The organism is Bordetella genomosp. 5, assembly GCF_002261315.1.
GTDB lineage: Bacteria > Pseudomonadota > Gammaproteobacteria > Burkholderiales > Burkholderiaceae_B > Bordetella.
Window position 1 is genome coordinate 1 of the sequence record NZ_NEVP01000006.1, and the last position, 55928, is coordinate 55928.

A 55928-nucleotide genomic window follows, 5' to 3' on the forward strand; every position below is an offset into this window, starting at 1 on the left:
TCTTTAACGCTCGCCGGCGGGCGGACGGCCGCGGGCGCCCCCTGGCGCGCGACGGCCGGCTCGGGCGTGGCGCCGGAGGCGGCGGCGTGCGCAGCGGTGCGCCCAGCGGCGGGCGCGCGCAGCCAGGTCTTCTCGATGCCGATCTCGCGCAGCCACAGGCGCTGCAGCGGATTGACGCGCAGGCGTACCGGCGTGGCGACGCCCGGCGTACCGACGCCCGACGTGCCGACACCCGACGCTGCGGCGCTCGACTCCGTCATGCCGCGGACTCCTTCAGGGACTTCTGCATCACCCACGCATCCTCACGCTGTCCTTGACCCGCGGGATAGTAATCCTTGCGCACGCCGATGCGCAGAAAGCCATGACGTTCGTAAAACGCGACCGCACCGGGATTGGACGGCCGGACTTCGAGCAGAATGCCGTCGACCTTGGCGGCGCGCGACTGTGCCTCGCACCACTGCAGCAACTGGCTGCCCACGCCCTGGCGATGCAGGTCGCGCTCCACGGCGATCACGAGCAGATGCGACACATCCGGCGCCATCATCAGCAGGCAGAAGCCGGCCAGCGACTCGCCACGCCAGGCCACGCAGCTCGCGTAGCCCGACAGCAGCGCATCGGAAAAATTGCCGCGCGTCCAGGGAAAGGCCTGCACCTGCGCCTCGAGCGCGGCCACGCGGTCCAGATCGGCCGGGCGCATGGGCGCGAGCCGCAAGGGGGCCGCGCCGGCCTGCGGCTGGGCGCGGGGGTTGCCGCCCTCGCCGCGCTGGCGCTCGGCGGTCGTGAAGGCAACCTTGTCGCGCACATAGAGCGGCGCGGCGAGTTCCGGCGGCAGGCTCAGGCCCTGGTCGAGCGCCAGTTCGGCCAGACGTGCCAGCGCCCGTGCCTGCGGCCGGGTCTCGGCGCTGCGCTGCCAGCCCGCGGGCACGGACATCGCGGCGGCATAGGCATCCCAGGCGTCGCCCGCGGCCACGATCCGGCCTTCGGCGGGCAAATGATGGCGCGCCCAAGCCACCACGTCGCCCGCGGCGATCAGCATGGGGGCGTGCAGCACTTCCCAGCCCGCGGCGCGCGCGGGGTCCTGCGTGCCCATCTGCGGCGCCGGCAGGCGCCGGTAGGCCGCCAGATAAACCTCTTCCATGCGAGCATCCAGTGCCACGACCACGATCTGACCCGGCAATACATGGGTGGCCTGGGCCACCGCCAGATGCGACACCACGGGCACGACGGGCAGATCCAGGCCCATCGCAATGCCCTGCGCCACGCCGCACGCGACCCGCAGTCCCGTGAAGCCGCCGGGGCCCTGTCCGAAAGCCACGGCGTCGAGGTCGGCCGGGGTCAAACCCGCCTCCTGGAGCAGCTCGTGCGCCAGGGGCAGCATGCGTTCCGCGTGCTCCTGCGACCCCTCGTGCTCACGCACGGCGATCGCGGTGCTCCCCGCCCGGCGCGTCAGCAGCGCGACGCCGCAACGGGAGGAAGATGTTTCAAAGGCCAGCAAGTTAATTTCCATGCCCTAGATTGTACGGAATCAGCCATAGGGCCCTCGTATGTAAGGAGGATTTCTACCGGTCAGTGCAATGTGTAATATCTTGTGAACAGCCTCTAGCCCCGCGTTCTTGTCACTGTTACATTTCCGGCCATGAATACGCAAAACACCACTCCCACCCGCAAGATCCTGGTCGTAGATGATGATCCGCGCCTGCGCGATCTGCTGCGACGCTACCTGTCGGAGCAAGGCTTCAATGTCTTCGTCGCCGAGGATGCCAAGGAAATGGGCAAACTCTGGCAACGCGAGCATTTCGACCTGCTCGTTCTAGACTTGATGCTGCCGGGCGAGGATGGCCTGTCGATCTGCCGCCGTCTGCGCGGCGGCCACGACAACACGCCCATCATCATGCTCACGGCGAAGGCGGAAGAAATCGACCGTATCGTGGGCCTCGAAATGGGCGCCGACGACTACCTGTCCAAACCCTTCAACCCGCGCGAACTGCTGGCCCGCATCAATGCGATCCTGCGCCGCCGCGGCACCGAAGAGCACCCGGGCGCGCCCAGCCAGGAAAACGAATCGATCGCCTTCGGTCCGTATGTGCTCAACCTGTCGACCCGCACCCTCACCCGCAACGGCGAGCAAGTGCCCATCACGACCGGCGAGTTCTCGGTGCTCAAGGTGTTTGCCCGGCATCCCAAGATTCCGCTGTCGCGCGACAAGCTCATGGAGCTCGCCCGCGGCCGCGAATACGAAGCCTTCGACCGCAGTCTGGACGTGCAGATCTCGCGCCTGCGCAAGCTGATCGAGCCGAACCCGTCGAAGCCTGTCTTCATCCAAACCGTCTGGGGTCTGGGATACGTGTTTGTTCCAGATGGCGGCAGTTGATTATTCGCCCCGACCCGGGCAGGAGCGCAGCCTCGTGCCCCGTTTGCGCAGGATTCTGAAAACCCTGACATCACGGTTGCGCCTCGGCTTGTTCGGGCGCACCTTCCTTTTGCTGGCGGCGCTCATGCTCGTCAGCCTGGGAGCGTGGCTGCAGGTGTTCTTCAGCATGGAGCTGGGCCCGCGCGCCAATCAAATGGCGCAGCGGGTGATCACGGCCGTCAATATCACGCGGACGGCCCTGGTCTACTCCCAGACCGACGAACGCAGCAAGCTGCTGCTCGATCTTGCGACCAACGAGGGGATTCAGGTCTATCCCCGCGAGGTCACCGACTTCTCCGAAGCCCTGCCCAATGACGATTATTGGCAGCGGGTGGCTCAGCACATCCGTACGCGCTTCGGTCCTGAAACGCAGATCGCGTGGGGGGTCAACCAGGTACCGGGCTTCTGGGTGAGTTTCCAGATCGACCAGGATCTCTACTGGCTGGTATTCGAACGCGAACAGATCGGGCTGACCGGTGGCATCGAGTGGTTAGGATGGGGAGCGACCGCGCTCCTGTTGTCGTTGGTGGGCGCTGCCGTGAGCGTGGGCTTCGTCAACCGGCCGCTGTCCAGGCTGGCACGCGCCGCGCAGGTCCTGTCGCGCGGCGAGACACCGGCGCCGCTGCCCGAACAGGGACCGCTCGAGATCCGGGACCTCAACGCCTCGTTCAATCGCATGGCCAAAGACCTGCGGCAGGCCGAGGCCGACCGCGAGCTGATGCTGGCGGGCATTTCGCATGATCTGCGTACGCCGCTGGCGCGCATGCGCCTCGAGATCGAGATGAGCGGCGTCTCGGAAGATGCGCGCCAGGCCATCGACGAAGACCTCGGCCAGATCGATCACAGCATCGGTCAGCTGATGGAATACGCGCGTCCGGCGGGCACTCTGCCCCAGCTCGCCACCGACATCTCGTCGGTGCTGGCGGAACTCTACGAACGCGAACGCAGTCACACTGCCACGCTCGGCGGCGAGCTCGAGGCCTCGATCGAGCCGGGCCTGCGCGCGCGCATCACCGCGCTGGATCTCAAGCGCATCGTCAGCAACCTGATCGAAAACGCCCGCCGCTACGGCCGCTCGACGGACGGGCTCGCCCATCTGGTCATGACGGTGCAATCCGAGGGCAATACGCTGGCCATCGAGGTGGCCGACCGCGGCCCGGGCATCGCGCCCGAAGAGGTCGAGCGCCTGCTGCGGCCCTTCTCGCGCGGCGAGGCGGCGCGCACCGGCGTGAGTGGTGCCGGACTGGGCCTGGCCATTGTCGAACGACTCCTGAAGCATGCCGGCGGGTCACTCAAAATGCTGCCGCGAGCCGGCGGCGGCCTGGTCGCCAGGATAGAGTTACCCAAAGCCAAGTTTAGGAATTATCAATTAGACAGCGATAATCAATAGCGTAAAATCCAGGGTTTGGGCCCCTCGGCCGACCCCTACCAACAACTTACTGGGAGTAACACATGAAAACTGTTGGCGACAAACTCGAGCCTTTCAAGGTTGCTGGCGTCAAGCCCGGCTTCAACCAGCACGAAGAGAACGGCGTTTCGGCGTTTGAAGACATCACCGAAAGCTCGTTCCCCGGCAAGTGGAAGGTGATCTACTTCTACCCGAAGGACTTCACGTTCGTCTGCCCGACCGAAATCGTCGGCTTCAACAAGCTCTCCAAGGACTTCGAAGACCGCGACGCCGTCCTGCTGGGCGGTTCGAGCGACAACGAATTCGTCAAGCTGGCTTGGCGCCGTGAGCACCCCGATCTCTCCAAGCTGGCTCACTACCAGTTCGGCGACACGACCGGTGCCCTGATCGACCAACTCGGCGTCCGTGAAAAGGGTGCTGGCGTGGCTCTGCGCGCCACCTTCATCATCGACCCCGACAACACGATCCAGCACGTTTCGGTGAACAACCTGAACGTCGGTCGTAACCCGGAAGAAGTCCTGCGCCTGCTCGACGGTCTGCAGACCGATGAGCTGTGCCCGTGCAACCGTACGGTTGGCGGCGCCACGCTGTAATTCTTCGGCCCGGCTTGTCCGGGCTTTTCCTGCTCCAGACTATAGGTAAAAACTATGGAATTCCTTTCTACCATCAAGGAACAACTGCCGGATTGGGCCAAGGACATCCGCCTGAATCTGGACAGCGTCATTGCCCGCTCGACCCTGTCGCAAGAAGACGCGTTGGGCGCGGCGCTGTCGGCCGCCTTCGCGGCAGGCAGCCCGTTCCTGGTCGACGCCTTCAAGGGCGCCCTCTCCGAGGGCGACGCGAACGCCGCGCTGACGGCCGCCGCGCTCATGGGCATGAACAACACCTGGTATCCCTACGTGGAAATGACCGGTGACGCTCAGCTCAAGAGCCTGCCGGCCCAGTTGCGCATGAATGCCTACGCCACCCACGGCGGCGTCGACAAGAAGCGCTTCGAGCTGTTCGCGCTGACCGCCTCCATCATCGGCAAGTGCCATTTCTGCGTGCAGTCGCACTACGAAAACCTGAAGAAGGATGGCCTGTCGACGGAGCAACTGCGCGACGCCGGCCGCATCGCGGCGGTCGTCAATGCCGCCGCGCAAGCGCTGAAGGCGCAAGGCAAGTAAGCCCTGCCCGACCCGCCGGGTATCGCAGCCGACGGGAGCACGACAGCAAGACCGACACCGGCCCCAGGGCCGGTGTTTTGTTTGCGGGGATGTCTTGCTGAGGGGCGAACGCGACTAGGCCTGGGCCAGCCGCGCCGCAGGCATCTCGCGCGCGAGCGCCTGGCGCTCGGCGGCGGACACGCGCTCGAGCCGGTAGCCGAAGCCGTACACGGTCTTGAGCCGGTAGCCGTTTTCGGGGCGAAGCTGCAGTTTGCTGCGCACCACACTGACGTGGGTATCGATGGTGCGGGGGCTGGGGGTGCCTTCGTCGGACCAGACGTGCCGGCGCAGGAACTCGCGCGAGAGCGGCTGCGCGTGATGGCGAAACAGCAGCAGCGCGACCTTGAACTCCTTGGGCGTGAGGTGGACCCGCAGGCGCTGCACCGACACTTCGTTGAGCGCCAGGTCGAAGCTGTACTCGCCGTGTACCTCGCACGCGCGCATCGCCGTCTGGCGCTGGGACCGGCGCAGGATCGAATCGAACTTGGCCCGCAACAGAACCGGCGCCGCGGGCCAGGACACGTAGTCGTCGGCGCCCGCCTGCAACAGGCGCGCGATCTGCGCGGAAGGCCACTCGCCGGGCAGAATCATCATCACGGTGAGCTCACGCGGCTGGTTCACCTGCAAGGCGTGCAGCACCGCGGCGACGCGCGGGGCGGGAAGCTCGCCGTCGATCAGGAGCACATCGAAGCGTGCCGACACCAGCGCCTCTGTAAAGGCCTGAATCTCGGCCGGCGTGGATACCGCATGCACGCCCACGAGCCCGCCATCGGAAGGTTCGCACCCCAATCCGGCGGCGAGCAGCGGCGCCAGCAGTCGTTGCTGACGCTCTACCCCGGTGGCCAGCAGGCACACTCGCACGCCCGGTGCCGAAGGCATGCTCAGACACTGAACATCGCAAGAGCCCGCGTGAGTGCCCGCCTCGGCACCGGGCTCGGCACCAGGCTCGGCGCCGAGGGCATCGCGGCCATCCGCGGTGCGGGCGTGTTGCCGCAGCCCCATCGGCGCGCCGCGCGACGCGTCTGGCTCGAAGGCGGTGAGGGAACGATGTGCAAGAACGGGGAGAGTGGACATGCGGAAGGCCTGAGACGTGGGATCGAGGCGGACGAACCGGGCTGCGCAGCGGGCCGGACGACCTGATCGTGACTGAACCGCTCCGAAGCCGATCGCGCGACACCCGGAGGGATGAGATCGACCCCAAGCGCCTGTCCGAGATTGATTCGGCGGCGGGTCGGTTCGCGCGCAGCGTTGTGGTCATTCCAGCCGGCAAACAAGCGAATGCTATTTGCCTGGGTGGCACCAGAATCTGTCGAAAACTCTCAGGCGACGGCGCGCCACCCCAGTCCAATCGCGCGTCGGCTGGCCGGCGGCATGCGACGCTTCCCGATCCCCACGCGGCCTCAGCCCCCGGGCCGCGCGCAATCGCTCAGATCCTGACGCCGGTCAGATAGCCCACGGTGGCGCCGTGACGGTCGCGGAAGTTCGCGCGAACCAGGGGCTCGGTGGCCGGGCGCACCTTGTCGTGCAACGCATTCCAATCGCCGGCGTGCTGAAAGTTGCTGGTGATGTAGGTCCAGCCATTGAGTTCGTCGACCGCCTGCAGACCGGTCGACTCGGCCGCGACCGGACAGGACAACACGCGGGCAAGTTTGCCGCTATCGACGTTGTAGGCCCACAGGAAGTTGTTGACGTGGCCGCCGCTGTCCTCGCCGATGAACAGGGTGCGCAGTGTCTCGGAAAACTTGATGTTGTCGGGGTTCGAGATCCGGTCGGCATCGTGGACATTGCCCAGGGCGTCCGGTTGCGGCAGGTCGGCCCCCACCAGCGCGGGCGGCGCGGCCATATCGATCGCCACCCAGTCGCTCTCGATCGCGCGGCCCTCGCTGTCCTTCTGGCCGCCCCGCAGATTGAGCGCATAGACCGCCCCCGCCTTCGGACCCTGCACCGCGATGCCTCCGGAGCCGTCGAGCATGGAGCCTTCGATCCGTGACATGGCGGAATAGGCCACCCGATCCCGCACATTGACCGTGGTGCCCTCCATCTTGGTGAAGCCCATGCTGCCGCCCGCCAGCGCGGCGTAGCGATGCGTTTCGAGAAATGCCGCGGCCTGCTCCATGCCGGGCTTGATCCTCACCCAGTTGTGCCGACCCGAAAACGGGATGCGGGTGTAGCCGGGCTGTCCCGGATCGGTCTCGTGTACCTCCATGATGTCGTCGCCCTGCAGACGGTCGGCCAGGCCGCGGATCTCGTCGCTCGTGGCGTGCCCGAGGCGAACCCAGCTCAGACTGGCCGCGCCCGGGCCCGTGCCCGACTGCTGGTGCCAGCGCGCCACGTAGAGCGTGCCCGCGGACAGATCCTCGGCACGATCGGCCACGAACATGAACAGACCGCCATGGGTCGCATCGTCGCCCATCAAGGCCGTGCGGCGATCGGGCATCACCTGAATGAGCTCGTGCGAAATCCGGCCCAGGCAGTAGTGCTTCTTGATGACGCCGGAGCCGTCGGGCTGGACCACCACTTCGGGCAGGTGTCCGTAGTGATAGGGCCGGGCCGTGTTTTCGTCACCGTAGAGGTTGCGGCTGAACGCCCGGAAGCGCGCCGCGTCCTTGGGCTTGGGCGAGATGGCGTCCGGCTCGTATTCTTCGCTCGACAGGTGCGTGTTCCAGGGCGAAAGACTGGCGCCGCAGGTGATCCACAGCCCCTGGACAGACGCGGTATCGACGGCGCGATACTGCACCAGGCGCAGGTGGCCGGTTGCCGGATCCTGATCGAGCGTAAGTACCGCAATGGGCGACGGCAGCCTGGCGTACATCTCCGCGCCCGCCTGGTCCCAGGTGGTGTACTCGAACTGGACCACGGCAAAGACCGGGTTGCCGCGCACGCCGGGCACACGTGCCTCGGGCAGCGCGAGCAGCGACATGCCATCGGGGCAATCCGAGAAATACTGCCGCTCGCGGCCCGGCACGGAGCGATCCACGATGGGCTCGCCATGGATATCGAGATAACCGCCCGCGAGCACGGTACCGCCCTGCCCGTCCGGCACGGCGTCACCGGTCATGAAAAAGGGGTGATAGGCCAGCGCCACCGATTCTTCGCGGCCATCGGGATACTGCAGCACCATGCGCGACCCGACCGTAGTGCGCGCCATCGCGGCGGGGTCGTCGAGCCCGGGGGCCGGCATCCCGGTGAACGACACCCGCGCGGGCTGCCCGGCGCGTGCGTGCGCCGGGGCGGAGCGCATCATGCCCGCGCCCAGGCCGCCCGTCAGCGGCAACAGCGGCGCGCTGCCCAGAAACTTCAGGACATCGCGGCGGGAATACGGCGGCACTCGGGACATGGATGACGGCTCCGGACTTGAGGCTGAACACAACGGCAAGCGATGCTACCGGGTGTTCATGACACCGCCAGGACCGTCATCCCCGTATCCGACCCGCTCAATCGCGGCGCGCGATCAGGGCCACCACGGTGGCCGCAATACCTTCTTTACGGCCGAGATAGCCGAGATGCTCGTTGGTCTTGGCCTTGATGTTCACGGCGTCCGGAGACAGGCCGAGGTCGGCCGCCACATTGGCCATCATGCCGGGCGCGTGCGGACCGATCTTGGGTGCCTGCGCATGGACGGTCGCGTCGACGTTGACCACCTGCCATCCCGCCTCGCTCACGCGCGCCATCGCTTCGCGCAGCAGCACCCGGCTGTCGGCGCCCTTGAAGGCAGGGTCGGTATCGGGGAAGTGCCGGCCGATGTCGCCCAGACCCGCCGCGCCCAGCACCGCGTCGGTGATCGCGTGCAGCAGGACATCGGCGTCGGAATGGCCTTGCAGGCCGTGGGAGTGAGGGATCGTGACGCCGCCGATGATGAGCGGGCGCCCTTCGACGAGTGCGTGGACGTCGAAGCCTTGACCGACGCGAAAGGGAATATTCATAGCCATTTTTCCATCAACTCGAAATCTTCAGGCCAGGTGACCTTGAAATTGCGCGCCGAGCCCGGCACCAGCAGGGGCGCGAGGCCGGTGCCCTCCACCGCGCTGGCCTCGTCGGTCACGGCGATCGCCTGGGTGCGCGCCTGCGCCAGCGCGGCGCTCAGCATACCCAGGCGGAACATCTGGGGCGTCTGGGCAAGCCAGAGGCCATTGCGATCGATCGTGCGTGCCACCGCGGCGGGATCGCCGCTTGCTGCCTGCTTGACGGTGTCGGGCACCGGCTGCGCGAGCAGGCCGCCCGTGGGGTGAGGCAGGCAGGCGTCGATGAGCCGGCCCAGCGCCGCCGCGGGCAAGCCCGGCCGCGCCGCGTCGTGCACCAGCACCCAGGCGCTGTCCGGAACGCCTTCGGCCCGCAGCACGTCGAGCGACTGGGCCACGGTATCGGCCCGGGTGGCGCCGCCGCAGGGCTGCCAGGCGGTGCGGGGCAAGCCGTGCAGCGCCGCGCCGGCCCAGTCGTCGGTGGCGCTCACCGCGACCAATACGCGGGTGATCCGCGGATCGGCCAGGAGCGCCCGGACGGCATGGCGCAGCATGGGCTCGCCGCGCAAAGCGCGGTATTGTTTGGGGACCCCGGCGCCGTCTGAGGCGGCGCGGCTGCCCACGCCGGCGGCCGGCACGAGGGCAATCAGAGGGTCATTTGCGCACAGCGCGGACGATAGGGGTTCAGACATGGTCAAGAGATTTTATAATCTTCGCCCTGATGGCTGAATCTTCCTCTCCCGCCGCCGTGGCGCCGCACCTCCCGTCCACCGCCGCCACCCTGGCCGCGCTCAAAACCGGCACGCGCTATGCGCAACCGCGCCCACCGGGCTCGGGCGATGGCTGGCTGCTGGCCGATCTGGCGCGGGCGGCGCGCCGCCCGCTGGTCGTGTTCACGGCCGAGCCGCTCGAGGCCCAGCGCCTGACCGACGAAATCCCGCAATTCGCGCCCGATCTGCGCGTGAGGCAGTTGCCCGACTGGGAAACTCTGCCCTACGACGCGTTCTCGCCGCACCAGGACCTGATCTCCGAGCGCCTGCACACGCTGCACGCCCTGATGCTGCACGAGGTCGACATCCTGACGGTGCCGATCACGACGGCCCTGTACCGGCTCGCGCCGCCCTCGTTTCTGGCCGCGTATACGTTTTCGTTCAAGCAGCGCGACAGGCTCGACGAACAGGCGCTGCGCGCCCAGCTCACGCTGGCGAACTACAACCACGTGACACAGGTGACGGCGCCGGGCGAGTTCTGCCTGCGCGGCGGTCTGATCGACCTGTTCCCGATGGGCTCGGTGGTGCCCTACCGCATCGACCTGTTCGACAACGAGATCGAATCGATCCGCGCGTTCGACGTCGACACGCAGCGCAGCCTGTATCCGGTGGGCCAGGTGCAGTTGCTGCCGGGCCGCGAATTCCCGATGGACGAAGCGGCGCGCAATCATTTCCGGGCCCGCTTCCGCGAGGTGTTCGAGGGTGATCCCTCGCGCGCCCTGCCCTACAAGGACATCGGCAACGGCATCGCCTTCGCCGGGGTCGAATACTACCTGCCGCTGTTTTTCGAGCAGACCGCCACGCTGTTCGACTACCTCGCCGAAGACACCATCACGGTCACGGTAGGCGACATCGACGACGCGATGCAGCGCTTCGCCCACGACACCGCCAGCCGCCATAACTTCCTGAAGAGCGATCGCGAGCGGCCTGTGTTGCCGCCCGAAGCGCTCTTTCTCGATGGCGAAGGCATGTACGCCGGGTTTCGCCAGTTTGCCCGGCTGGCCCTGACCAGCGAGCGCCCGCATCCCGATTTCATCGCGGCGCCCGATGTGGCCGTGGCGCGCCGCGCCGACGACCCGGTCGCCAAGCTGCGCACGCTGATCGGCCGCACCGACGCCCGCGTGCTGCTGTGCGCCGATTCGGCGGGCCGGCGCGAGACGCTCAGCCAGATGCTCGCGGAGCAAGGCGTTGCGGTCAATGTGCAGACCGACGACATCCAGGGCTTTCTGCGTGACGAAGGCCACTTCGGCCTGGCCGTCGCGCCGCTGTCCACGGGCTTCGGCCTGCCGCAGTGCGGCCTGGTGTTCCTGACCGAGAACGACCTCTACCCCGGCAATTCGCCCGCCCGCCGCGGCGGCAAGCGCGCCCAGGAGCGCACCAGCAACGTCGAAGCGATGGTGCGCGACCTCGCCGAGCTGCGCGCCGGCGACCCCGTGGTCCACGCCCAGCATGGCATCGGCCGCTACCACGGCCTGGTCAACATGGACATGGGCGAAGGCGAGATGGAGTTCCTGCATCTCGAGTACGCCAATGGCAGCACCCTTTACGTACCGGTGTCGCAGTTGCACGTGATCGCGCGCTACAGCGGCGCCGACCCCGAGGCCGCGCCGCTGCACAGCCTGGGTTCGGGCCAGTGGGACAAGGCGCGCCGCAAGGCGGCCAAGCAGGTGCGCGACACCGCCGCCGAACTGCTCGCCCTCTATGCCCAGCGCGCCGCGCGCGAAGGCTATCAATTCAAGCTGCCGCTCAACGACTACGAGGCCTTCGCCGAAGGCTTCGGCTTCGAAGAGACGCCCGACCAGTCCGCCGCCATCCAGGCCGTCATCCTGGACATGACCTCGGGCCAGCCGATGGATCGGCTGGTGTGTGGCGACGTGGGCTTCGGCAAGACCGAGGTGGCCCTGCGCGCCGCCTTCCTGGCGGTGGCCAACGGCAAGCAGGTCGCCCTGCTCTGCCCCACCACCCTGCTGGCGGAGCAGCACGCGCAGACGTTCAGCGACCGCTTTGCCGACTGGCCCGTGCGAGTCGTCGAGCTCTCGCGTTTCCGTTCCGCCAAAGAGGTGGCGAGCGCGATCGAAGGCATCAACGACGGCCGGGTCGACATCGTCATCGGCACGCACAAGATCCTGTCCAAAGACGTGCGCTTCAAGCGTCTGGGCCTGGTCATCATCGACGAAGAGCACCGTTTCGGCGTGCGCCAGAAAGAGTCGCTCAAGGCCCTGCGCGCCGAGGTCGACGTCCTCACGCTCACTGCCACGCCGATCCCGCGCACGCTGGGCATGTCGCTCGAAGGGATCCGCGATTTTTCGGTGATCGCCACCGCGCCGCAGAAGCGCCTGGCCATCAAGACCTTCGTGCGCCGCGAAGACGGCAGCACGATCCGCGAAGCGCTGCTGCGCGAGCTCAAGCGCGGCGGCCAGGCCTACTTCCTGCACAACGAGGTCGAGACGATCCACAACCGGCGCGCCCGCCTCGAGGAGCTGGTGCCGGAAGCCCGCATCGGCGTGGCGCACGGCCAGATGGCCGAGCGCGAGCTCGAACAGGTCATGAAGGGCTTCTACCAGCAGCGCTACAACGTCCTGCTGTGCACCACCATCATCGAGACCGGCATCGACGTGCCGTCGGCCAACACGATCGTGATCCACCGCGCCGATCGTTTCGGGCTGGCGCAGCTGCACCAGTTGCGCGGCCGGGTCGGTCGCTCGCATCATCAGGCCTACGCCTATCTGCTCACGCCCGGCGAAGACGCGATCACAAGCAATGCCAAGAAGCGCCTCGAAGCCATCCAGGCCATGGAGGAGCTGGGCTCGGGTTTCTATCTGGCCATGCACGATCTCGAGATCCGCGGCACCGGCGAGATCCTGGGCGATTCGCAGTCGGGCAACATCCAGGAAGTGGGCTTCTCGATGTACAACGAGATGCTCAACGAGGCGGTGCGGGCGCTGAAGGCGGGCGAAGAGCCCGATCTCGATGCGCCGTTCAACCTCGCCTGCGAGGTGAACCTGCATGCCCCCGCCCTGCTGCCCTCCGACTACTGCCCGGATGTGCACGGCCGCCTCGCCATCTACAAGCGCCTCGCGCATGCCGCCGACGAAGACGATCTGATCCAGATCCAGGAAGAGCTCATCGATCGTTTCGGCAAGCTGCCCGAAGCCGCGCAGACGCTGCTGATGACGCATCGCCTGCGCCTGGCCGCCCAACCGCTGGGCATCGTCAAGATCGATGCGAGCGAGTCGCAGGCGCTGCTGCAGTTCGGGCCCAAGACCTCGGTCGACCCGCTGCGCATCATCGAGCTGGTCCAGAAGCAACGCCATATCAAGCTGTCCGGCCAAGACCGGCTGCGTATCGAAATCAAGGCGCCGCAGGTCAATGCGCGCGCCGACGCCGTGCGTGCCGTGCTGCGCTCGCTGGCCTAACCCCCCGATCCCATGACCCAGAATCTCATCATTCAATCGCCGGCGCTCACCGTGGGCCACGCCGAACAGCTCGCCGCGCTGGCGAGCGCGCAAGGCATCGCCCGCATCAGCACGACGGCCGCGCGGCTGCTCCAGGTCGAGTCCGACGACGCGACGCGCGCCGAGGTGCGCGATTGGGCCGATCGTCACGGCGTGGACGCGGCCTTCGTCGCGCCGGGCCTGAAGCTGGGCCAGTGCAAGGTGCTGGCGATGGACATGGACTCGACGCTCATCAATATCGAGTGCATCGACGAGATCGCCGCGACCGCCGGCCTGGGCGACAAGGTGGCCCAGATCACCGAGGCCGCCATGCGGGGCGAAATCAAGGACTTCTCCGAGAGCCTGCGGCGCCGGGTGGCCCTGCTCAAGGGCGTGCCGGCCAGCACGCTGCAGCGGGTCTACGACGAAAAACTCCAGCTCAACCCCGGCGCCGAGCGCATGCTGAGCTCGGTCCAGGCGGCCGGCATCAAGACGCTGCTGGTCTCGGGCGGGTTCACCTTCTTCACCGAGAAGCTCAAGGCACGCCTGGGCCTGGATCGCGCCTACGCGAACACGCTCGAAGTCGACGGCGCGGGGCTGCTGACCGGCTCGGTGCTGGGCGATATCGTCGACGGCGCGGCCAAGGCGCGCCATCTGCAGGCCTTCGCCCGGGAGCACGGCGCGAGCCAGGACCAGATCATCGCGATGGGCGACGGCGCCAATGACCTGCCCATGCTGTCGCACGCGGGCTTCCCGGTGGCCTACCACGCCAAGCCTATCGTGCGCGAGCAGACGCGCTATGCGCTCAACGTGAGCGGCCTGGACGGCATTCTGAACTGGTTCGAAGCCTGAGCCGCCGGCCCGCCCGATCGGATCCGCGGGCCGCGCGCCCGATCACAAGCCCATGAAAAAAGCCTCCCGAGGGAGGCTTTTTTCATGGGGCAGGCTCAGGCGCGGGCGGGCCGGCGATACAGGTAGCGGTACACGAAGCCGGGGTACCCCAGCACCAGGTACAGCGCCAGGGTGATCGCGTAGAACTCCCAGGCCTGGGAGAACGGATTGCCCAGCGTGACTTCGAAGGCCCGGCCGATCGCGCCGACGATGAGGTAGTAGACGAACACCTCGACCAGGCGCAGCCAGAACGGCTTGGCCGCCACGGCCCCGCCCTGCTTCCAGGGCGACACCGCGAACACCCGTTCGGTCAGGAAGGGCAGATTCGCGCTGACCAGGGCCAGCGCGATGAGCAGCCAGACTGCCAGGGTCTGATTCACAGCCCGGTCCTTTAATTACCGAACGTGCCCTGGATGGCCTGCAGACACAGGGCCATCAGACCGCCGGGCAGGATGCCCAGGATCAGGATCAGGGCGCCGTTGACCGACAGCAGACCGCGTTGGGCGGCATCTGCCCGCAGCGGCGCGGGCTCGCCCACCGGTTCGTCGAAGTACACGACCTTGACGACACGCAGGTAGTAGAAGGCGCCGATCAGCGAGAACAGCACCGCGACCACGGCCAGGGCCACATGACCCGCTTCGACCACTGCCTGCAGCACGGCCAGCTTGGCATAGAAGCCCACCAGCGGCGGCAGACCGGCCAGCGAGAACATCAGCAGCAGCACGATCGCGGCATGCCAGGGGCTGCGGCGGTTCAGGCCCTTCAGGTCGTCGATCTGTTCGCACTCGAAGCCCTGGCGCGCCAGCAGCAGGATGATGCCGAAGCTGCCGAGCGTCGTGAGGACGTACGTGATCATGTAGAACAGCGAGGCGCTGTAGGCCGCGGCCCACGCGTCGGGCTTGCCTTCGACTACGCCCGCCGACAGCGCCAGGAGCACGAAGCCCATGTGCGAGATCGTCGAGTAGGCGAGCATGCGCTTGAAGTTGGTCTGGACGATGGCGGTCAGGTTGCCGATGGCCAGCGACAGCACGGCCAGGATCATCAGCATCGGCTGCCAGTCGGCGGCCAGGCCCTGCATGCCGTCGACCAGCAGACGCATGGTCATGGCGAAGGCGGCAAGCTTGGGCGCGCCGCCCAGGATCAGCGTGACGGCCGTCGGCGAACCCTGATACACGTCGGGGACCCACATGTGGAACGGCACGGCGCCGAGCTTGAACGCCAGGCCCGACACCAGGAACACGATGCCGAACACCAGGGCCAGCTGCTGTGCCTTGCCCGCGGCGATCACGTCGGCGATCTCGGCGATGCCGAGGTGGCCGGTGGCGCCGTAGACCATGGACATGCCATAGAGCAGGAAGCCCGAAGCCAGCGCGCCCAGCACGAAGTACTTCATGGCGGACTCGGTGGCGACGGCGTCGTCGCGACGCAGCGCGATCAGCGCGTACAGGGCCAGCGACATGAGCTCGAGACCGAGGTAGATCGAGATCAGGTTGCCCGACGAGATCATCACCATCTGACCCAGCAGCGCGAACAGCGTGAGCACGTACAGCTCGCCGCCACGCAGCATTTCACGGTCTTGCGCGTAGACGCGGCCATAGACCAGCGTGACGGCCACGGCGATGTAGGACACGATCTTCAGCAGATGCGAGAACGAATCGGTGACGTACATGCCATGGAAGGTGGTACCGGTCACGCCATCGGCCCACTGCATGGCCGACACCACCGTGAGCGCTGCCAGCGAAAGCAGCGTCAGGACGAACGTGGTCATGCGCTGGGGATGCTTGCTGAACGCGTCGACGAGCAGGACGAACAGCCCCAAGACCAGCAACAGGATCTCTGGTGCAGCCAGAGCAAAATCGAGGTGGGATTGCATCATTGTCTAGTCTTACAGTTTCGAGACGGCAACGTGTTGCAGCAGGGCCTCGACCGACACGTGCATCACGTCGGTAAAGGGCTTGGGATAGATCCCCATGTACAACACGGCGATCGCCATGATGCCGAGAAGCAGGAACTCGCGGCGGTTGAGGTCGGTGAGCTCACGCACGTGGTCGTTGGTGATGTCGCCGAAGACGACACGCTTGACCATCCAGAGCGAGTACGACGCACCCAGGATCAGGGCGGTGGCGGCCAGCAGGCCCACCCAGAAATTGTGTTCGACGGCGCCCATGATGACCATGAACTCGCCCACGAAGCCGCTGGTGGCCGGCAGGCCGCTGTTGGCCATCGAGAACAGCACGAAGAACGTCGCGAAACGCGGCATGACGTTGATCACACCACCGTAATCGGCGATCTGGCGCGAGTGCATGCGGTCGTAGAGCACACCGATACACAGGAACATCGCGCCCGACACGAAGCCGTGCGACACCATCTGCACGATGGCGCCTTCGACGCCGGCCGTGTTGAAGATGAAGAAGCCCAGCGTGACGAAGCCCATGTGAGCCACCGACGAATACGCCACCAGCTTCTTCATGTCTTCCTGGACGATCGCGACCAGACCGATGTAGATCACCGCGATCAGCGACAGCGTGATCATCAGGCCAGCCAGCGCGTGCGAGGCATCGGGCGTGATCGGCAGCGAGAAGCGCAGGAAGCCGTAGGCGCCCAGCTTCAGCATGATCGCGGCCAGCACCACCGAACCGCCCGTGGGCGCCTCGACGTGGGCGTCGGGCAGCCAGGTGTGGACCGGCCACATCGGCACCTTGACGGCGAACGCCGCCAGCAACGCCAGGAAGATCAGGATCTGCGGGGTATAGCCGATCTTGGTCTGGTGCCAGGTCAGGATGTCGAACGAACCACCCGAGACGTTCCAGAGATAGATAAAGGCCACCAGCGTGAGCAGCGAGCCCATCAGGGTGTAGAGGAAGAACTTGAACGCCGCGTACACGCGATTCGGACCGCCCCAGACACCCACGATGATGTACATCGGGATCAGGGTCGCTTCGAAGAACACGTAGAACAGCATGCCGTCGAGGGCCGCGAACACGCCGACCATCAGACCCGACAGGATCAGGAAGGCGGCCATGTACTGCGACACGCGGCTCGTGATGACCTCCCAACCCGCCACCACCACGATGATGGTGATGAAGGCCGTGAGCAGCACGAACCACACGGAAATGCCGTCGACACCGAGGTGGTAGTTGACGTTGAAGGCTTCGATCCAGGACGCCTTCTCGACGAACTGCATCGCGGCGGTGGTTTTGTCGAAGCCGGTGTAGACCGGAATGGTGACCAGGAAGCCCGCGATCGAACCGATCAGCGACAGCCCGCGCGTCAGGCCGGGACGGTCGTCACGGCCCAGCGCCAGCACCAGCAGGCCGAATACGATCGGAACGAAGATCGCAAGCGTGAGCCAGGGAAAAGTGTTGGATGCCATCTCGCTTGCCATCATTGGGGAATCAGCACAAAGAAAGTAACCAGCGCCATGATGCCGATGATCATCGCGAACGCGTAGTGATAGATGTAGCCGGACTGCAGGTGACGGCTGATCGCAGCCACCCAGCCCACCACGCGGGCACTGCCGTTGACCAGCACGCCGTCGATCAGGCCGCGGTCACCGGTTTGCCACAGGCCACGGCCCAGGCAACGCGCGCCGCGAGCGATGATCTGCTCGTTGACCCAGTCGACGAAGTACTTGTTCTCGAGCACCTTGTTGACGCCCGACAGGCTCTTCTGGATCGCGGCAGGCACCTTGGGATTGATCAGGTAGCAGTACCAGGCGATGACGGCGCCCGCGACCACCAGCCAGAACGGCAGGGTCTGGAACGCATGCATGCCGTAGGCCACCCAGCCGTGCCAGTGCTCGGCACGCTCGGCCATGGCCGGGTGCTGCGGCAGCACGGTGATCACGCCCTCGAAGAACTTGCCGAACAGCATCGGATCCACCACCCACGCGCCGATCACGACCGACGGAATGGCCAGCAGAACCAGCGGCAGCGTGACGACCCAGGGCGACTCGTGCGGCTTGCCGCCGTGATGGCCGTGGCCGTGGTCGTCGTGGCCGTGCGCGTCATGGCCGTGCGCGTCATGGGCATGGTCGTCGTGACCGTGGCCATGGCCGTGCTCGGGGTAACGTTCCTTGCCGTGGAAGACCAGGAAGTACACGCGGAACGAGTACAGCGAGGTCACGAACACACCGATCAGCACCGCGTAGTAGGCGAACGAAGCGCCCCACACGTTGGCCGCGCCAGCGGCTTCGATGATGTTTTCTTTCGAGTAGAAGCCCGAGAAGAACGGCGTGCCGACCAGGGCCAGCGTACCGATCAGGAACGTGATCCAGGTGATGGGCATGTACTTGCGCAGGCCGCCCATGTTGCGGATGTCCTGGTCGTGGTGCATGCCGATGATGACCGAGCCCGCACCCAGGAACAGCAGCGCCTTGAAGAACGCGTGCGTCATCAGGTGGAAGATGGCGACCGAGTACGCCGAAGCGCCCAGCGCGACCGTCATGTAGCCCAGCTGCGACAGCGTAGAGTAGGCCACCACGCGCTTGATGTCGTTCTGGATGATGCCCAGGATGCCGAGGAACAGCGCGCCGATGGCACCGATCACGATGATGAAGGACAGCGCGACGTCGGACAGCTCGAACAGCGGCGAGAAACGCGCGACCATGAAGATGCCGGCCGTCACCATGGTGGCGGCGTGGATCAGTGCGGAGATCGGGGTCGGGCCTTCCATCGAGTCGGGCAGCCAGGCGTGCAGCGGGACCTGGGCCGATTTGCCCATGGCGCCGATGAACAGGCAGATACACGCGACGGTCAGGAGCATCCAGTCGCTGCCGGGCAGCGTCATGGCGGCCAGCTTGTCGGCCTGCTCGAACACTTCACCGTAGTGCATGGTGCCGGCGTAGGCGAACAGCAGACCGATACCGAGCACGAAACCGAAGTCACCGACACGGTTGATCAGGAACGCCTTCATGTTGGCGAAGATCGCGGTCGGACGGGTGTACCAGAAACCGATCAGCAGATACGACACCAGGCCCACGGCTTCCCAGCCGAAGAAGAGCTGAACCATGTTGTTGGACATGACCAGCATCAACATCGAGAAGGTGAACAGCGAGATGTACGAGAAGAAGCGCTGATAACCGGGATCGTCGGCCATGTAGCCGATGGTGTAGATGTGCACCATCAGCGAGACCGACGTGACCACGACCATCATCATGGCCGACAGCGGATCGATCAGGAAGCCGATTTCGAGCTTGGTCTGGCCGATCAGGGTCCAGGTGTAGACGGAACCGTCGAAGCGCAGGCCGTTGAGCACATCGCCCAGGACCACGACCGAGCCGATCGCGGAGATCAGCACGCCGAGAATCGTGATGCAGTGCGCGCCGCGGCGGCCGATCGGACGACCGAGAAAGCCCGTGCCAAAGAGGCCGGCGAGAATCGCGCCGACCAGCGGAGCCAGCGCGATAAGCAAGTAGAGATTGGGTGAACTAGACATTTTCTTCCAATACCCCGTCAGCCCTTCAGGCGATCGAGATCGTCAACGTTGATCGTGTTCAGGTTGCGGAACAGCAGCACCAGGATCGCGAGGCCGATGGCGGCCTCGGCCGCGGCCACGGTCAGGATGAAGAACACGAACACCTGGCCGGCGGTATCGCCGTACCAGCTCGAGAACGCCACGAAGTTCATGTTGACGGCCAGGAGCACGAGCTCGATGGACATCAGCAGGATGATCAGGTTGCGGCGGTTGAGGAAAATGCCAAAGATGCCGATGGCGAACAGGATCGCCCCCAGGATCAGGTAGTGAGCCAGCGTCAGCGTCATTGTTTTTCTCCTTGGGCGGCGCCATCGGCGGCGGCCGGCGCGGCCGTGCGGCCTTGCGCGCGGTCGCTCTGGGCCGTCATCTTGACCATGCGGAAGCGGTCCTTGGCGCGCACGCGGACGGCGGCCACCGGATCGTTGTACTTGACGTCGCGACGGCGGCGCAGGGTCAGCGCGATCGCCGCCACCATGCCGACCAGCAGCAGCGCGGCGCCCACTTCGACACCGTAGACGTACTGCGTGTACATCGCTTCGCCCAGCGCACGGGCATTGTTGTAATCGCCAGCCTGAACGACTTGCGGGCCGACATCACCCCAGGTCGCGAACAGCACGAACGACATCTCGACCACCATGACCAGACCGATCAGGAGGCCCAGCGGCAGGTAGGTTTTCATGCCGCTGCGCAGGTTGTCGATCCGGATGTCGAGCATCATCACGACGAACAGGAACAGCACCATCACGGCACCGACGTACACCAGCACCAGCAGCAGGGCCAGGAACTCGGCCCCCAGCAGCATCCACAGCATCGCCGCGTTCGAGAACGCGAGGATCAGGTGCAGCACGGCCGTGACCGGGCTGCGCGCGGTGATGACGCGGAAGGCGGCCACCACCAGGACGAACGCCAGTATGTAAAACAGGACAGAAGTAAAAGTCATGGATCAGACCCTGGCGATCAACGGTAAGGCGCGTCTTCGGCCCGGCGTTGGGCGATGTCGGCTTCGTAGCGGTCGCCAACGGCGAGCAGCATGTCTTTGGTGAAGTAAAGATCGCCGCGCTTTTCACCGTGGTACTCGTGAATGTGCGTTTCGACGATCGAGTCCACCGGGCAGCTTTCTTCACAGAAGCCGCAGAAGATGCACTTGGTCAGATCGATGTCGTAGCGCGTGGTGCGGCGGGTGCCGTCCTCGCGCTGGTCCGATTCGATGGTGATGGCCAGCGCCGGGCAGACCGCCTCACAGAGTTTGCAGGCGATACAGCGCTCTTCCCCATTGGGGTAGCGGCGCAGCGCGTGCAGACCACGGAAACGGGCCGAGGTCGGCGTCTTTTCCATCGGGTAGCGCAGGGTGACCTTGCGCTTGAAGAAGTACTTGCCCGTCAGGCGCATGCCCTTGAGCAGTTCAGTCAGCATCAAGCTGCTGAAAAAATCTTTGATCGCTTCCATATCCAGCCTCAATCCGGCGGCTTAGCGCCAAATGTTCCAGGGCGTCTGCATCCAGACTGCCACGACGACCAGCCACACGCCGGTCAGCGGGATGAAAATCTTCCAACCCAAACGCATGATCTGGTCATAGCGGTAACGCGGGAACGACGCGCGGAACCACACGAACAGCGAGACCACGAAGAAAGTCTTGAGTCCCAGCCAGATCCAGCCCGGGATCCAGGTCAGCGGCACGATGTCGATCGGCGCCATCCAGCCACCCAGGAACATGATCGCGGCCATGCACGACAGCAGGATCATGTTGGCGTATTCGCCCAGGAAGAACAGCGCGAACGCCATGCCCGAGTACTCGACCATGTGACCGGCCACGATTTCCGATTCGCCTTCCACCACGTCGAACGGGTGGCGGTTGGTTTCGGCAACGGCGGAGATCACGTAGATCACGAACAGCGGCAGCAGCGGCAGCCAGTTCCAGGAGAGGAACGTCAGGCCGTGGTCGGCGAACCAGCCGCGACCCTGACCCAGCACGATCTCGCTCATGTTGAGGCTGCCGGAGACCAGCAGCACCGTGACCAGCACGAAGCCGATCGCGAGTTCGTACGACACCATCTGCGCCGAGGCGCGCAGGGCACCCAGGAACGCGTACTTGGAGTTGGACGCCCAACCGGCCACGATCACGCCATACACCCCGATCGAGGTGATGGCCATCACGTAGAGCAGGCCGGCGTTGACATTGGCCAGCACCAGTTCGGGACCGAAGGGCACGACCGCCCAGGCTGCAAGCGCCGGCATCAGCGTGACGACGGGCGCCACGATGAAGAGGATCTTGTTGGCCTCGGACGGCACCACCACTTCTTTGGTGAGCAGCTTGAAGACGTCGGCGAACGGCTGCAGCAGGCCCTTGAAACCGACACGGGTCGGTCCCAGGCGCACGTGCATCCAGCCGATCATCTTGCGTTCCCAGTAAGTGAGATACGCCACGCACAGAATGATGGGCACCGCGATGACGAGGATCTTGACGATGGTCCAGACCACCATCCATGCCGTGGGTCCGAGCAGCGCCGTACCGTGGCCCTCGAGAACATTAAGCCATTCCATCAGGCACGCTCCACGCTGATTTGACCGAAGGCGCCACCCAGGGCGGCGGTTTGTGCGAAGGCAGCGGCGATGCGCACGGCGTTATCGGCCACGGCGTCGTCCTGCACGGTTTCGAGTTCGACCGCGCCTTGCGCGCTCGTCACCCGAATCTTCACACCCGCGGTCAGGCTCAGGGCCGCCAGCGTCCGGCCGTTCAGGCGTGCACGGGGGGCACGCGAGGCGGCGGAAGCCTGCAGCGGTTCGGAGCGGCGCACGATGGCGTCGCTGCGGTAGATCGGCACATCGGCCACGCGCTCGAGCGCGCCGGCAGCCTTGCCCAGACCGAGCGCGGCATTGATCTCGTTGGACAGACGGCCTTCGATGCCGCCGGCGAGCGCGGCGTCACGCACGGCTTCGGAGGTTTCTTCTTCGAAGCCGGCGAGGTGCAGCACATTGCCCAGCACGCGCAGAACCTTCCAGGCCGGACGGGTCTGGCCGAACGGCGCGACGGTGCCCTTGAAGCTCTGGGCGCGGCCTTCGGCGTTGACGTAGGTGCCGGAGGTTTCGGTGAACGGCGACACGGGCAGCATGACATCGGCCCAATCCTGCGCCGACGAGCGGAACGGCGTGAGCGCGACGGCGAACTGCGCACCGGCCAGAGCTGCCAGTGCCTGCGGACCGTTATCGGCATCGAGCGCGGGCTCGGCGTGCAGCACGATGTAGGCCTTCAGCGGCTCGGCGAGCATCTGGGCGGCGTTCTTGCCCGACTTGCCCGGCACGGCGCCAGCCAGGTAACCGCCGACGGTGTTGCCACCCGCGGTCAGGAAGCCGAACTTGCCGCCGGCCAGCTTGGCGATGGCCTGCGCGTTGGCGGCCAGCGTGCTGGCGACCGGCGAAGCCACGGCCAGGTTGCCCAGCAGCACGGCGGTGTTGGAACCCGACGCGAGGCTGGCGGCGATGCGCTTGGCCTCTTCGCCCGGCGTGACGCTGGCGAACTCGGCCGGCACGCCCTGCTCCTTGAGCTGGGCCAGCGCGACCACCACTTCGGCCAGGCCGCGCGCCAGCTCGGACGGGCCGAGGGTCAGGCGTGCGGTGACGGGCATCAGCGGATCGTCGGCGGCGCTGTCGACCATCAGGATCTGCGTGCCGCGCTTGGCGGCCTGGCGCAGACGCTGGGCCATCAGCGGGTGATCCTTGCGCAGGAACGAACCGACGACCAGCACGCGATCGGCGGTGTCGAGGTCGGCGATCGCCATGCCGAGCCACGGCGCGCCACCGAGGGCCGCGTCGAAGCCGGCGTCGGTCTGACGCAGACGGAAGTCGATGTTCTCGGAACCCAGCGCGCGCACCAGACGGTTGAGCAGCGCGAATTCTTCGGTGGTGGCGTAGTCGGCGGCCAGGGCGCCGATCTGGCCGGCGCCGAAGCTTTCGCGAACACGCGACAGACCCTGGGCCACGGCCTGCAGGGCATCGGCCCAGGAGGCTTCCTGCCACTTGCCGTCGGCGCCCTTGATCATGGGCGAAGCCAGGCGGTCTTCGTTGTTCAGGCCTTCGTACGAGAAACGGTCACGGTCGCTGATCCAGCACTCGTTGACGTCTTCGTTTTCGAACGGCACCACGCGCAGGACGCGGTCGCCCTTGACCTGGACGACCAGGTTGGCGCCCACGCTGTCGTGCGGGCTGACCGAGCGGCGGCGGGCGAGTTCCCAGGTGCGGGCGCTGTAGCGGAACGGCTTGGAAGTCAGCGCGCCGACCGGACAGATATCGATCATGTTGCCCGACAGCTCGGACTCGATCGACCGTCCCACGAACGACGTGATTTCGGAGTGTTCGCCACGGCCGAGCATGCCCAGCTCCATGACGCCGGCAATTTCCTGGCCGAAGCGCACGCAGCGGGTGCAGTGGATGCAGCGGGACATTTCCTCGGCCGACACCAGCGGGCCGAGATCCTTGTGGAAGACCACGCGCTTTTCTTCGGCGTAGCGCGAGGACGAGCCACCATAGCCCACGGCCAGATCCTGCAGCTGGCACTCACCACCCTGGTCGCAGATCGGGCAATCCAGCGGGTGATTGATCAGCAGGAATTCCATGACCGACTTCTGGGCGGCCTTGGCTTTCTCGTTGCAAGTGTGCACCACCATGCCATTGGTGACAGGCGTGGCGCAGGCGGGCAGCGCCTTGGGCGCTTTTTCCACGTCAACCAGGCACATGCGGCAGTTGGCCGCGATGGACAGTTTCTTGTGGTAGCAGAAATGCGGCACATACAAGCCGATCTTTTGGGCGGCATGCATGACCATGCTGCCTTCGGGCACTTCGACCTTGTTGCCGTCGACGGTTAGTTCAACCATTGCTGTTCCTGAGACCTACAGATATTGCGGGACCACACAAGACTTGTGCTCGATGTGGTGCGCGAATTCGTCGCGAAAATGCTTGATGAAGCTGCGAACGGGCATGGCGGCGGCATCACCGAGCGCGCAGATCGTGCGGCCCATGATGTTGGCGGCCACGTTGTCGAGCATGTCCAGATCTTCCGGACGGCCCTGGCCCTTCTCGATGCGATGCACCATGCGGTAGAGCCAGCCCGTGCCTTCACGGCACGGCGTGCACTGACCGCAGCTTTCTTCGAAGTAGAAGTACGACAGACGCAGCAGCGACTTCACCATGCAACGCGTTTCGTCCATCACGATGACGGCACCCGAGCCCAGCATGGAGCCGGCCTTGGAGATGGAGTCATAGTCCATCGTGCATTCCATCATGATGTCGGCCGGCAGCACCGGAGCGCTGGAGCCCCCCGGAATGACGGCCTTGAGCTTCTTGCCACCGCGCATGCCGCCTGCCAGTTCGAGCAGGGTCGAGAACGGCGTGCCCAGCGGAATCTCGTAGTTGCCGGGACGTTCGACGTCGCCGGTGATCGAGAACAGCTTGGTGCCGCCGTTGTTCGGCTTGCCGACTTCGAGGTAGGCCTGGCCGCCATTGCGGATGATCCAGGGCACCGCCGCGAAGGTCTCGGTGTTGTTGATCGTGGTGGGCTTGCCGTACAGGCCGAAGCTCGCCGGGAACGGCGGCTTGAAGCGCGGCTGGCCCTTCTTGCCTTCGAGCGACTCCAGCAGCGCGGTTTCTTCGCCGCAGATGTAGGCGCCGTAGCCATGGAAGGCGTGCAGCTGGAAGTTGTAGTCGGAACCCAGGATCTTGTCGCCCAGGAAGCCGGCGGCGCGCGCCTCTTCGAGGGCCTCTTCGAAGCGTTCGTACACTTCGAAGATTTCACCGTGGATGTAGTTGTAGCCGACGCTGATCCCCATGGCGTAGGCGGCGATCGCCATGCCTTCGATCACGATGTGGGGATTGAAGCGCAGGATGTCGCGATCCTTGAACGTGCCGGGTTCGCCTTCGTCGGAGTTGCAGACGAGGTACTTCTGACCCGGGAACGCGCGCGGCATGAAGCTCCACTTCAGGCCGGTCGGGAAGCCGGCGCCGCCGCGACCACGCAGACCCGAGGCCTTGACTTCGGCGATCACGTCTTCGGGCTTCATGCCCGTGGTCAGGATCTTGCGCAGGGCTTCGTAGCCGCCGCGCTTGACGTACTCGGCCAGACGCCAGTTCTCGCCATCGACATCGGCCATGATCTGCGGCTGGATGTGACGGCCGTGAAAGACCATCGAGCGCGACAGATCCTGGCCCGGATTGGGGTCCAGGCCCTGAGCCAGTTGCTTGTACAGTTCCGGCGCGTTCATGCCGACTCTCCTTGCGCCTTCAGGCCGTCGACCAGCGCGTCGAGCTTTTCTTCGGTCATGCGCACGCACATATGCTTGTTGTTCACGATGACGACCGGCGAATCGCCGCAGGCGCCCATGCACTCGCCCTCGATCAGGGTGAATTTGCCGTCGGCGGTCGTTTCACGGTACTCGACCCCGAGCTTGCGCTTGAGGTATTCGCCAGCGCGCTCGCCATCACGCAAGGCACAGGGCAGATTGGTGCACACTGCGATCTTGTGTTGGCCGACGGGCTTGACGTCGAACATGTTGTAGAACGTGGCGACTTCCTGGACCGCGATGGGCGGGACGCCGATGTACTTGGCCACGTCTTCGAGGATTTCGGCAGGCAACCAGCCCTTCTCTTCTTGCGCGATGGCAAGCGAAGCCATGATGGCCGACTGCCGTTGGTCGGCCGGGAACTTGGCCAGTTCTCGGTCGATTTTCTGGTAGGCCTGTGCGGAAAGCAGCATAGTTTGAATCCGGATTTATGCGGGCGCTCTAGACTGACGGATCAGCGGTCGATCTCGCCGAAAACGATGTCCTGCGTACCGATGATGGTCACGGCGTCGGCGATCATGTGGCCGCGAGCCATTTCGTCCAGCGATTGCAGGTGAGCAAAGCCAGGCGCCCGAATCTTCAGGCGGTAGGGTTTGTTGGCACCGTCCGACACCATGTAGATGCCGAACTCGCCCTTCGGGTGTTCCACCGCGGCGTAAGACTCGCCCGGCGGCACGTGGAAACCTTCGGTGAAGAGCTTGAAGTGGTGAATCAGCTCTTCCATGTTGGTTTTCATGGCGGTGCGGCTGGGCGGTGCGACCTTGTGGTTCTCGACCATGACGGGGCCGGGATTGTTGCGCAGCCACTCGATGCACTGGCGGATGATGCGGTTGCTCTCGCGCAACTCGGCCACGCGGACCAGGTAGCGGTCGTAGCAGTCGCCGTTCACGCCCACGGGCACGTCGAAATCCATCAGATCGTAGACTTCGTAAGGCTGGGTCTTGCGCAGATCCCAGGCCACGCCCGAACCACGCAGCATCGGGCCGGTGAAGCCCAGGGCCTTGGCGCGATCGGGATCGACCACGCCGATGCCCACCAGACGTTGCTTCCAGATGCGGTTGTCGGTCAGCAGCGTTTCGTATTCGTCGACACAGGCCGGGAAACGGTTGGTGAAGTCTTCGATGAAGTCGAGCAGCGAACCCGAACGGGCGTCGTTCATGACGCGCAGTTCCTTGTCGCCACGGTACTTGCTGCTTTCGCCGTACTGCGACATCGTTTCGGGCAGGTCGCGGTAGACGCCGCCCGGACGATAGTAGGCCGCGTGCATGCGCGCGCCCGAGACGGCTTCGTAGCAGTCCATCAGGTCTTCGCGTTCGCGGAAGGCATAGAGGAACACCGCCATCGCGCCCACGTCGAGGGCGTGCGAGCCGAGCGACATCAGGTGATTCAGGATGCGGGTGATCTCATCGAACATCACGCGGATGTACTGCGCACGCAGCGGCGCTTCGATGCCCAGCAGCTTCTCGATGGCCATGACATACGCGTGCTCGTTGCACATCATGGACACGTAGTCCAGGCGGTCCATGTAGGGCAGCGCCTGGATGTAGGTCTTGTGTTCGGCCAGCTTTTCGGTGGCGCGGTGCAGCAGGCCGATATGGGGATCGGCGCGCTGGATCACTTCGCCGTCGAGCTCGAGCACCAGGCGCAGCACACCGTGCGCGGCCGGATGCTGAGGGCCGAAGTTGAGCGTGTAGTTCTTGATTTCTGCCATGATTAACGCCCCATGCCGTAAGAGTCTTCACGCACCACCCGCGGCGTGATTTCACGCGGATCGATGGTGACCGGCTGGTAAATGACGCGCTTCTGTTCGGGGTCGTAGCGCATTTCGACGGTGCCCGACAGCGGGAAGTCTTTGCGGAACGGGTGGCCGATGAAACCGTAGTCGGTCAGGATGCGGCGCAGGTCGGGATGGCCTTCGAACACGATGCCGTAGAGGTCGAACGCTTCGCGCTCGTACCAGTTGACGCCGGGCCAGCACTCGAGCAGCGACGAGACCATCGGGAACTCGTCGTCGGCGGCGAAGGTGCGCACGCGCAGGCGCCAGTTGTGTTCGATGGAGATCAGATGGATCACCACCGCGAAACGGCCGCGCTGCGGGCCGGCCTTGTCGTCGGCTTGCGCGGCGCGCGAGCCATTACCCCAGGTGAGGTAATCGACGCCACACAGGTCGAGACAGCTTTCGAAATGCAGCGACGGCTCGGTACGCAGCTTGTTGCACACCGTGAGCCATTGGTCGGCCGCAACTTCGAGCGTGAGCTCGCCGATGTGTTCGGTCAGGGCGATATCCTGGCCGAGCGTGGCTTGCAAATTGTTTTTCAGGGTTTCGAGCCTGGTCATCATCTTGTACGCATAGGTAAACCGATACACTGCTTCGCCGCGCGCAGGCAGGCCTCAGCCCGCCGCGCTGTCCGCGGACGAATCAGCGCGCAATCGTGTTGGTCAGGCGGATCTTGTTCTGCATTTGCAGCAGACCATAGACCAGCGCCTCGGCGGTGGGCGGACAACCCGGCACGTAGACGTCGACAGGCACGATGCGGTCGCAGCCACGCACCACCGAATACGAGTAGTGGTAGTAACCGCCGCCATTGGCACAGGAGCCCATGGAAACCACCCAGCGCGGCTCGGGCATCTGGTCATAGACCTTGCGCAGTGCCGGGGCCATCTTGTTGCACAGCGTGCCAGCCACGATCATCAAATCGGACTGACGCGGACTCGGGCGGAAGATGATGCCGAATTGGTCGAGGTCGTAGCGGGCCGCGCCCGCGTGCATCATCTCGACCGCGCAACAGGCCAGACCGAAGGTCATGGGCCACATCGAACCGGTCTTGGCCCAGTTGATGAACTTGTCGGCGCTGGTGGTGATGAAGCCTTGCTTGAGAATGCCGTCAATTGCCATATTCGTCTCTGCTAGCGTGCCAGAAGGATGCGAGGTGCATCACTCCCAATCCAGCGCGCCCTTTTTCCATTCGTAGATGAAGCCGACCGTCAGCACGGCGAGGAAAACCATGACCGTCCAGAAGCCGACGAGGCCCACGGTGCCCTGTGCGATCGCCCACGGGAACAAAAAGGCGATTTCCAGATCGAACAGGATGAAGAGGATGGCCACGAGGTAGTAGCGCACGTCGAACTTCATACGCGCGTCTTCGAAGGCCTCGAAACCGCACTCGTAGGGCGAGAGCTTTTGAGGATCCGGACGCCGCGGTCCGAGCAAGGAACCTGCCGTGATCAGCGCGAAGCCAATTGCTGTGGCCACCGCGATAAACAGCAGGACGGGAAAATACTGTTGCAGATTCATTCAGACGTCCGTCAAAAGCGCAAACCTTCAGATTGTAGCATTTGCGCGGTTACTCTCGGCTGAACTCTACGCCTTGAATTCAGTGTTCCAACAATGAAAAAGCCACCCTTTCGGGTGGCTTTTTTCACGGACAGGGCGAAGGACTGTCCGTGCGCTTTTTGGTCACACAGCGGGGCTTGCGCCCCACCCGTGATTAGAAGCGGTGGCGAACGCCCACGCCCACGGGGGTGCTCTTAGCATCGTCGATGAACAGTGCGTTCTTGGCGTACGAACCGTAAGCGTACAGGTTGGTGCGCTTGGACAGGTCGTAGGTGTAACCCAGCGAGAAGACGTTCGAGGTCGAATCGCCGCCGGTCAGGTTGTCGTTGCTCGGGTCGATACGCTGCCACGAACCGAACAGGCTCGAAGCACCGCCGATCGGGGCCGACAGGCCGACCATGTAGCTGTTGGCCTTGAAGCCGTCAGCGAACGAGTACGTCGGGTAGGACGTGGTGCCCGGGACGCCGCCGGTGGGGGCGCCAGGACCTTGACCAGCGAACCAGCCGTCGGTCGTGCGAGCGTAGGCCAGAGCCAGCTTCACGACTTCGAAGTCGTAGCTACCGCCAACAGCCCACGAACGCGGCGTTGCGCCTTCGTCGCTGCTGTGAACGGGGTTCAGTTGGTCGAACGTGGCAGCGATGTTCAGCGGGCCGTTAACGTAGCGCAGACCGGTGGTGATGCCGCGGACGTTGTCGTTCGTGGCGAAGTTGCCCGAACCAGCGACGTTGAACGAGTAGCCAGCACCGAATTGGAAGCCGCTGAACGACGGGGTCTGATACATGACCATGTTGTCGTAGCGGTTGGTGTTGGCAGCGCTGAAGGCGTGGCCGATGTTGGCTTGTGCGAAGCCGGCGCCGAACGGATCGATCGAGCCGAAGTACTTCGACGCGATGTTGGTTTGGCGACCGAAGTCGATTTGACCCCAGGAGTCGCTGGCCAGACCGACGGTAGCTTGACGACCGAACAGGCGGCCACCTTGGGCGGAGTTACCAGTGCTCGAATCGAAGCCCGACTCGAGTTGGAACACGGCGCGCAGGCCATCACCCAGATCTTCACGACCACGCAGACCCCAGCGCGAACCGTTTTGCACGCCGTTGATCATGCCGACGCGGCTGTGCTTGTAGCCATCGATGTCGAGCTTGTTGTAGCCGATACCGGTGTCGATGATGCCGTACAGCGTGACCGACGTTTCCGCCTGGGCAACACCGGCGAAACCGGCGAGCAGGGCGGCAGCGAGCAGAGTCTTTTTCATTTAAGAAATCTCCGTTGATTTGAGTGACAAAGAGCAGCAACACAGCAAATTCTGGCCTGCCGCCCCCCTAACTCCGCGAAGGGAAGTTGACGCTATTGCATCAAAAATCCCGTGGACTGGCTATGGTCAGGGCCAGAAAACTCGCGCTTTACAGCAGCATTGTTGGGAACTTGCAACATCCCGTCCCCCTTACTTCATAGAGCCACCGGGCTAACCCTAGGCAACGCTCGTCCGACTTTTTAGCTCACAAGCCGCTGGCGGGAAAATCCTCGTATGCTGATAACGCTGTTATCACCTGATATCAACGCTATGAAAATGGCGCGCCCGACGGATCCCATGAATACGCCTCCCTCCCCGCCCACGCCACGCGCCGACCGCATCACCGCCCTGCGCCGCCGGATCATTCTGGATGCGGCGGAGCGGGTATTCGGCCGCGACGGGCTCGAAGCCACGACCATCCGCGCCATCGCCAAGGAAGCGGGATGCACGACCGGCGCGATCTACCCGTGGTTCGACGGCAAGGAGGCCATCTACGGCGAATTGCTGGCCGAGTCACTCGACCGTCTGCATGGCTACTTGTCCGATGCGCTGCAGGCCAGCCCCGGTCCGCGGGCCGCGCGCGGCGTGGTGCGGGCGTTCTTCGGCTACTACGCGGATCGCCCCACCGATTTTTCGCTCGGGCTCTATCTCTATCGCGGCCTGGCGCCGCATGGGCTGGGCCGCGAGATGGACGAGCGCCTGAATGCCCGCCTGAGGCTGTGCGTGGCGTTGCTGGGCCAGGGTCTCGCGCGCACGCGCGACTGGCCCGCGCCGCGCGTGGCGCTCGAACAGATGACGACCTTCACGTACCTGATGGGTCTGCTGCTTCTGCACCACACCCGCCGCCTGAAATCCCTCGATCAGCACGCCGAAACGCTGCTGGATCATTACTGCACGAGCCTGGAGCAACGCTGATGGACAGCCCCCGCACCGCCCCCTCGCCTGCCGCAGAGCCCGCCTCGCCGGTGGCCCGCATCACGCCGGCGGAGTTTGCCGTGTTGTTGCGCGATCAACATCCGTTCTCGGCGGTGCTGGGCATCGAGGTGACGGAGATCGGCCCTGGCACGGCGCGCGCCATCCTGCCGCCGCGGCCGACGCATCAGCGGCTGGGCGGCGTGGTGGCCGGTCCGATGCTCATGAGCCTGGCCGATCTCGTGACCTACGCCGCGGTGGTGGGCGCCACGGGCGAGCCCGGCGCCGTCACGACCAGCCTGACGATCAATTTCTTGCGTGGCAGCCCCGCGGGCGCCATCGTGGCGGATGCGCGCCTGCTGAAGGTGGGCCGCCTGTGCGTGGGCGAAGCCACGTTGCATGCGCCGGACGACGACACCCCGCTCGCCCACGTGGTGAGCACCTGGTCGGTGCCTCGCTCATGAGCGCCCTCCGTCCATTCCAGGCACCCGACGGCTTCCTCGTTGCGCACGGCGTGAGCGTGATCGGTCTCGACGAAGCGGGCTGCGCGGCCGCACGGCAGGTGGCGGCCAGCCGCCCCGACCTGCCGCTCACGGTGTATGACCGCGACGGCGCGCGCTGCGAGGCGTTTCGCGGGCTCGCCACGCTGGCGCTGTCGGTGGAAGAGGCCTTGCGCGAGTCGGACGTGATCGTGCTGGCCCTGCGCGATGGTCACGAGGTGGACCGCACGCTGGCGCGCTACAGCGATGGTGCGGTCAATGCCGATCTGGCGGGCAAGCTCGTCATCGACCTGCATCCGCTCGACGCGCAGTGGGCGCAAAGGCTGGCCCACGCGCTGCGCAGCGCGGGCGCCGGCTACGCGACGCCCGCGCCGGATCCCGCGGGTTGGCTGGCGCTTATCGGGCGGCCCGGAGCCTGAGCGCGCGTTCGGTGCCGGCCACGCACACCGCCAGCCACAACGCGCTTACCGCAAAGCCGGCGGCAACGTCGCTCAGGAAGTGCACCTGCAGGAGCACGCGGCTCACGCCGATCGCGGCGATCAGCACCGCCGTGCCGGCCACGCAGACCACGCGCCAGCGCGGGGCCAGCGCCCGCAGCAGCAGGTAGCAGGAGAATCCATACACGGCCATCGCCGCGGAGGCATGACCGCTCGGAAAACTCCAGCCCGAGGCCTCGACGAAGCCATGCGTGTGCTCGGGTCGAACGCGTTCGAAGGTGTGCTTGAGAATCCAGTTGAGCGCGCCGCCCCCGGCCATGGCGGCCACGCCGCCCGCCGCCAGGATGAACCGACGCCGCCAGAGCAAGCCGAGGACGATGGCGATCGCCAGCACCGTGAGCAGATTGCGGTCGCCGAAATGCGTGAACCACGACATCAGCCACAGCAACGCGGTGGGCATGGCGAGGCTGAGCGCCTGGGCCAGCGCCACATCGAAGACGACGAGCCCGCCCTCCTGGCGCACCGCCAGCGCGAGCCCGAAAAACACCAGGCCGGCCACGCCGGCCATGGCAAGAAAGACGCCGGTGCGACGACGCCCGGTCGGCAGGCCGATCAGCAATTGCCAGGCGGCCGCGGCCGCGAGACCGCCCAGCGCCGGGACGCCCAACAGGATCAACCAGGGATGGGCCGCGACCCAGATAGCGTATTCGTTCATTCAGTATCGACCCGTAGGGCCGCCCGGGGTTCAGTCCGGGCGATGCAAAATCAGCGGATGGGCCGCCGCACGGGCGAACGCCTCGGTGGCGGCGTCGAAGTCCCAACGCTCGACCATGCAGGCGTCGGCCTGCTCGTCGCCGGCGTATTCGATCAGGTTGAGCGAATTGGGCACGCTGCCCCGCACACGCCAGGACGTGGCCGTGCCGGCCTGCACGGCCCAGGCGCCGCGCCCCTTCTGACCTTGCGATCCGAACAGCGGCACGACGTATGGCAGGTGGATGTGCCCGCCCAGGATCAGGTCCACGCCCGCATCGACCCAGGCCGGTACGGCCCGCTCGCGACCGATCAGCAGGTTGGCCGTGTCGCTCTCTTCGACCGCGCGCACCGGATGGTGCATGAGCACGATGCGCAGCTGGCCCCGCCGTGCGCCGCGCAGGCGTTGCGCCACGCGCTGCACCTGGTCGGCCGACACCTCACCATCCTTGTGACGATGCGGCCGCGTGCTGTTGACGCCGATGGCGAGCACCTGATCGTTGTCGAACACCGGCTCGAGCGTCGCACCGAGCGCGCGCCGATAGTTGCCATAGGGATTGAGCAGGCGCGCAAAGAGATTGTAGAGCGGCATGTCGTGGTTGCCGGGCACCGCCAGGACCGGCCGGCCAAGGCTCTGCACGAAGGTGCGCGCCAGCGCGAACTGGTGACGTCGTGCGCGCTGCGTGATGTCGCCTCCCAGCAGCACCACTTCGGGCTGCCATTCGGCGACCAGCCGTTGCACGGCTTTCACCACGGGTTCGACGGTCGTGCCGAAATGCGTATCCGATATATGCAACAACCGGGTCATGCCGGCTCCAGCCGCTGTTCGGGCGGCGGCACCAGCAGAGGCAGGCGATCACGCGCCACTTCGAAGACCAGCGGCGTCTGCAACCAGGTGATTTCGCCGTCCATGGCGACCTTCACCTTGCGCACCTTGCGTCCCAGCCCGATGCTGAGCTTGTCGAACGCAAAGCTGATGACCTGGTCGGCTTCGCCGAGCCGGCTGAACAGCCCGCTCAGCAACAGACCATACAAGGCCAGCGTGCCGACGGGCCGAACCGTCATGGCCACCAGCTTGCCCTGGCGCGTGGCCGGCGCTTCGGCGATGCCGATGCGCTCGAGCTGCAGGGTGTTGTTGCCGACCACGACCGTGGGCGTGCGCAGCAGACGCTCTTCGCCATCGCGTTCGAGCGTGATGCGCAACTGGCGATGCGGCCGGAACAGGGTGACCAGGCCCGACCAGAGCGCCACCAGGCGGCTGCGGCCATAGCGCTGCTTGTAGGCCTCGCGGTCTTCGAGCAACTGCGGGTAGAGACCCACGCTGGCGTTGATCAGGAAGGCATTGCCGTTGAGCATGCCCACCTGCACCTCTTCGATGCGGGCCTCGAGCAGCGCCCGGGTCGCGGCCTCGGTGTCTTGCGAGATGCCATGCGCCCGGCCGAAGAAGTTGAACGTGCCCTGCGGCAGGATGCCGAACGGCACGCCCGAGCCGAGCACCACACTGGCGACCGCGTTGAGCGTGCCGTCGCCGCCGGCCGCGACCACCACGCCGTTTTCGGCCCGCGCCGCCTCGAGGGCTTCGCGCGCCGCCTTCGGCAGCTCGGCGCCCGAGTCGATGGCGATGATCCGATGGCGGCGTCCGGCCTCGTCGAGGATGCGCGAGATCGTCTCGCGCGTGACCGAGGCGTCTTCGCGACCGGATCCGGTGTTGAGGACGATGAAGAAGGGTTCGTTGCCGCTCAGGGAGCGGGCCGGCGCTGAGCCGGTCGGCAGGGCTTGTGTCATGAACCTAAAATAGCGTGCCCCTGCGCCACCCGCAAGCCGCGGACGGGTCTGGCGAGGCTTCGGCATGCCATCGAGATGCAAACGGCGCTACGGGATGTGACAAGGCGCCGTGAAGTCCAGGCTCGCCAGCACGGCCGCCTGCATTTTTTGCACCAGCGCTCGCGCGTCGTCGCGCCGGTATTGCACGCTGTACGGCAACGCGGCCGGCGCGGGATCGCTGGTCAGCACATGCAGCCGGCCCTGCGCCTGCAAGGCCTGCGCCCACTGCCGTGGCAGCAGCCCGATGCCGGCGCCTTCGATCAGCATGCCGACAATGGCGCCCCAGTTGTTGCAGGACAGCCGTTGCTCGGCCGGCCCGAGACTGTCGAGCCAGGGTTCGAGGACCCGGTGCGTGCCGGCACCATCCGGCAAGGTGATGAGCGGACTCTGCCGCAGCAGCTCGGAGGTGAGCACGTTGGCATCGCCCACCAGCCGCGGCGCGCCGACCCAGGCGAATGCCGCCTCGCCGGCCGGCACCGAGACGATGCCGCTGCGAGAGGAACGTCCGGCGATCACGGCGAAATCGAGTTCGCCGTCGGCCACGCGGCGCTCGAGCACCTGGCCGATATCCACGTAAGGCTCGAGCGCCAAGGCCGGATAGGCCTGGCGCACACGCCCGATGAAGGCCGGCAACCAGGTCAGCGCGCTGAGCTCGCCGACGCCGAAGCGGCAGCGGCCCGCGAGCTCGTGCTGCGCGGCCATCGAGGCGCGGATGCCATCGGCCGAGGCGAGCAGGTCGCGCGCCTGCGGCACCAGGCGTTCCCCGGCCGACGTCAGCACCGCCCTATGGCCGGTGCGGTCGAACAGGACCTGACCGAGGGCTTCCTCGAGCTCGCCGATGCGTTTGGACAGCGAAGAGACCGACAGATGGAGGCGATCGGCCGCCACCGCGAAACTCGCGCAAGTGGCGGCCCAGTAAAAGGCTTCGAGCTGTTTGAGCGTCATCCGCCGATTGTAGTCAGGCGTGACCGCCCAGGTAGGCATTGGCCAATTCGTCGTTCGCCGCGATCTCCGCCGCCGAGCCCTGCGCCACGACATGTCCGCCTTCGACGACGTAGGCGCGATCCGCCAGCGCCAGGGCCAGGCCCGCCATCTGATCGACCAGCAGGATCGTCATGTTTTCGTTGCGCAGCCGGTCGAGGGCGGCGAAGAGCTCGGCGATCACCTTGGGCGCGAGCCCGAGCGAGGGCTCGTCCAGCAGCAGCACGCGCGGCCGGCTCATGAGCCCGCGCGCCACGGCCAGCATCTGCTGCTCACCGCCCGACAGCAGGCCCGCGCGCTGGTGCAGGCGCTCGCGCAGGCGCGGGAACCGCTGCAGCATGCTCTCGACGCGGGCCTCGCGATCGCGCGGGTCCAGGAAGGCGCCGAGCCGGATGTTGTCGAGCACCGACAGCTCGGGGAACACCTGCCGGCCCTCGGGCACGAGCACCAGGCCCAGGCCGACGATGTCCTCGGCCGCCCTGCCCTCGAGCTCGTGACCATCGATATGCATCGCGCCGGACTGGCTGCGGTGCAGGCCCGCGAGCGTGCGCATCAGCGTGGATTTGCCCGCGCCGTTGGCGCCCAGCAGCGCGACCATTTCACCGGCCCGGACCTGCAGGCTGATGCCGTGCAACACCGGTTCGGCGCCATAGCCCGCCACCAGGTCGGCGACGCCGAGCAGCTCCGGTCCGGCCGGGCGCGGTTCGCGCTGCACGGGCGCCTGGGCCTCGAGCGACTCGCCCAGATAGGCCTGCTTCACGGCGGGGTCGTTCTGCACCTGCGCCGGCGTACCGACGGCAAGACGCCGCCCCGCATCGAGCACGACCAGTTGATCGGAAATCGCCATGACGAGCGCCATGTCGTGCTCGACCAGCGCCACGCCCACGCCCGCGTCGGCGATACGGCGCAGCAGCGCGGCGAGCCTGTCCTTGTCCTCGCGCGACAGGCCGGCGGCCGGCTCGTCGAGCAGCAGCACGTCGGGATCGGTGGCGAGGGCCCGCGCGATCTCGACCAGCCGGCGGTCGACGTGCGCCAGACCGGCGGCCGGCAGCACCGGCGAGCCGGTGTAGCCGCAGAACGCCAGCAGTGCGCGCGCCTGGGCGCGGGCGGCGTCGCCATGGAATCGGCCCGCGGAAAACAGACCGCCCAGGCGCCCTCGTCCCATGGCGAGCACCACGTTGTCTTCGACGCTGAGGGTGCCGAACAGTTGCGAGGTCTGGTAGGTACGGGCGATACCGGCGCGCGATATGCGGAAGGCGGGCAGCCCGGCCAGGGCCTGCGAACCCAGCGTGAATCCGCCGGCGGACGGCCGGTAGAAGCCGCTCATCATATTGAGTGCGGTCGTCTTGCCGGCGCCGTTGGGGCCGATCAGGCTCGTCACGGCGGCTTCCGGCACGCTCATCGACAGATCGCTCACGGCTCGTACGCCACCGAAGGTGATGCCCAGCCCCTGCGCCGACAGCACGGCGCGCGGACGGCGCGGCAACGACACGGCCTCGGTGGCGGCGGCCGCGCTCCCCGGTGCCGCCGCGGCGGCGCCCAGACCGGCCCGGCGCACGACCTGGCGCCACAGCCCGACCGCGCCATCCGGCGCGACCCACAGGACCAGCAGCAGCAAGGCACCGAAGAACAGCAGGCGATAGGCTTCGAGCGAAGCCAGCAACTCGGGCAGCACGCCGACGATGAGCGCGCCGATGATCGGGCCCGCGACGGTGCCCGCGCCGCCCACGATCACGACCAGCACGAACAGAATGGACTGCATGAAGCCGAAGGTCTCGGCCGTGACGAAGCTCGAGAGCGGGGCGAACAGGCCGCCAGCCAGCCCTGCCGCGGCGGCCGACAGCGTGAAGGCCACCGTCTTGATGACGAGCGGGTTCAGACCGATGGAGTGTGCGGCCGTCTCGCTGTCGTTCACGGCGCGCATCGCGGCGCCCCAACTGCCGCGCGCCAGCAGCGCGTAGCCCACCAGCACCAGCGTCGCCGTGATGATCGCAATGATCGCGACGGTCTGCTCCGGTCCCAGGCCGGCCCACAGCTGCGGCGGCAGGATACCCATGATGCCGCTCTGCCCGCCGGTGAGATCGCGCATCTCGACCGCGGCGTGCTGCACGATGAAGGCGAAGGCGATCGTGATCATTGCCAGGTAGGGCCCCTTCACCCGCAGCGCCGGCAATGCGAGCAAGGCGCCCAGCGCGGCGGCGAGCAGCGTCCCGGCGGCCCAGGCCGGCCAGAAGCTCCAGCCTGCCTTGGTCGTGAGGATCGCCACGGTATAGGCGCCGATCGCATAGAAACCGATGTGCCCGAACGAGACCTGGCCGGTCAGGCCGAGCAGCACGTTCAGGCCGATGCCGACAATCGCGATGAGCGCGATGTTGGCGAGCACGAAGACGTAGTAACTGTTGAGCGTGAGCGCCAGCACGATCGCCAGCGACACGAGCGCGGCACCCGCCGCAAAGGATTTGGCGTTCATACTTTCTTGACCTCCGCCCGTCCGAACAGGCCATTGGGCCTTGCGGCCAACACCGCGATGACCAGGGCGAATGTGATGATCTGCGTGTAGCCCGAGCCGAGGGTGACGGTGACGAGCGCTTCGGCCAGGCCGAAGATCAGGCCCGCGAGCATGACGCCCCAGGCGCTGCTGATGCCGCCGAGGATGGCGACCGCGAAGGCCTTCAGGCCGAACAGCGTGCCCATGTCGGCGGTCACGTGAAACAGCGGCGCGATCAGGATGCCGGCGATGCCGGCGAACAGCGTCGAGACGGCAAAGGCCGCGGCGACGGCGCGCTTGATCGGAATGCCCATCAGGCGCGCCGCGTCTCGGTTCTGCACCACGGCCAGCAGCGCGATGCCCCAGCGGGTGCGGCGCGCCACCAGATGCAGCGCGGCCGCGAACGCCAGACCCAGCAGCGGGATCAGCAATTGCAGCGGGTACACCCCCAGCCCGAGCCCGGCGACTTCGATCGGCGACACCGCCAGCGGCGAAGGCAGACTGCGCGGCTCCTTGCCGAAGGTGTGCATCACCACGTTGTCGAGCACGATGCCCAGGGCCACGGTGGACATCAGCCAGGCATTGGAGCCTCGCGATGCGAACGGCCGCACCGCGACGAACTCGACAATCAAGCCATAGAGCGCGCAGCAGATCAGCGCCAGCAGGATGGCCGGCGCCATGCCCCAGCCCAGGGTCTGGGCGAAGGTGAAGCACAGCACCGCGCCCAGCATCATCGAGCTGCCCTGCGCGAAGTTGACGGTCCCGGAGACCGAATAGGTGATGTGGAATCCCAGCGCCATGAGGCCGTACATACTGCCCAGGCCCAGGCCGCTGATCAGCGCCGCCAGCAACTGCATGGTGTTCTCCGCCCGCTGCCGTTATTGCGCCAGCCCGACGGGCAGGATGCGGTTATCGATGAACTGAGCCCAGACATAGTCCTTCTCGCTCAGTGCGTCATGCACCGAGGGCGTGAAGGGTTGCTTGTATTGCTTGATCAGGCCGTCGTAGCTATCGATCTTGTAGTAGCCCTGACGGATGGCGTCGCCATCGGTGGAGCCGGCGCGCTCGATCGCCAGCGCGGTGAGCTGCATCGCGTCGTAGGCATTGGCCACACCCACGGCGGGCGTGATGTTCTCGGGGCCCTTCACATCCGGGTACTTGGCCTTGAGGGCGGCGATCACCTTTTCGCCGACCGGCGACTGCTTGCCGAAGAAGCTGTAGGTCTGGACGAAGTGCACGTTCTTCGCGTTAGGGCCGGCAAGCTCCGTGAAACGGCCGCCCGCCGGGCCCCAGTGCGAGACCACCGGCACCTTCCAGCCCATGCGGTCGAGCGACTTCACCACCTGCGCCGACGGACCGACGTTGCCCACCATGAAAAGCGTATCCGCGCCCGCGGCCTTCAGGCGCGTGAGCTGCGGCACCACATCCACATCGTGGCCCTCGAACTTCTCGCTGCCGACCGGCTTCATGCCTTTGGCCGACAGCGCGGCGACCAGGCCCTTTTCGTTGGACTCGCCCCAGGGGTTGTTGACCATGATGAGGCCGAACTTCGACGTGTTGAAGGTCTTCTGCGCGTAGTCGACCATGCCGATGTCGACGACCTCGTCCACCGCCGAGACACGGAATACGTAGTTGGGATTGGCGCCGTTCTTCGTGATCGGCGTGCCGGCGGCCCAGGGTCCCATGAACGGCACCTTGGCCTGATTGACGAGCGGCACGATGGCCATCGACACCGGCGTATCCAGGCCGCCGATGATCACGGCGACCTTCTCCTTGTAGATCAGCTCGCGCGCGGCAACCACACCCTTGGCCGGATTGGCTTCGTCGTCGCGCCGCACCAGCTCGAGCTTGCGTCCGCCCAGCACGCCGCCCTTGGCGTTGATCTCGTCGATGGCGACCTGCACCCCGCGCGAGATCGATTCGCCGGCGAGCGCCGATTGGCCCGACAAGGCGGTGATCAGGCCGATCTTCACGGGGTCGGCGGCCAGGACCTGCGGGCCGAAAGCCGTGCCCACGAGGGCGAAAGCGGTGCAGACGAAGGTGCGGCGAGAAAGACGAGACATGGAATTCTCCCGAAGGGGTTGTGGTGATCGGCGCCAACGACGCCTCTGCCCCTCTCAAGCAAAACCCATGCCAGTTTTGCTTTCCTGCGCTCAATCCTGGCACAGGGTTTGCTTGTGTACCAGGGTATTTTTGCCGTCAATCCATAGGTATTTATTGACGACAATTAATGGATTCATTGACGGAAAGAAAGGCTCGCCCCCTGGGGCTGGCCATTTCGCCCGTCTGTCTCGAGACACCTCGTACGCACAAGAACAGTGCAATTCATGGGAGCAAATGATGCAGACCGCACCAAACTGGAACGCCGCCGACGCGGGCGCCATCGTCGACAGTTATCTGACGACGTTGATGAAGCCGGATCCCGAAGGCGCGCGCCGCTACGTCAGCCCCGACCTGCGCATCCGATTCACCGGCGGCCGCGAGATGCGCGACCCGTCGGAGTGCACCGCGTTCAATGCGTCGCGCTATGCCTGGGTGAAGAAGCGCTTCGAGTCCACCGACGTGGTGGCCGGCGCCACGCCGCAACAGGCCGTGGTCTATAACCGGGGCACCCTGTACGGCGAATGGCTCGACGGCACGCCGTTCGAAGGCAATCGTTATGTCGACCGCTACGTGGTCCGCAACGGCCTCATCACCGAGATGGACGTCTGGAACGACAGCGCCGAATGGCTGCTGGTGCGCGCGGGTCTGGCAGCGAAATGAGCGCCCCCTCCCCTTCCGCACCGGCATCGGCGACCAGCCCCGCGCGTTACGGCCCGCTGCCCACCCACGACCGCTTCGATTACGCGCCCATCCATCGGCGCGCCGATTACAGCTGGCCGGGCGGCGCTCGCCTGGCCGTGTATCTGGGCTTCAATATCGAGCACTTCGCCTACGGCTCCGGCCTGGGCGCGCGGCTCGGCGCCAGTTTCGGCGAGCCCGACGTCCTGAACTACGCCTGGCGCGAGTACGGCAACCGGGTCGGCGCCTGGCGCTGCCTCGAGCTGTTCGACGCGCTGCGCCTGCCGGCGGGCGTCATCGCCAACACCGCGATCCTCGATCATTGCCCCGAGCTGATCGATGCCTGCCTCGCGCGCGGCGACGAGCTTATCGCGCACGGCCACACCAATGCAGAACATCAGGGCGGCTTCGACGAGGCCACGGAGCGCGCGCTGCTCGAGCATTGCGCCCAGCGCTTCGCCGAGTGCACCGGCGCCGCGCCCGCCGGCTGGCTCTCGCCGTGGATCGCCGAGTCGCCGCTCACCTGCGACCTGCTCGTCGAAACCGGCTATCGCTACACCCTGAACTGGTGTCACGACGATCAACCGACCACGCTGCGCACCCGCAGCAATCGGCCGCTCTGGTCCGTGCCCTATCCGCAGGAAGTGAACGACATCCCGATGATCGTGGCGCGCCAGATGGACGGCAAAGACTTCGCCCAGCTCATCATCGACAACTTCGACGAGATGCTCGAGCAATCCCGCCAGCAGCCGCTCGTGATGGGCATCGCCCTGCATCCCTATCTCGTGGGTCAGCCGTACCGCCTGCGCCATCTGCGCCGCGCGCTCGCTCACATCGCCGCGCGCCGCGATCAGGGCGAGGTGTGGGTCACCACGCCGGGCGCCATCAGCCAGCACGTCGATACCCTTACCGCCGACCAGGAGCTTTCCGCATGACCACTTCGCAACCGGCCGCCTCGCCCCTGCCCTATGCCGACACCGCCGGCGCGTGGGTGCCGCACGGCCTCTTCACGCTGCCGCCGACAGGCTCGGGTCCGCTCGATGGCCTGCGCTTCGCGGCCAAGGACCTCTTCGACGTAGCCGGCCATCCCACCGGCGCCGGCAACCCGGACTGGCTCGCGACCCACGAACCGGCCAGCGCCACCAGCCCCGTCGTCGCGCGTCTGCTCGCGGCCGGTGCGCGGCTGGACGGCAAGACCATCACCGACGAGCTGGCCTACAGCATCCAGGGTGAGAACGCGCATTACGGCACGCCGCTGAACACCCGCGCGCCCGATCGGGTGCCGGGCGGCTCGTCAAGCGGATCGGCGTCCGCGGTGGCCGCCGGCCTGGTCGACTTCGCGCTCGGCACCGACACGGGCGGATCCACCCGGGTGCCGGCGAGTTACTGCGGCCTGTGGGGCCTGCGCACCACGCACGGAAAGGTGAGCGCGGAACACCTCGTGCCGCTCTCGCCGCTGTTCGATACCGTGACCTGGCTGGCGCGGGACACGGCCGTTTTCGAACGCGTGGGCAGCGTACTGCTCGCGGATGACGCGCCGTCGCCCTGGCGCGCGGCCGTCGTGCTCGGCGACGCCTGCGCCCAGGCGGAGCCCGCGTTCGCCCCCCTGCTGGACGCCGTGCGCCAGGCGCTGAGCGAGGAGCTCGGCGTGGCGCCGTCGGAGGCACCCACCTCCGACACCGATCTCGAGCATTGGCGCCAGACCTACGTGACCGTGTCGGCCTACGACGCGTGGCAGACGCACCGTGACTGGATCACGCGCGTGCAGCCGAGCTTCGGCGCGGCGGTCGCGGGCCGCTGGAAGATGGCCGCCGGCGTGGACGCCGACACCGCGGCGCGCGCCACGGCCGAGCAGGCGCGCCTGCGCGAGCAGATTCGCGCGCTGCTGGGTACCGACACGGTGGCCGTGCTGCCCTCCGCCTCGAGCGCGGCGATCTCGCGCACCGCGGACGCCGCCGCGGTGGATCAGATCCGCGCCAACACCTTCCGCATCACCTCGATCGCGGGTCTGGCCGGTCTGCCGCAGGTCAATATCCCGTTCATCGGCGCGGACGGCCTGCCGGCGGGGGTATCGTTGCTCGGCCCGGCGGGAAGCGACCTGGCGTTGATCCGTCTGGCCATCGCCGTCGGCCGGCGGACGGGCGCGCTGGGCGTGGGGACGTTGCCCGGAACCGACGCCGCGACAGGCCCGGCTGCGCAGGCCCTGAACCCGGTGGCAAAATAGGCTGCCCCACAGCGCGGGGCGCCTCGCCGCCCCGCGCCACTCGACATCGCTCCATGAAGAAAGCAGCATCTCCCTCCCGCGCACGGCCGGCGGCGGCTCCCGAGCCCGCCACCGCGCGGACGGTCACGCGCGGTCGCCCCAAGGTCCGGCCCAGCACGCTCGTCCCGGCGGCGGCGGACGGCACCGAGGACACCGAAACCCGCATTTACCAGGCCGTGGTCAGCGGTGTGATGAGCCAGCGCCTGCGCCCCGGCACCAAGCTGCCCGAGGCCGCGCTGTGCGAACTCTTCGGCGTGGGCCGCAGCACGGTGCAAAAGGTGTTGCAACGGCTGGCGCACGACCACGTGGTGGAGCTGCGCCCCAATCGCGGCGCGATGGTGGCCATGCCGACCCGCGAAGAGGTCGGCATGCTGTTCGAGGCACGCCGCGCGCTCGAGGCCGCCATCCTGCCGCTGGTCGCGCAGGCCGCCACGCGCGCCGACTACGCCTCGCTGCGCCGGCAACTGCGCGACGAACACCGCGCCATGCACACCCTGCCGCAAACGGAATGGGCGCGGCTCGCCAGCGCCTTTCATGTGCGCCTGGGCGAGCTGTCGCGCAATCCGATTCTCGCGCGCTATCTGGCCGAATTGATCTCGCGTTGCTCGCTCGTGGTGGCGATTTTTCAGCCGCCCGGCAACGCCACCTGCGAGCACGACGAGCACGCGCGTGTGGTCGACCATCTCGAACAGGGCCGCGTCGATGAGGCGATCGCCGAGATGGATCAACATCTGCGCCAACTCGAATCGCACATTCAGCTCGTGGAAGCGCCCACCGGGCTGAGCCTGGCCGACATGCTGGGGCTCGGCTGAGCGCTCGGCCGCCACGCGCACGGCGTGGCCGCGCCGCCGCTCCGTGCTCAGGCGCCGTGGCGATCGATATGGCCGAGATCCCGGCCCGGATCGAGCTGGTCGCGCACGCGCTGCTTGAGCGCCTTGGCGTCGGGAAACCCGCCGTCGCTGCGGCGGTCCCAGATCACCGTGCCATTCACCGTCACGATGAACACGCCGCCCGTTCCGGGCACCAGTGCCACCTCGCCCAGATCGGTGGAAAACGTCGACAGCAACTCCTGCGCCATCCACGCCGCCCGCAGCAGCCATTGGCATTGCGTGCAGTACTGAATGGTGATTCTCGGCAAGGGATGGGGCATGCGTCGCTCCTGCGATGGCGGATCAGGGCATCAATGTAGCGCTGGTGTTCGCGCAATATGCAAAAGACCCTGCCGCGCGAACGGCAGGGTCCTGGTCTCGCGCCCGGCGCCCTGAACCTGGCACCCGGCACTCAGGCGCCGAGGTAGGCCTCGAGCACGCGCGGATGCCCGAGCAGCTCGCGGCCGGTGCCCGACAGCGCCAGCGCGCCGTTCTCGAGCACGTAGCCCCGTTGCGCGATGCGCAGCGCCTGACGCACGTTCTGCTCCACCAGCAGCAGCGTGAGCCCGTCGCCGTTGACCGCGCGCAGCGAGCGGAAGATCTCCTGCACCACGATGGGCGCCAGCCCCATCGACGGCTCGTCGAGCAGCAGCAGGCGCGGCTTGGCCATCAGCGCCCGGCCGATGGCCAGCATCTGCTGCTCACCGCCGGACAGATTGCCGGCCATGCCGTCGATGCGCTCCTTCAGGCGCGGAAACAGATGGAACACGTATTCCAGCTCGCTCGCCGCATCCTTCAGGCCGCGGCGATAGGCGCCGAGCTCGAGGTTTTCGCGCACCGTCATGGTGGTCAGGATGGCCCGACCCTCCGGCACCTGGACGATGCCGCGCGCCACGATCTCATGCGGCGCGAGACGGGTGATGTCCTCGCCTTCGAAGCGGACCGCGCCCCTGGCCTTGGGCAACAGACCCGACAGCGCCAGCAGCGTGGTGGACTTGCCCGCGCCGTTGGCGCCGACCAGCGCCGTGACCTGCCCCGCCTCGAGCGCGAAGTCGATGTTGCGCACCGCCTCGATATGGCCGTAATTGACTTCCAGCCCGGTGACTTCGAGCATGCTCATGACTGCACCTCCGCATGCGTGGGCTCATCGTCTTCTTCGCGGCCCAGATAGGCCTCGATCACCTGCTCGTTGTTGCGGATCTCTTCGGGACCACCGCAGGCGATGATCTTGCCGAAATTCAGCACCGCGATGCGCTCGCACAGGCCCATCACGAAACGCATGTCGTGCTCGATCATGAGGATGGTGTAGCCGCGATCGCGGATTGCGGTGATCTCGCGCATGAGCTCGGCGCGCTCGCCGGTGTTCATGCCGGCCACCGGCTCGTCGAGCAGCAACAGCTTGGGCTCGGTCGCCAACGCGCGCGCCAGCTCCAGGCGGCGCTGTTCGCCATACGACAGGTTGTCGGCCAGATCGTCGGCCTTGTGCTCGAGGCGCATCCACGACAACAGCTCGCGGGCACGCTCGCGCGCCCGCGCTTCGTGACGGCGGTAGTCGGGCAGGCCCGCCAGCAGGCTCGCGAAACCGTAGTCCATGTGGCGATAGGCGCCCACGACGACGTTCTCGAGCAGCGTCATCTCCTTGAAAAGGCGGATGTTCTGGAACGTGCGGGCAATGCCCATGCGCGTGATCTGATACGGCTTTTTGCGCAGCAGGTCCTGGCCTTCGTAGCGGATGCTGCCGCTGGAGGGATCCAGCAGGCCCGTGATCAGATTGAACACCGTGGTCTTGCCCGCGCCGTTGGGGCCGATCAGGCCGAAGATCGCGCCTTGCGGCACGCTCAGATTGACGTCATGCAGCACGTGCAGGCCGCCGAAACTCTTGGAGACGGAGGTCAGCTCAAGCATGCTTGCCTCCCTTGAACCAGCGCTTGAAGCGCGCGGGATCCCAGATACCTTGCGGCAGGAACAACACGATAAGCACCAGGATGAGGCCGTTGACGACGAGGCGGAAGTCGGAGAATCCGCGCAGCATCTCGGGCAACAGGGTGATGATGAAACTGCCCACGAGCGGTCCGATCAGGCTGCCGATGCCGCCGAGAATGGTCATGGTGAGGATCTCCACGCCACGATCGAAGCCGTACTCGTTGGGGCCGATGAAGAAGGTCAGGTGGGCATTGAGCGCACCGGCCAGGCCCGCGATCATGGCGCCGGCCACGAAGGCAAGCATCTTGTTCGCCCGCACGTCGATGCCCATCAGGCCGGCCGCGGTTTCGTCGCCCCGGATGGCGTCGAACGCGCGTCCCACCTTCGAGGCCCGGACGCGCCACAGCACGAACAGCACGATGAGCAGCGACAGCAGCACATGCCACCACTGCGTCAGCTGCGGAATGCCATTCAGGCCGAGCGCGCCACCCGTGAGCGATTCGGTATTGAGGATCGTGACGCGCACGACCTCGCCGAAGCCCAGCGTGGCCATGGCCAGATACACCCCCGAAAGCCGGAGCGTGGGCAAGCCGATCAGCAGCGCCACGATCGCCGGCGCGACCATGCCGCCCGCGAGCGCCACCGAGAAGGGCATGTCGTAATTCATCGTGAGCAGCGCCGCCGCGTAGGCGCCGATGCCCATGAACGCCGCGTTGGCCATGGCAAGCATGCCGCAGGCCAGCGTCAGCCAGATCGAGAGCGCCAGCAGCGCGTTGGTGCCCAGCGTGAGCACCAGGTTGCCATAAATGGCCCAGAAGTTTTCGAATCCACTCATGCTCAGGCCTTGCGTTGCACGACTTTGCCGAACAGCCCTTGCGGACGCACCAGCAGGATCAGGAAGAGCAGCCCGAACGCGACGGCGTCGCGCATGGTCGAGCCCACGTAGGCCACCGACAGCACTTCGGCAAACCCGAGGAACAGGCCGCCGAGCATGGCGCCACGGATGTCGCCCATGCCGCCCAGAATGATGACGGCGATGCCCTTGTGCAGCATTGGCTGTCCCATCAGCGGGAACAGCGCGTTGGAGTACAGGCCGATCAGCACGCCGGCCACGCCACCGAGCGCGGCGGCGGCGAACGAGGTGGTCAGGAACAGGCGCTCGACGTTGATGCCCAGCAGCCAGGCCGCCTTGGGCGACTCGGCGATGGCGCGCAGCGCACGGCCGAACTGGGTGCGGTGCATGACGACCATCAGCACGGCCATCAGCGCGAACGACAGGAAGATGATGCCCAGCTCGATCACGGTCACGTGCAGGCCGGCCACTTCGATCACATCCTCGGGCACGGTGCCGTGCGGGAAGCGCAGATTGGCGGCGCCGAAGATGCCTTGCGCGGCGTTGTTGAGCACGATGCCCACGCCGATCGTGGCGATCATCGGGATCAGGTGGGGCGCATTGCGCTTGCGCAGCGGCTTGAGCACCAGCACATCGATGAGCGCGCCGATCGCGCCAGACACCACGAACGCGGCGATCAGCGCGGCCCACAGCGGCAGTTGCAGGTACGACACGACCACGAGCGCCGCGTAGGCGCCGGTCATGAACACCGCGCCGTGCGCGAGGTTGATCACGCCGAGCACGCCGAAGACCAGCGTGAAGCCCAGCGCGAAGAGCGCATAGACGCAGCCCAGCGAGAGGGCATTGACGAATTGTTGTTCCAACATGGCGTTGTCCGGTTCAAAAATGCCTTGAGGGCGGCGCCGACGCCGCCCTCAAGCAGCCGGGGCCGCGCCCTGCGGCGCCGCGTACCGGCCGATGACGACCACGGGCGCTCAGGCGCCCGCGCCGCGGTTCAATGACCGCGCATCACTTTTCAATGACGTACTTGCCGTCCTTGGTGACGCTGACGATCGGCGCCTGCTGCGCGTCGTAGCCGGCGGGTTTGCCGGCACGGTCCTTGGCCTGGCGGAACTGGAACGGGCCGGTCGCGCCGCTCCACTTGACTTCGGGCAGCGCGTCGCGCAGCGCCGTGCGGTCCTTGGCGAGGTCGCCGGTGAGCTTCACGTTTTTCAGGCCTTGCGCCACGATGTACAGCGCGTCGTACGACTGGGCCGAGAACTGATCCGGGGCCGAGCCGAACTTGGCCTTGTAGGCCGCGATGAACTTGGTGTTTTCGGGCGTCTGGTTTTCGATGGACCAGGGGCTGCCGATCCAGAGATTGTTCGACGCGCCGCCGGGGGCCAGGTCGAAAATCTTGACCGAGTTCATGCCGTTGCCACCGATCACGGGCACGTTCAGGCCGAGCTGACGCGCCTGCACCATGATCGGGCCGCCTTCGGCCAGCAGGGCCGACAGCACGATGGCGTCGGGATTGGTGCCCTTGATCTTGGTGAGCTGCGCCTTGAAGTCGACATCGCCCTTGGCGAAGGTTTCGGTGGTGGTCACCGGCACCTTCTGGTCGTCGAGCGCCTTCTTGAAGTTGTCGTAGCCGCTCTTGGTGAAGACGTCGTCGTTGCCGTAGAGCACGGCCACGTTCTTCATGCCGGTCTTGCGGCGCACGGTCTCGATGGTGGCGGGCAGCACATCGGCTTCGGTGACCGAGTTACGGAACACGTAATTGCCGATGGAGGTGATGCCGTCAGCCGTGTTCGAGGTGCCGAAAGCGACCGTCTTGGCGGCTTGCGCGACCGGGTCGGCGGCCTGCGCCGAGTTCGACAGCGTGGGGCCGAAGACCATCAGGACCTTGTCCTGGAAGATCAGCTTCTTGAAGACGTTGATGGCTTCTTCTTTCTTGCCCTGCTCGTCTTCGATGACCAGCGCGAGCTTGTTGCCATTGACGCCCCCGGCGGCGTTGATCTCTTCGGCGGCCAGCTGGAAGCCATTGCGGATCGACACGCCGTATTGGGCGGCACCGCCGGAAAGCGCTTCGGCAACGCCGAGCTTGATGTCGGCGGCGTGCGCGGTCCCCAGCGTGCCGAAGGCGGTCAGCAGGGCCAAGCCAAGTTTGTTGATGCGTTGCATGTCACTACCCCTCAATCCGTTTGTCTCGATGTGATGTTGTGTGCCGGCGAGCTCCACGGCGCGAATGAATGCGTCGTTACAGATGGGCACAGGCCTTGGCGAGCGCTGATATTACACCTTTGAACACGCGGCGTAGCGGTGAAAATAAGCAATAAATAAGGTTCGATATCGGGGTTTGCGCAACAGGCTTGCGCCATGCTCCGGCGGCCTCCCGATTCAGCCCGACATCCGTCGCTTTGAAGGACCGGACGCTCGCAAATTTCCGGCTAACCGTCACACCGCTTCGCATTCCTGCAACACCCTCACGCCACTTGACCCTTTTTTCCGCAAACCGACTACCCTAAGCAAACGGCGCTGCCGCCTCACCGCCCACGAGACACGCCGACCGTCCCATAACAAAGGCATCGCTGCGTCATGGATCACGCCCCCGCCCGCCCCGTCCGGCGCCGCCCCACTCTGCGGGCGGCTCTGGTGGCGCTGGTCCTGGTCTGTACCGTGCCCGCCGCGCTGGTCGCCGCGGGTGCCGTCTATCAGGACTACCTGCTGCGCAAGGAGCGCGTGTTCGAGTCGGCGATATCCACGGCACGCAACCTGGTGGCCGAGGTCGAGCGCGAGCTGCACGGCATCGAAGCCGGCCTGCGCGTGCTGGCCACGGCCGAAGACCTGGCCCGCGGCGACATGGAATCGTTCTACCGGCGCATCGAAGACGCCCTGCGGCTGCAGAACGTCGACGGCTACCTGCTGATCGATCCGCAAGGCATGCAGGTCCTCAACACGGATCGGCACTACCCCGCCGTGCCGGTGCGCAGCGCCATTCCGGCCGGCACGCTGAGCCAGGCCATCGACGAGCGCAAGACCGCGGTGTCGGGCCTGTTTCATACGGCGATCGGCGGCGAGCTCACGTTGGCCGTGAGCGTGCCGGTGGAGATCGGGGCAACCGTGCCGTATACGCTCAGCGCGGACATCCGCCCGATTCGCATCAGCCAGATCCTGCAGCGCCACCAGCTCGATACCGGCTGGGTGGCGGCGGCGCTCGACAGCAACGCGGTCATCGTGGGCCGCAGCCGCGATGATGCCCGCTACATCGGCCAGTCGGCCGTGGGCAGCCTGGCCGAATCGATCAAATCTCAACGCGAGGGCACGCTCCAGAGCGAAACCAAGGAAGGCATTCCCGTCCTGACCGCCTTCACCCACAGCACCGATGCGCAATGGGCCGTGGCGGTGGGCGCGCCGATTGCCGAGCTGGCGGCGGGGCTGCGGCGCTCGATGCTGCTGGTGATGCTGACCGGCGGAGCCATCATCCTGAGCGGCATGCTGCTGGCGTATCGCCTGGGCCGCATGATCGAGGCGTCCGTCGCGGCGCTGATCGAGCCAGCCGTGGCGCTGGGCAACGGCGGTGAGATCGAGGTGCCGGCCACTCGCTTCCGCGAAACCGCGGCGCTGGGAGACGCGCTGACGCATGCCTCGCAGATGCTCATCAAGACCCAGGAGCTGGCGTATCACGACCCGCTCACGGCGCTCAGCAACCGACTGCTGTTCCGCGAACTCGCCCTGCACGCGCTCGCGGCGGCTCAGCGCACCGGCCGGCCGGTGGCGCTGCTCGCGCTCGACCTCGACAACTTCAAGGAGGTCAACGACAGGAACGGGCACGGCCTCGGCGACCTGGTCCTGCGCATCGCCGCCGACCGCATGCGCAACACCCTGCGCAGCGCCGACATCGTCGCGCGCTTCGGTGGCGACGAGTTCGTGGCGCTGCTCGAGGACACCGATCGGGACCAGGCGATGCGCCTGGCCGAGGAGCTGATCCGCGCGCTCTCGGCGCCCTACCCGGCGGTCCTGCAGCAGGTGGGCGCCTCGGCCGGCATCGCGATGTTCCCGCAGGATGCGGCGGATCTGGACAGCCTGCTGGAGCTCGCCGATCGCGCGCTCTACGCCGCCAAGGCCGCGGGCCGCGGCCGCGCGCATCCCGCCTCGCCCATCGGCGGGCCGGCGGCGTCCACATAGCCGCAACGGAACGATCCGCGCCGCGCCGTTACTCACGGGCATTCGGGTACCCACGTTCCGGGACCCGCCCGCGAGAGGATTCAGTATGACTACGAGCGTAAGTTACAACGGCGTGAATCTCAGCCAGTCGCGCATGGACCACATTGCGCAGGCCGAAACGCTGGGCGAGGCCCAACGCATGGGCGTGTTCGACAGCATCAAGGACTTCTTCCGGGGCGGCGCCAAGAAAGAAGCCATCAAGCAGGCCTTCGACGCACTGCATACCCCGCCACAGGGCGCCGCGGGCGATCTCGCCGCGCATGAGGATCTGCTGGTGCACCTGAGCAACCTGCAACAGGCGCTCGAGCCTGCGCACACCGCCCTGGCCCGCCTGGATGTCGCGGAGAATCCGGCGACCCGCACCTGGTCATACAGCATCAGCGTGAACGACAAGCCGCTGGCTGCGGCGCAGGACCTGCCGATCGGCACCGGCTACACGCTGGCCGTGTTCAAGGACTTCGCGATGCTGTCGAACCTGGGGCACCATCTGCACGAGCGGCAAGGCATCGATGCCAGCGCCACGATGCGACAGCTGCACGAGCAATTCCGCGAGATGAACGCGGCCCATGCGGACGGCGCCGGCTTCGATCACCCCGGCGTCGCGCTCGAAAAATTCGGCGTCATCCTGCAATCGTTGCCAGGGCTCGGCGGCGCCGATCGCAATCTCTTCCCGCAGGTGTCCATCAACGATGCGTTTTCCGCGGCGACGCTCTCGGTCGAGGGGCTCGAACTCGGCACCGTGGCCATCCAGGATCGTGCCACCCTCACCGACGTGATGGCGACCAAGGCGCGCGAAGGCCTGTGTCTCGCCAACCAGCTGCTGGCCTCGCGCGACACGGCGCAGGCCACGCGCGAGAGCGTGCAGGACATGGCCGACAGCGCCACCGACCGCCAGGCGATCACCGACAGGCTCGACGACCCGTTCTTCAGCAGCGCCAACTTCAAGGGCGTGACGCGCAACCCCGACCAGCCCGCGGTGTTCCAGGCGCGCTTCGAGGCCGCCGGCCGGACCGAGACGCTCGACCTTTCGGACCGCACGGCAAGCAATATGGAGCTGCGCGGCGCGCGCCTCGAGAACAAGCTCGCGACGCAGCAATATCAAAACCTGAGCGAGCTCATCGCGAGCGACTTCGGCGCGGCCCACGACACCATGATGGTCTACTCGCTCAATGCGGTGCGCAACGAGATCGACCAGTTGCTCGGCGCGATCGGCGCGGGCATCGCCGATCACACGCATGCCCAGGACCTGCCCAAGGGCGACGACATCCCGGCTTACATCAGCGAACTCAAGGGCAGCGTGATCGCGCCGATGGACGTGGGCCGCACCACGCTGGGTGAGATCTGGCAGTGGCCGATCACGCCGCAGACGCCGCCGGACGTGCAGCCCGATGCGCGCGACGGCGCGCCGCCGCACGACCTGGGCCGGTTCATGGATCAGCGCGCCTGAAGCTCGTCCTGCCGCGCCTTCGTTGACGACATGCCGTCGCCCGGGCCCGCCGCGATGCGGGCACCGGGAGGCGTCGCGTCACCGCTCGGCGCACAGGCCGACGTTGGCGTCATTCGCCGGTGCTGGCCTCGATCAAGGACTTGACGAAGGCGCTGTCCAGCCCGGCGAGACCGAACTGAGAGCGATAGAAAATCGTGCCGTAGATCTGGTCGTATATGTCTTCGGGCGGCCGCCTGGACTTGATCTCACCTGACTTCTGACCGCGGCGGATCACCTCGACGCCGCGCTCGCGCCGGATGCTCAGATACCGGCTCACGAACAGCTCGGTGCTGCCGGTTTCAGCCATGCACTCGGCCAGCACGGCCAGCTGCACCCGCCCCAGATCCCCCTGCAGCTCTGTCACGTAGAGCTCGGCATGGGCACAGATGATTTCCTTGGCCGTGCCGTTCGGACCGAGCGGAAGCGCCTGATTGGCTTTACGCAGAAACGCGTCGATCAACAGATGCAGGCGATTTTCCCACCACTTGTAGATCGTCATCTTAGACACGCCGGTGTCGTCGGCGATCGCCTGGATCGTCGCGCCGCGCAGTCCGTGCGCCGCGCTCAGCCGATACGCGGCGTCGAGCACGGCCTCCGTGGCCTCGATGGAACGCGGCCTGCCCGGACTTCTCGTCTGGCGCACTTTCCGATCACCAGCCGCTGTCTGTGTCATGCGAGTGTCTCCATCCCACGCTGCTAGGAAAACCCCTATTCTCAATTAGTGTACGTCCAGTACAGTAACGCTGTCCTACGAGGTGCTCCGTGCCGCGGAGCAAGACGAAGACAAAAACAGCCATCTCGACACCTGACCAAGCACGGGTGACGCTACAGCAAGGGGAAAACGAATGCTCGGCATCACGAATAAAACGACGTACAAAATGGCATTGGCCGCCGGCCTGCTGGCTGCCTGTTTCGGTGCAAGCGCCCAGACGAAAGGCGGCTCGCTCAGCATGATCGTTCAGCCGGAGCCGCCCACGCTGGTCACCGCGTTGAATCAGCAAAGTCCGACGCAGTTCGTCGCGGGCAAGATCTACGAAAGCCTGCTGACCTATTCGTTCGACCTGAAACCCCAGCCCGGACTGGCGAAGTCGTGGGAGATTTCGGACGACGGGCTCACCTACACCTTCCATCTGCGCGAGGGCGTGAAGTGGCACGACGGCAAGGACTTCACGGCCGACGACGTGGTCTACACCATCGCCGAGATTCTGCCGAAGACGCACGCCCGGACCAAGGTGGTGCTGGGCAAGTTCCTGCAGAGCATCGAGAAGACCGACGATCACACCGTCGTGATCAAGCTCAGCGCGCCCTTCCCCGCGTTCATCCTGATGTTCGATCCGGGCACGGTGCCGATCATGCCCAAGCACCTGTACGCGGGCACCGACGTCGCCACGAACCCGGCCAACCAGAAGCCGATCGGCACCGGGCCGTTCAAGTTCGATGAATGGAAACGCGGCCAGCACATCAAGCTCAAGCGCAACGACGCCTACTGGAAGCCGGGCCTGCCCTATCTAGACGAGCTGATCTTCAACGTCATCCCCGACTCCGCGTCGCGCGCCGTCGCCTACGAACGCGGCAGCGTCGATGTGCTGCGCGGCGGCGACATCGACAACGTCGACGTCAAGCGGCTGCGCTCCGTCGCCGGGACCGAATACACCACCAAGGGCTGGGAACTCTTCTCGCCCCAAGCCTACCTCGTGTTCAACATGCGCAAGCCGCCCTTCGACAATGTGAAGGTGCGCCAGGCCGTCATGCACGCGATGAATCGCCAACTGGTGGTCAACGCCATCTTTTTCGGCCAGGGCAAAGTCTCGACCAGTCCGTTCGTGGCCAGCGAGATGTTCTTCGACAAGTCGATCGCGCCCATCCCGTTCGACATGAAGAAGGCGCGCGCCCTGATCAAGGAATCCGGCATCAACCCCGGTGACTACACGATCCGTCAGCTCGGGCTGCCGTATGGATCGACGTGGGAGCGTCTGGACGAGTACACGAAGCAGGTGCTGGAACAGCTCGGCTTCAAGGTGAACAGCGAATCGACGGACGCGGGCGGCTGGGCCGCGCGCACCGGCAACTGGGACTTCGACATCACGACCAGCTTCACCTACCAGTACGGCGATCCCGCGCTGGGCGTACAGCGCCTCTACGTGGCCTCGAACATGGTGAAGGGATCGCCTTTCGCGAACGTTCAGGGCTACAACAACCCCGAGGCCGACAAGCTCTGGGTGCAGGCCGCCTCCGAAGTCGATCCGGCGAAACGCGAGGCCATGTACAGCACGCTGCAGAAGACACTCGTCAACGACGTGGCCAACGGCTTTCTCGTCGACATGGAGTACCCCACTCTCTACCGCAGCAAGGTCAAGAATCTGGTCAAGACCGCGATCGGTTTGAACGAGACCTTCGACGACGTCTACATCGAGAAGTAATCCACTTCTTCCAGCCAGGCCAGTGTCGCTACGCCGCCCCGTCATCGCGGGGCGGCGAGCCGCCGTATCGCATGCCGCGGCCGCGAATCCCGCGAAAACCACGGCATGTATTTCGATCGACCATTTATTGTACTCGTAGTACAGTATTGTTGTGACGCGGCCCCAACGTGTGCCGCGGCACCAGGGAAGCAAGCATGAAAACGTGGATGTGCGTGATCTGTGGGTGGATCTATGACGAGGCGGAAGGCGCGCCGAGCCACGGCCTCCCCGCCGGCACCGCCTGGGCGGATGTCCCCGACGCATGGCTCTGTCCGGAGTGCGGCGCGGGCAAGGCGGATTTCGAGATGGTCGAGGTCTGAACACCGGCCCTGCTCATCGACCGACCTTTTTACGGAACGCGAAATGACGAACACCGTCGTGATCATCGGCAGCGGAATGGCCGGCTACAACCTGGCCCGCGAACTCCGCCGGTCGGGGTCTGACCGGCCCATCGTCGTCGTCTGCAACGACGCAGGTGCCGCCTACCTCAAGCCTCAGCTGTCGAATGCCCTCTCGTCGGGCAAGAGCGCCGAACAATTGATCAGCCAGCAGGCCAGTGCCTTGGCCGAGCAAATCGGCATCACCATTCACCCGTCGACGAACGTCACGCGTGTCGACGTCGCGAGCCGCGAGGTGCACTGCGAGGCAGAGGCGGGACCATTCTCGATCGGCTACGCGGATCTCGTCTTC

At 66.1% G+C, this 55928-nt stretch carries 53 protein-coding genes and 1 pseudogene (1 of these 54 running past the window's edge); 18 read left to right on the plus strand and 36 right to left on the minus strand.

Annotation, left to right across the window (positions count from 1 at the left end; all coding sequences use genetic code 11):
* Positions 1 to 260: pseudogene (locus tag CAL25_RS24010) on the minus strand (hypothetical protein); the annotation flags it as partial.
* Positions 257 to 1507, minus strand: a complete 1251-nt coding sequence (gene tsaB / locus CAL25_RS08785; protein WP_094799601.1) for a tRNA (adenosine(37)-N6)-threonylcarbamoyltransferase complex dimerization subunit type 1 TsaB — start codon at positions 1505 to 1507, stop codon at positions 257 to 259. The gene tsaB and the pseudogene CAL25_RS24010, both read right to left, overlap by 4 nt.
* A gap of 129 nt (positions 1508 to 1636) precedes the next feature.
* On the opposite strand from tsaB, the gene risA reads away from it, so the two are divergent.
* The 4 genes from risA (at position 1637) to CAL25_RS08805 (ending at position 4984) form a co-directional block, all read left to right on the plus strand.
* Complete coding sequence (gene risA / locus CAL25_RS08790; RefSeq protein WP_003813882.1) at positions 1637 to 2371, plus strand: response regulator transcription factor RisA; 735 nt, start codon at positions 1637 to 1639, stop codon at positions 2369 to 2371.
* Between the two features lie 34 nt (positions 2372 to 2405).
* Positions 2406 to 3800, plus strand: coding sequence for a sensor histidine kinase RisS (risS, locus tag CAL25_RS08795; RefSeq protein WP_432759233.1), 1395 nt, complete (start codon positions 2406 to 2408; stop codon positions 3798 to 3800).
* A gap of 62 nt (positions 3801 to 3862) precedes the next feature.
* The gene (locus CAL25_RS08800) at positions 3863 to 4411 is read left to right on the plus strand and encodes a peroxiredoxin (RefSeq protein WP_094799603.1); all 549 of its coding nucleotides are present in this window, start codon (positions 3863 to 3865) and stop codon (positions 4409 to 4411) included.
* Positions 4412 to 4465: 54 nt separating this feature from the next.
* On the plus strand, positions 4466 to 4984 hold the full coding sequence (locus tag CAL25_RS08805) for a carboxymuconolactone decarboxylase family protein (protein WP_094799604.1): 519 nt from the start codon (positions 4466 to 4468) through the stop codon (positions 4982 to 4984).
* Positions 4985 to 5098: 114 nt separating this feature from the next.
* On the opposite strand, the gene CAL25_RS08810 is transcribed toward CAL25_RS08805, so the two are convergent.
* The 4 genes from CAL25_RS08810 to ispD form a co-directional block, all read right to left on the minus strand.
* Positions 5099 to 6097 (minus strand): winged helix-turn-helix transcriptional regulator, encoded by a 999-nt coding sequence (locus tag CAL25_RS08810; RefSeq protein WP_094799605.1) that lies wholly within the window; start codon positions 6095 to 6097, stop codon positions 5099 to 5101.
* A gap of 352 nt (positions 6098 to 6449) precedes the next feature.
* Positions 6450 to 8360 (minus strand): PhoX family protein, encoded by a 1911-nt coding sequence (locus CAL25_RS08815; RefSeq protein WP_094799606.1) that lies wholly within the window; start codon positions 8358 to 8360, stop codon positions 6450 to 6452.
* Positions 8361 to 8457: 97 nt separating this feature from the next.
* Positions 8458 to 8946 carry a 2-C-methyl-D-erythritol 2,4-cyclodiphosphate synthase gene (gene ispF / locus CAL25_RS08820; RefSeq protein WP_094799607.1) on the minus strand — a complete coding sequence of 163 codons (489 nt, stop codon included), beginning with the start codon at positions 8944 to 8946 and terminating at the stop codon, positions 8458 to 8460.
* Positions 8943 to 9674 (minus strand): 2-C-methyl-D-erythritol 4-phosphate cytidylyltransferase, encoded by a 732-nt coding sequence (ispD, locus tag CAL25_RS08825; RefSeq protein ID WP_094800180.1) that lies wholly within the window; start codon positions 9672 to 9674, stop codon positions 8943 to 8945. The genes ispF and ispD overlap by 4 nt, the downstream gene beginning before the upstream one ends.
* A gap of 29 nt (positions 9675 to 9703) precedes the next feature.
* Here ispD and mfd point away from each other — a divergent pair, with 29 nt between their 5' ends.
* Both mfd and serB read left to right on the plus strand, forming a co-directional pair.
* Entirely contained in the window at positions 9704 to 13168 is a 3465-nt protein-coding gene (mfd, locus tag CAL25_RS08830; protein WP_094799608.1) for a transcription-repair coupling factor, read from the plus strand.
* Positions 13169 to 13180: 12 nt separating this feature from the next.
* Entirely contained in the window at positions 13181 to 14038 is an 858-nt protein-coding gene (gene serB / locus CAL25_RS08835; protein WP_094799609.1) for a phosphoserine phosphatase SerB, read from the plus strand.
* Between the two features lie 95 nt (positions 14039 to 14133).
* Here serB and CAL25_RS08840 read toward each other — a convergent pair whose 3' ends face one another.
* The 16 genes from CAL25_RS08840 to CAL25_RS08915 all read right to left on the minus strand — a co-directional run bounded on the left by CAL25_RS08840 (position 14134) and on the right by CAL25_RS08915 (position 30467).
* The gene (locus CAL25_RS08840) at positions 14134 to 14457 is read right to left on the minus strand and encodes a DUF2818 family protein (protein WP_094799610.1); all 324 of its coding nucleotides are present in this window, start codon (positions 14455 to 14457) and stop codon (positions 14134 to 14136) included.
* An 11-nt stretch (positions 14458 to 14468) separates the two neighbouring features.
* Positions 14469 to 15953, minus strand: a complete 1485-nt coding sequence (nuoN, locus tag CAL25_RS08845) for an NADH-quinone oxidoreductase subunit NuoN (protein WP_094799611.1) — start codon at positions 15951 to 15953, stop codon at positions 14469 to 14471.
* Between the two features lie 9 nt (positions 15954 to 15962).
* Positions 15963 to 17465, minus strand: coding sequence for an NADH-quinone oxidoreductase subunit M (locus tag CAL25_RS08850; protein WP_094799612.1), 1503 nt, complete (start codon positions 17463 to 17465; stop codon positions 15963 to 15965).
* On the minus strand, positions 17462 to 19513 hold the full coding sequence (gene nuoL / locus CAL25_RS08855) for an NADH-quinone oxidoreductase subunit L (protein WP_094799613.1): 2052 nt from the start codon (positions 19511 to 19513) through the stop codon (positions 17462 to 17464). The genes CAL25_RS08850 and nuoL overlap by 4 nt, the downstream gene beginning before the upstream one ends.
* Before the next feature lie 17 nt (positions 19514 to 19530).
* Positions 19531 to 19839: an NADH-quinone oxidoreductase subunit NuoK gene (gene nuoK, locus CAL25_RS08860; protein ID WP_094799614.1), complete on the minus strand. Its 309-nt coding sequence runs from the start codon at positions 19837 to 19839 to the stop codon at positions 19531 to 19533.
* Entirely contained in the window at positions 19836 to 20492 is a 657-nt protein-coding gene (locus CAL25_RS08865; RefSeq protein ID WP_094799615.1) for an NADH-quinone oxidoreductase subunit J, read from the minus strand. The genes nuoK and CAL25_RS08865 overlap by 4 nt, the downstream gene beginning before the upstream one ends.
* A gap of 17 nt (positions 20493 to 20509) precedes the next feature.
* Complete coding sequence (gene nuoI, locus CAL25_RS08870; protein ID WP_094799616.1) at positions 20510 to 20998, minus strand: NADH-quinone oxidoreductase subunit NuoI; 489 nt, start codon at positions 20996 to 20998, stop codon at positions 20510 to 20512.
* A gap of 21 nt (positions 20999 to 21019) precedes the next feature.
* Positions 21020 to 22093: an NADH-quinone oxidoreductase subunit NuoH gene (gene nuoH / locus CAL25_RS08875; RefSeq protein WP_094799617.1), complete on the minus strand. Its 1074-nt coding sequence runs from the start codon at positions 22091 to 22093 to the stop codon at positions 21020 to 21022.
* The gene (nuoG, locus tag CAL25_RS08880) at positions 22093 to 24420 is read right to left on the minus strand and encodes an NADH-quinone oxidoreductase subunit NuoG (RefSeq protein ID WP_094799618.1); all 2328 of its coding nucleotides are present in this window, start codon (positions 24418 to 24420) and stop codon (positions 22093 to 22095) included. The genes nuoH and nuoG overlap by 1 nt, the downstream gene beginning before the upstream one ends.
* A 15-nt stretch (positions 24421 to 24435) precedes the next feature.
* Positions 24436 to 25803, minus strand: a complete 1368-nt coding sequence (gene nuoF, locus CAL25_RS08885) for an NADH-quinone oxidoreductase subunit NuoF (RefSeq protein ID WP_094799619.1) — start codon at positions 25801 to 25803, stop codon at positions 24436 to 24438.
* Positions 25800 to 26294: an NADH-quinone oxidoreductase subunit NuoE gene (gene nuoE, locus CAL25_RS08890; protein ID WP_094799620.1), complete on the minus strand. Its 495-nt coding sequence runs from the start codon at positions 26292 to 26294 to the stop codon at positions 25800 to 25802. Before nuoE ends, nuoF begins: the two co-directional genes overlap by 4 nt.
* 41 nt (positions 26295 to 26335) lie before the next feature.
* Entirely contained in the window at positions 26336 to 27592 is a 1257-nt protein-coding gene (locus CAL25_RS08895; RefSeq protein ID WP_094799621.1) for an NADH-quinone oxidoreductase subunit D, read from the minus strand.
* 2 nt (positions 27593 to 27594) lie between these two features.
* The gene (locus tag CAL25_RS08900) at positions 27595 to 28221 is read right to left on the minus strand and encodes an NADH-quinone oxidoreductase subunit C (protein WP_170948447.1); all 627 of its coding nucleotides are present in this window, start codon (positions 28219 to 28221) and stop codon (positions 27595 to 27597) included.
* 79 nt (positions 28222 to 28300) lie between these two features.
* Positions 28301 to 28777 (minus strand): NuoB/complex I 20 kDa subunit family protein, encoded by a 477-nt coding sequence (locus tag CAL25_RS08905; protein WP_066132774.1) that lies wholly within the window; start codon positions 28775 to 28777, stop codon positions 28301 to 28303.
* A 39-nt stretch (positions 28778 to 28816) separates the two neighbouring features.
* Positions 28817 to 29176, minus strand: a complete 360-nt coding sequence (locus CAL25_RS08910; protein WP_094799623.1) for an NADH-quinone oxidoreductase subunit A — start codon at positions 29174 to 29176, stop codon at positions 28817 to 28819.
* A 193-nt stretch (positions 29177 to 29369) separates the two neighbouring features.
* Positions 29370 to 30467 carry a porin gene (locus CAL25_RS08915; protein ID WP_094799624.1) on the minus strand — a complete coding sequence of 366 codons (1098 nt, stop codon included), beginning with the start codon at positions 30465 to 30467 and terminating at the stop codon, positions 29370 to 29372.
* A 336-nt stretch (positions 30468 to 30803) separates the two neighbouring features.
* Between CAL25_RS08915 and CAL25_RS08920 the strand changes: the two genes are divergently transcribed.
* The 3 genes from CAL25_RS08920 to CAL25_RS08930 are packed head-to-tail and all read left to right on the plus strand — an operon-like array spanning position 30804 to position 32337.
* Positions 30804 to 31421, plus strand: a complete 618-nt coding sequence (locus tag CAL25_RS08920; RefSeq protein WP_094800181.1) for a TetR/AcrR family transcriptional regulator — start codon at positions 30804 to 30806, stop codon at positions 31419 to 31421.
* Positions 31421 to 31882, plus strand: coding sequence for a PaaI family thioesterase (locus CAL25_RS08925; RefSeq protein ID WP_094799625.1), 462 nt, complete (start codon positions 31421 to 31423; stop codon positions 31880 to 31882). Before CAL25_RS08920 ends, CAL25_RS08925 begins: the two co-directional genes overlap by 1 nt.
* Positions 31879 to 32337: an NAD(P)-binding domain-containing protein gene (locus tag CAL25_RS08930; protein WP_094799626.1), complete on the plus strand. Its 459-nt coding sequence runs from the start codon at positions 31879 to 31881 to the stop codon at positions 32335 to 32337. The genes CAL25_RS08925 and CAL25_RS08930 overlap by 4 nt, the downstream gene beginning before the upstream one ends.
* On the opposite strand, the gene CAL25_RS08935 is transcribed toward CAL25_RS08930, so the two are convergent.
* From CAL25_RS08935 to CAL25_RS08965, 7 genes are all read right to left on the minus strand, one after another.
* Complete coding sequence (locus CAL25_RS08935; protein WP_094799627.1) at positions 32315 to 33070, minus strand: phosphatase PAP2 family protein; 756 nt, start codon at positions 33068 to 33070, stop codon at positions 32315 to 32317. The two genes, CAL25_RS08930 and CAL25_RS08935, sit on opposite strands and share 23 nt — an antisense overlap.
* Before the next feature lie 30 nt (positions 33071 to 33100).
* Positions 33101 to 33913, minus strand: a complete 813-nt coding sequence (locus tag CAL25_RS08940; RefSeq protein WP_094799628.1) for a metallophosphoesterase family protein — start codon at positions 33911 to 33913, stop codon at positions 33101 to 33103.
* Entirely contained in the window at positions 33910 to 34890 is a 981-nt protein-coding gene (locus CAL25_RS08945) for a diacylglycerol/lipid kinase family protein (RefSeq protein WP_094799629.1), read from the minus strand. Before CAL25_RS08945 ends, CAL25_RS08940 begins: the two co-directional genes overlap by 4 nt.
* Before the next feature lie 87 nt (positions 34891 to 34977).
* Positions 34978 to 35874 (minus strand): LysR family transcriptional regulator, encoded by an 897-nt coding sequence (locus tag CAL25_RS08950; protein ID WP_094800182.1) that lies wholly within the window; start codon positions 35872 to 35874, stop codon positions 34978 to 34980.
* Between the two features lie 13 nt (positions 35875 to 35887).
* The gene (locus CAL25_RS08955; RefSeq protein ID WP_094799630.1) at positions 35888 to 38380 is read right to left on the minus strand and encodes a branched-chain amino acid ABC transporter ATP-binding protein/permease; all 2493 of its coding nucleotides are present in this window, start codon (positions 38378 to 38380) and stop codon (positions 35888 to 35890) included.
* Complete coding sequence (locus CAL25_RS08960) at positions 38377 to 39255, minus strand: branched-chain amino acid ABC transporter permease (protein ID WP_094799631.1); 879 nt, start codon at positions 39253 to 39255, stop codon at positions 38377 to 38379. Before CAL25_RS08960 ends, CAL25_RS08955 begins: the two co-directional genes overlap by 4 nt.
* Before the next feature lie 21 nt (positions 39256 to 39276).
* Positions 39277 to 40461, minus strand: a complete 1185-nt coding sequence (locus CAL25_RS08965; RefSeq protein WP_094799632.1) for an ABC transporter substrate-binding protein — start codon at positions 40459 to 40461, stop codon at positions 39277 to 39279.
* Positions 40462 to 40738: 277 nt separating this feature from the next.
* Here CAL25_RS08965 and CAL25_RS08970 point away from each other — a divergent pair, with 277 nt between their 5' ends.
* From CAL25_RS08970 to CAL25_RS08985, 4 genes are read left to right on the plus strand one after another with little or no spacing between them, the layout of a single operon-like run.
* Positions 40739 to 41161 carry a nuclear transport factor 2 family protein gene (locus tag CAL25_RS08970; RefSeq protein WP_094800183.1) on the plus strand — a complete coding sequence of 141 codons (423 nt, stop codon included), beginning with the start codon at positions 40739 to 40741 and terminating at the stop codon, positions 41159 to 41161.
* The gene (locus CAL25_RS08975) at positions 41158 to 42114 is read left to right on the plus strand and encodes a polysaccharide deacetylase family protein (protein WP_094799633.1); all 957 of its coding nucleotides are present in this window, start codon (positions 41158 to 41160) and stop codon (positions 42112 to 42114) included. Before CAL25_RS08970 ends, CAL25_RS08975 begins: the two co-directional genes overlap by 4 nt.
* Positions 42111 to 43403 (plus strand): amidase, encoded by a 1293-nt coding sequence (locus CAL25_RS08980; RefSeq protein WP_094799634.1) that lies wholly within the window; start codon positions 42111 to 42113, stop codon positions 43401 to 43403. The genes CAL25_RS08975 and CAL25_RS08980 overlap by 4 nt, the downstream gene beginning before the upstream one ends.
* Positions 43404 to 43456: 53 nt before the next feature.
* Positions 43457 to 44254 carry a GntR family transcriptional regulator gene (locus CAL25_RS08985; RefSeq protein WP_094799635.1) on the plus strand — a complete coding sequence of 266 codons (798 nt, stop codon included), beginning with the start codon at positions 43457 to 43459 and terminating at the stop codon, positions 44252 to 44254.
* A 47-nt stretch (positions 44255 to 44301) separates the two neighbouring features.
* Here CAL25_RS08985 and CAL25_RS08990 read toward each other — a convergent pair whose 3' ends face one another.
* The 6 genes from CAL25_RS08990 to CAL25_RS09015 all read right to left on the minus strand — a co-directional run bounded on the left by CAL25_RS08990 (position 44302) and on the right by CAL25_RS09015 (position 49250).
* Positions 44302 to 44592 carry a SelT/SelW/SelH family protein gene (locus CAL25_RS08990; RefSeq protein WP_094799636.1) on the minus strand — a complete coding sequence of 97 codons (291 nt, stop codon included), beginning with the start codon at positions 44590 to 44592 and terminating at the stop codon, positions 44302 to 44304.
* Positions 44593 to 44723: 131 nt separating this feature from the next.
* A complete protein-coding gene (locus tag CAL25_RS08995) occupies positions 44724 to 45431 on the minus strand; it encodes an ABC transporter ATP-binding protein (protein ID WP_432759234.1) in 708 nt (235 codons plus the stop codon).
* Positions 45428 to 46216, minus strand: a complete 789-nt coding sequence (locus CAL25_RS09000; protein WP_094799638.1) for an ABC transporter ATP-binding protein — start codon at positions 46214 to 46216, stop codon at positions 45428 to 45430. The genes CAL25_RS08995 and CAL25_RS09000 overlap by 4 nt, the downstream gene beginning before the upstream one ends.
* A complete protein-coding gene (locus CAL25_RS09005; protein ID WP_094799639.1) occupies positions 46209 to 47069 on the minus strand; it encodes a branched-chain amino acid ABC transporter permease in 861 nt (286 codons plus the stop codon). The genes CAL25_RS09000 and CAL25_RS09005 overlap by 8 nt, the downstream gene beginning before the upstream one ends.
* 2 nt (positions 47070 to 47071) lie before the next feature.
* Positions 47072 to 47953, minus strand: a complete 882-nt coding sequence (locus CAL25_RS09010) for a branched-chain amino acid ABC transporter permease (RefSeq protein ID WP_094799640.1) — start codon at positions 47951 to 47953, stop codon at positions 47072 to 47074.
* Between the two features lie 142 nt (positions 47954 to 48095).
* Positions 48096 to 49250 (minus strand): ABC transporter substrate-binding protein, encoded by a 1155-nt coding sequence (locus tag CAL25_RS09015; RefSeq protein ID WP_094799641.1) that lies wholly within the window; start codon positions 49248 to 49250, stop codon positions 48096 to 48098.
* 414 nt (positions 49251 to 49664) lie between these two features.
* On the opposite strand from CAL25_RS09015, the gene CAL25_RS09020 reads away from it, so the two are divergent.
* Positions 49665 to 51254: a sensor domain-containing diguanylate cyclase gene (locus tag CAL25_RS09020; protein ID WP_094799642.1), complete on the plus strand. Its 1590-nt coding sequence runs from the start codon at positions 49665 to 49667 to the stop codon at positions 51252 to 51254.
* An 85-nt stretch (positions 51255 to 51339) separates the two neighbouring features.
* Positions 51340 to 52740 (plus strand): hypothetical protein, encoded by a 1401-nt coding sequence (locus tag CAL25_RS09025; protein WP_141217905.1) that lies wholly within the window; start codon positions 51340 to 51342, stop codon positions 52738 to 52740.
* A 109-nt stretch (positions 52741 to 52849) separates the two neighbouring features.
* Here the strand turns inward: CAL25_RS09025 and CAL25_RS09030 are convergent, their stop codons facing one another.
* Complete coding sequence (locus tag CAL25_RS09030) at positions 52850 to 53368, minus strand: TetR/AcrR family transcriptional regulator (protein WP_212590886.1); 519 nt, start codon at positions 53366 to 53368, stop codon at positions 52850 to 52852.
* 289 nt (positions 53369 to 53657) lie between these two features.
* Between CAL25_RS09030 and CAL25_RS09035 the strand changes: the two genes are divergently transcribed.
* The 3 genes from CAL25_RS09035 to CAL25_RS09045 form a co-directional block, all read left to right on the plus strand.
* Complete coding sequence (locus tag CAL25_RS09035) at positions 53658 to 55199, plus strand: ABC transporter substrate-binding protein (protein WP_249279004.1); 1542 nt, start codon at positions 53658 to 53660, stop codon at positions 55197 to 55199.
* Positions 55200 to 55393: 194 nt separating this feature from the next.
* Positions 55394 to 55558: a rubredoxin gene (locus CAL25_RS09040; RefSeq protein WP_094799646.1), complete on the plus strand. Its 165-nt coding sequence runs from the start codon at positions 55394 to 55396 to the stop codon at positions 55556 to 55558.
* A 43-nt stretch (positions 55559 to 55601) separates the two neighbouring features.
* Positions 55602 to 55928 carry the beginning of an NAD(P)/FAD-dependent oxidoreductase gene (locus CAL25_RS09045; protein ID WP_170948448.1) on the plus strand. It continues 849 nt past the right edge of the window, so the window shows 327 of its 1176 coding nt (coding positions 1–327); its start codon is at positions 55602 to 55604; its stop codon lies off the right edge, out of view.

What these genes read in the sequence shown, in the direction of transcription:
- tsaB (WP_094799601.1), bottom strand. Translation starts at nt 1,507, where the DNA reads ATGGAAATTAACTTGCTGGCCTTTGAAACATCTTCCTCCCGTTGCGGC.
- risA (WP_003813882.1), top strand. Translation starts at nt 1,637, where the DNA reads ATGAATACGCAAAACACCACTCCCACCCGCAAGATCCTGGTCGTAGAT.
- CAL25_RS08800 (WP_094799603.1), top strand. Translation starts at nt 3,863, where the DNA reads ATGAAAACTGTTGGCGACAAACTCGAGCCTTTCAAGGTTGCTGGCGTC.
- CAL25_RS08805 (WP_094799604.1), top strand. Translation starts at nt 4,466, where the DNA reads ATGGAATTCCTTTCTACCATCAAGGAACAACTGCCGGATTGGGCCAAG.
- CAL25_RS08810 (WP_094799605.1), bottom strand. Translation starts at nt 6,097, where the DNA reads ATGTCCACTCTCCCCGTTCTTGCACATCGTTCCCTCACCGCCTTCGAG.
- CAL25_RS08815 (WP_094799606.1), bottom strand. Translation starts at nt 8,360, where the DNA reads ATGTCCCGAGTGCCGCCGTATTCCCGCCGCGATGTCCTGAAGTTTCTG.
- ispF (WP_094799607.1), bottom strand. Translation starts at nt 8,946, where the DNA reads ATGAATATTCCCTTTCGCGTCGGTCAAGGCTTCGACGTCCACGCACTC.
- ispD (WP_094800180.1), bottom strand. Translation starts at nt 9,674, where the DNA reads ATGTCTGAACCCCTATCGTCCGCGCTGTGCGCAAATGACCCTCTGATT.
- mfd (WP_094799608.1), top strand. Translation starts at nt 9,704, where the DNA reads ATGGCTGAATCTTCCTCTCCCGCCGCCGTGGCGCCGCACCTCCCGTCC.
- serB (WP_094799609.1), top strand. Translation starts at nt 13,181, where the DNA reads ATGACCCAGAATCTCATCATTCAATCGCCGGCGCTCACCGTGGGCCAC.
- nuoN (WP_094799611.1), bottom strand. Translation starts at nt 15,953, where the DNA reads ATGATGCAATCCCACCTCGATTTTGCTCTGGCTGCACCAGAGATCCTG.
- CAL25_RS08850 (WP_094799612.1), bottom strand. Translation starts at nt 17,465, where the DNA reads ATGATGGCAAGCGAGATGGCATCCAACACTTTTCCCTGGCTCACGCTT.
- nuoL (WP_094799613.1), bottom strand. Translation starts at nt 19,513, where the DNA reads ATGTCTAGTTCACCCAATCTCTACTTGCTTATCGCGCTGGCTCCGCTG.
- nuoK (WP_094799614.1), bottom strand. Translation starts at nt 19,839, where the DNA reads ATGACGCTGACGCTGGCTCACTACCTGATCCTGGGGGCGATCCTGTTC.
- CAL25_RS08865 (WP_094799615.1), bottom strand. Translation starts at nt 20,492, where the DNA reads ATGACTTTTACTTCTGTCCTGTTTTACATACTGGCGTTCGTCCTGGTG.
- nuoI (WP_094799616.1), bottom strand. Translation starts at nt 20,998, where the DNA reads ATGGAAGCGATCAAAGATTTTTTCAGCAGCTTGATGCTGACTGAACTG.
- nuoH (WP_094799617.1), bottom strand. Translation starts at nt 22,093, where the DNA reads ATGGAATGGCTTAATGTTCTCGAGGGCCACGGTACGGCGCTGCTCGGA.
- nuoG (WP_094799618.1), bottom strand. Translation starts at nt 24,420, where the DNA reads ATGGTTGAACTAACCGTCGACGGCAACAAGGTCGAAGTGCCCGAAGGC.
- nuoF (WP_094799619.1), bottom strand. Translation starts at nt 25,803, where the DNA reads ATGAACGCGCCGGAACTGTACAAGCAACTGGCTCAGGGCCTGGACCCC.
- nuoE (WP_094799620.1), bottom strand. Translation starts at nt 26,294, where the DNA reads ATGCTGCTTTCCGCACAGGCCTACCAGAAAATCGACCGAGAACTGGCC.
- CAL25_RS08895 (WP_094799621.1), bottom strand. Translation starts at nt 27,592, where the DNA reads ATGGCAGAAATCAAGAACTACACGCTCAACTTCGGCCCTCAGCATCCG.
- CAL25_RS08900 (WP_170948447.1), bottom strand. Translation starts at nt 28,221, where the DNA reads ATGATGACCAGGCTCGAAACCCTGAAAAACAATTTGCAAGCCACGCTC.
- CAL25_RS08905 (WP_066132774.1), bottom strand. Translation starts at nt 28,777, where the DNA reads ATGGCAATTGACGGCATTCTCAAGCAAGGCTTCATCACCACCAGCGCC.
- CAL25_RS08910 (WP_094799623.1), bottom strand. Translation starts at nt 29,176, where the DNA reads ATGAATCTGCAACAGTATTTTCCCGTCCTGCTGTTTATCGCGGTGGCC.
- CAL25_RS08915 (WP_094799624.1), bottom strand. Translation starts at nt 30,467, where the DNA reads ATGAAAAAGACTCTGCTCGCTGCCGCCCTGCTCGCCGGTTTCGCCGGT.
- CAL25_RS08920 (WP_094800181.1), top strand. Translation starts at nt 30,804, where the DNA reads ATGAATACGCCTCCCTCCCCGCCCACGCCACGCGCCGACCGCATCACC.
- CAL25_RS08925 (WP_094799625.1), top strand. Translation starts at nt 31,421, where the DNA reads ATGGACAGCCCCCGCACCGCCCCCTCGCCTGCCGCAGAGCCCGCCTCG.
- CAL25_RS08930 (WP_094799626.1), top strand. Translation starts at nt 31,879, where the DNA reads ATGAGCGCCCTCCGTCCATTCCAGGCACCCGACGGCTTCCTCGTTGCG.
- CAL25_RS08935 (WP_094799627.1), bottom strand. Translation starts at nt 33,070, where the DNA reads ATGAACGAATACGCTATCTGGGTCGCGGCCCATCCCTGGTTGATCCTG.
- CAL25_RS08940 (WP_094799628.1), bottom strand. Translation starts at nt 33,913, where the DNA reads ATGACCCGGTTGTTGCATATATCGGATACGCATTTCGGCACGACCGTC.
- CAL25_RS08945 (WP_094799629.1), bottom strand. Translation starts at nt 34,890, where the DNA reads ATGACACAAGCCCTGCCGACCGGCTCAGCGCCGGCCCGCTCCCTGAGC.
- CAL25_RS08950 (WP_094800182.1), bottom strand. Translation starts at nt 35,874, where the DNA reads ATGACGCTCAAACAGCTCGAAGCCTTTTACTGGGCCGCCACTTGCGCG.
- CAL25_RS08955 (WP_094799630.1), bottom strand. Translation starts at nt 38,380, where the DNA reads ATGAACGCCAAATCCTTTGCGGCGGGTGCCGCGCTCGTGTCGCTGGCG.
- CAL25_RS08960 (WP_094799631.1), bottom strand. Translation starts at nt 39,255, where the DNA reads ATGCAGTTGCTGGCGGCGCTGATCAGCGGCCTGGGCCTGGGCAGTATG.
- CAL25_RS08965 (WP_094799632.1), bottom strand. Translation starts at nt 40,461, where the DNA reads ATGTCTCGTCTTTCTCGCCGCACCTTCGTCTGCACCGCTTTCGCCCTC.
- CAL25_RS08970 (WP_094800183.1), top strand. Translation starts at nt 40,739, where the DNA reads ATGCAGACCGCACCAAACTGGAACGCCGCCGACGCGGGCGCCATCGTC.
- CAL25_RS08975 (WP_094799633.1), top strand. Translation starts at nt 41,158, where the DNA reads ATGAGCGCCCCCTCCCCTTCCGCACCGGCATCGGCGACCAGCCCCGCG.
- CAL25_RS08980 (WP_094799634.1), top strand. Translation starts at nt 42,111, where the DNA reads ATGACCACTTCGCAACCGGCCGCCTCGCCCCTGCCCTATGCCGACACC.
- CAL25_RS08985 (WP_094799635.1), top strand. Translation starts at nt 43,457, where the DNA reads ATGAAGAAAGCAGCATCTCCCTCCCGCGCACGGCCGGCGGCGGCTCCC.
- CAL25_RS08990 (WP_094799636.1), bottom strand. Translation starts at nt 44,592, where the DNA reads ATGCCCCATCCCTTGCCGAGAATCACCATTCAGTACTGCACGCAATGC.
- CAL25_RS08995 (WP_432759234.1), bottom strand. Translation starts at nt 45,431, where the DNA reads ATGAGCATGCTCGAAGTCACCGGGCTGGAAGTCAATTACGGCCATATC.
- CAL25_RS09000 (WP_094799638.1), bottom strand. Translation starts at nt 46,216, where the DNA reads ATGCTTGAGCTGACCTCCGTCTCCAAGAGTTTCGGCGGCCTGCACGTG.
- CAL25_RS09005 (WP_094799639.1), bottom strand. Translation starts at nt 47,069, where the DNA reads ATGAGTGGATTCGAAAACTTCTGGGCCATTTATGGCAACCTGGTGCTC.
- CAL25_RS09010 (WP_094799640.1), bottom strand. Translation starts at nt 47,953, where the DNA reads ATGTTGGAACAACAATTCGTCAATGCCCTCTCGCTGGGCTGCGTCTAT.
- CAL25_RS09015 (WP_094799641.1), bottom strand. Translation starts at nt 49,250, where the DNA reads ATGCAACGCATCAACAAACTTGGCTTGGCCCTGCTGACCGCCTTCGGC.
- CAL25_RS09020 (WP_094799642.1), top strand. Translation starts at nt 49,665, where the DNA reads ATGGATCACGCCCCCGCCCGCCCCGTCCGGCGCCGCCCCACTCTGCGG.
- CAL25_RS09025 (WP_141217905.1), top strand. Translation starts at nt 51,340, where the DNA reads ATGACTACGAGCGTAAGTTACAACGGCGTGAATCTCAGCCAGTCGCGC.
- CAL25_RS09035 (WP_249279004.1), top strand. Translation starts at nt 53,658, where the DNA reads ATGGCATTGGCCGCCGGCCTGCTGGCTGCCTGTTTCGGTGCAAGCGCC.
- CAL25_RS09040 (WP_094799646.1), top strand. Translation starts at nt 55,394, where the DNA reads ATGAAAACGTGGATGTGCGTGATCTGTGGGTGGATCTATGACGAGGCG.